The sequence below is a fragment of the Blastococcus sp. SYSU D00868 genome, from assembly GCF_054050575.1.
In genome coordinates this window covers 1-57,671 of the sequence record NZ_JBJGZO010000003.1, presented here as the reverse complement: position 1 = coordinate 57,671, position 57,671 = coordinate 1, and the positions used below count along the sequence as shown (strand labels likewise).

Here is a 57,671-nt window from a genome sequence, read left to right as displayed (position 1 = left end):
CGACACCAAGTTCTTCGCCGCCGCGCTGCCGGTCGGGCAGGAGGCCCGGCACGTGTCCGGCGAGGCCGACGAGGCGGTGTGGCTGACGCCGTCCGCGGCGCTGCACGAGGCCTCGGCAGGCCTGCGGCCGATGCTGCCGCCCACCCTGCACACGCTCGGGCAGCTGCAGCGCTACCCCGACGTGGCGGCGGTGCTGGCCGGCGCCCCGCCGGAGCCGCTGCACGCCATCACGCCGCGGTTCGAGAGGACCGCCGACGGCACGTGGGCCGTGCTCCCCGACGGCACCCGCCTGCGCCTGGTCGTGCCGCTGCCGTCCTGACGCTCCGCCGTCCGGGCGCCGTCCACGGGCGCTGTGCGGTCGGTGCCCGGACCGGCTCCGGACCGGGCAGCAGACGCACACCGCCCGTGGGGAGACCACCGAACGCGAGAGGCCGGGCCCCCAGCGGGTGCCCGGCCTCTCGTGCGTCGCAGCTCAGCGCGCGCGGCGGCGCAGCCGGTCCTCGTCGAGGACGACGACCGACTTGCCCTGCAGCTGGATCCAGCCGCGGTGCACGAAGTCGGCCAGCGCCTTGTTCACCGTCTCGCGGGAGGCGCCGACCAGCTGGGCCAGCTCCTCCTGGGTGAGGTCGTGCTTGACGCGCAGGCCGTCGGTCTCCCGGCTGCCGAAGCGGTCGGCCATCTGCAGCAGCGCCTTGGCCACGCGGCCGGGCACGTCGGTGAAGATCAGGTCGGCGACCGAGTCGTTGGTGCGCCGCAGCCGGCGGGCGAGGACCTGCAGCAGCTTCTCGCCGATCTCCGGGTGGCTCTCGATCCACGGCCGGAGCACGGTCTGCGGCATCCGGGCCAGCTTCACGTCGGTCACCGCGGTGGCGGTCGCCGTCCGCGGGCCGGGGTCGAACACCGACAGCTCGCCGAACTGGTCGGACGGGCCCATGACGGCCAGCACGTTCTCCCGCCCGTCCGGCGACCGGCGGGACAGCTTGATCTTCCCCGTGAGGACGATGTACAGGCTGTCCCCGGGCTCGCCCTCGTTGAAGACGACCCGGCCGCGCGGCAGGGTGATCGTCTCCAGCCGGCTGATGACCGGGGTCACGGCCTCCTCCGACAGCCCCTGGAAGAGCCCGGACTGGACCAGCACCTCGTCCACTACGTGTCCTCTCGACCGAGCGCCTCGGTCACACCTCGAGTTCCGCATCGACGGGGGGCCGCACTGCCGCGCCCGCCGATCTCCGGGTGGAGTCTAGGCGAGCTGTGCGCACGGTCACCCGATCGGTGGGAGGTGGGCCACCTCCGACGGGTGAGGTGGGGGCCTCAGACGAGCGGGGGAGCGGCGCGCTTGACCCGCCGCCGGCGCCGCCACCGGCCCATCGCGCGGCCGACGCCGGAGTGGGTGAGGGTCTCGACCTCCCCGGCCGAGGCGGTGTCGACGAACTCGGCGACCTCCCGCCGGGGCGTCGGCCGGCGCAGCGGCTCCTCCACCCGCTCCATCACCAGCAGGAAGGCGATGAGCAGTGGCGGGAACAGGATCACGACGAGGGCGACCACCGGTATCTCCTCCTCCGGTCCTGGGACGGCGACGCCTGGAACGCCCGCGCGGATCCCGGTTACCCCCCGTGTCGGGCGTCCATGCCCGGGGCGGTGCCGCGGGCGATGATCGCACGTCCGCGCCGTCGGACCCGCCGCCTACCCTCGATCGCGTGTCCTCGCCGGCCTACGCGCGCCCCGTCCCCCGTCCCGCGCCGGCTCGCCGCACCGCAGCCCGCGGCGGCGTGCCGTTCGACCCCGACGAGACGCCGCTGGCGCGCACCCGGCGGGCCCGGCGGATGGCCCGCGAGCTCGCGGTCATCCACCCCGACGCGCACTGCGAGCTCGACTTCACCAACGCCTTCGAGCTGCTGGTGGCCACGGTCCTGTCGGCGCAGACCACCGACAAGATGGTCAACAAGGTGACGCCGCGGCTGTTCGCGCGCTACCCCGACGCGGTCGCCCTGGCCGGCGCGGACCGCGCGGAGCTGGAGGAGATCCTCAAGCCGACCGGCTTCTTCCGCGCCAAGGCGAACTCGGTGCTGGGGCTGGCGCAGGCCCTGGTCGAGCGGTTCGACGGCGAGGTCCCGGGCCGGATGGCCGACCTGGTCACGCTGCCGGGCGTGGGCCGCAAGACGGCGAACGTCGTCCTGGGCAACGCCTTCGACGTGCCCGGCCTGACCGTCGACACCCACTTCGGCCGGCTGGTCCGCCGCTTCGGCTGGACGGCGGAGGAGGACCCGGTGAAGGTCGAGGCCGAGATCGCCGAGCTGATCCCCAAGCGCGAGTGGACCATGTTCAGCCACCGCGTGATCTTCCACGGGCGCCGGGTGTGCCACGCGAAGAAGGCCGCCTGCGGCGCCTGCGGGCTGGCCCGCTGGTGCCCCTCCTACGGCATCGGCCCGACCGACCCCGAGGCCGCCGTGAAGCTGGTGAAGACCCCGGCCGCCTCGGACACCGAATGAGGACCGTGTCGAGGGTGCGGCTGGCGGGGGCCGGCCTCGCCACCCTCGCCGTCCTCGCCGGGTGCACCGCGGACGGCGACGACGAGCCCGCGCCCGGCCCGCGCGGCTTCCCGGCCGACACGGTCCTCGGCGCCTGCGCCGAGCAGCCCGACCGCGCGGCCGCGGGCGCGCAGACGCTGCCGGACCTGGCGTTCGACTGCCCCGGCGGGGGCACCCTCGACCTCGGCCGGGCGCCCGGCGTGCCCACCGTGGTCAACCTGTGGGCCAGCTGGTGCGGGCCCTGCCGCGAGGAGCTGCCGCTGATGCAGGGGCTGGCGGACCGGGCCGGGGACCGGCTGGGCGTCGTCGGCGTCATCAGCCGGGACGGCGCGCCGCAGGCGGAGTCCTTCGCCGAGGAGGCCGAGGCCTCCTTCCCGGCCGCGTTCGACGGCGACGGCGACCTGATGGCCGAGCTCGGCCTCGGCGCGCTGCCCTACACCTACTTCCTGGACGCCGACGGCGGCGTCGCGTTCGTGCAGGTCGGGCCGGTCGACTCGGTCGACGAGCTGGCCGCCCTGGCCGCCGAGCACCTCGGGGTGCAGGTGTGAGCGCGGCCGCCGCCGACGCCGAGCTGCCGGAGTTCCTCCAGCGGCTGCTCGACCGCGCCGACGACCTGCCGCTGCGCCACCGCATGCAGGAGCGGACGGCCACCGCGCGCCGCTCCGCCGTCCTCGTGCTGTTCGGGGAGGGGCCGCACGGCCCCGACGTGCTGCTGATCGAGAAGTCCGCGCACCTGCGCACGCACGCCGGCCAGCCGGCCTTCCCGGGCGGCGGCGTCGACCCGGGCGACGACTACCCGGTGGGCACCGCGCTGCGCGAGGCCGAGGAGGAGGCCGGGGTCGACCCCGACGGCGTCCGCGTGCTCGGGACGCTGCCGGAGCTGTTCCTCGGCCCGTCGGACAACCTCGTCGTCCCGGTCGTGGCCTGGTGGGAGGAGCCGTCGGAGGTCGTCGTCGCCGACCCGCGGGAGGTCGCCCGGGTCGCCCGGGTGCCGCTCGCCGACCTCGCCGACCCGGCCAACCGGTACCGGCTCAAGCACCCGTCGGGGTTCCTCGGGCCCGCGTTCGCCGTCGCGGGCATGGAGGTGTGGGGGTTCACCGCCGGCGTGCTCGACGCCATCCTCGAGGCGGCCGGGCTGGCGCGGCCCTGGAACACCCGCGACGTGCGGCCGATGGACCCGGACGTGGCGCGGCCCGGCCGGCTGCCCGGTGCCGTCGACGAGGGCGGCACCGAGGACGCCGCCGCGCCGACGGTGGCCGATCCCGGGCCAGGCGGGCCCGCGGCGCGTACGGTTCGCGGGCGATGACCGGTAGAAGGACCTCCGTGCCCCCCACCGCTCGCAAGCTCGCGGCGGGTCCCTGCACGAAGGCCGCTGCGGTCGCTGCCGGAGTGGTCCTCGTGCTGGCCGGCTGCGGCGGGGACGACGGCGGCGGGGACGGCGGTGGCGGCGCGGCGTCGTCGTCCGGCGGCGACGCGGCCCTCGGGACGGTGACGACGGCGCCCGACGGCGTCCAGGAGGTCACCATCGAGACCCCGGACGACTACGTCTTCGTGCCCGACGCCTTCACGGTCGCGCCCGGCCCGGTCCGGCTGACGGTGCGCAACACCGCCGAGCAGATGGTGCACAACTTCCGGTTCACGCCCGACACGGGTCCGGCGGCGATCGACGCGGGCATCGACCTGCTGCAGCCGGGGGAGAGCGACACCATCGAGTTCGAGGTCCAGGCGCCGGGCGACTACCCCTTCGACTGCAGCTTCCACCTGCAGGTGGGGCAGGTCGGCACGATGACGGTCGCGCCGGCGGGCTGAGCCGTGTCCCTCGTCGACCTCGTCGTCATCGTCCTGGCGCTGGCCTTCGCGTTCTCCGGTTTCCGGCAGGGGCTGCTGGTGTCGGCGGCGTCGTTCCTCGGCTTCTTCGGCGGCGCGGTCGTGGGGGCGCAGCTGTCGGGGGCGGTGGCCGACAGCGTCGACGCCTCGCCGGTGGCGCGGGTGTTCGCCGCGCTGGTCGTCGTCCTCGCCGGGGCGCTGCTCGGGCAGCTGCTGGCCGGCGCGATCGGGCGGGCCGTGCGCAGCCGGGTCACCTGGGAGCCGGCGAAGGTCGTGGACTCGGTCGCGGGGGCGGCGCTGTCGGCGGTCGCGGTGCTGCTCGTGGCCTGGATGGTCGCCACCCCGCTGGCCACCGCACCGTTCCCCGAGGTCGCCAGCCAGGTGCGGCAGTCGGCGCTGGTGCGCGCCGTCGACGCCAGCGTGCCCGACGGCGTGCGGGCCGTCTACGACCAGCTGCGGGAGGCGATCGAGCGGCGCGGGCTGCCCGACGTCCTGGACCCGCTGACCCCCACCGAGGTGCGCGACGTCCCGGCGCCGGACCCGGCGCTGGCGGCGAGCCCCGTGGTCGCCAGCGTGCAGGGCTCCGTGGTGCAGATCCGCGGGGTGGCGGGCTCGTGCTCCCGGCAGATCGACGGCTCGGGCTTCGTGTACGCCCCGGGTCGGGTGATGACCAACGCGCACGTGCTGGCCGGCGTCAACGAGCCGGTGGTCACCGCCGAGGGCGAGGAGTACGAGGCGACGCCCGTGTACGTGGACCCGGAGGTCGACGTCGCCGTGCTCGCCGTCCCGGGGCTGCCGCAGGTGCCGCTGGACTTCGCGCCGGAGCCGGTCGACTTCGGCGCCGACGCGATCATCATGGGCTACCCGGGCGGCGGCGGGCTGTTCGTCGGGCCGGCGCGGGTCCGCGACCGCGGGGAGATCAGCGGGCCGGACTTCCGCGACCAGCAGACCGTCCGGCGCGACGTCTACGCCCTCTACGGCGAGGTGCGGGCCGGCAACTCCGGCGGGCCGCTGTTCGACGGCACCGGCCAGGTGCTCGGCGTCGTCTTCGCCTCGGCGATCACCGACCCGACGACCGGCTACGCGCTGACCGCCCAGCAGGTGTCCACGGCCGCGGAGACCGGCCGCACCGCGACGGCCCCGGTCGACACCGGCCCCTGCGAGTGAGGCGCCCCGCCCGGCGGCGGGTCAGGTCGCCCAGGAGGTGAGCGCCTCGGTCACCGCGTCGGGCGCCTCCTCCTGCGGGAAGTGGCCGACCCCGGCCAGCGTGCGCAGCTCGTAGGGGCCGGCGACGTAGCGGCCCGAGCCGGCCGCGGTCGCGGGCAGCACGCAGGTGTCGGCGTCGCCGTGCAGCTGCAGGGTGGGCGCGGTGATCGGCGCGGACATCCGCCGGGCATAGCGCAGCCCGTCGGGCCGCAGCTGGGAGCGGCCGGCCCACCGGAAGTACTCCATCGAGCCGTACGCCGCCTGCGGGATCCGCGTCGCCGCGCGGTACCGGTCCACGGCCTCGGCGAAGCCGGCGGTGTACGTCCAGGCGGGCCCGGACCAGCGGCGGAGCAGGTCGGCGACCGGGTCGTCGTCCGCGCGGGTCAGCCGCCGCTCGGGCAGCCGTGGCAGCTGCGCACCGAGGAAGTACCGGAAGGCCCGCCGCTGCGCCGGGTCGGCCATCCCGGCGCGCAACCGCCGCGGGTGGGCCATGGAGAGGACGACGAGCCGGCGCACGCTGCGCGGGTGCAGTGCGGCGACGGTCCAGGCGACCAGCGCGCCCCAGTCGTGGCCGACCAGCACCGCGTCCCGCTCGCCGAGCGCGCGGACCAGCGCGGCGACGTCGGCGGCCGCGGTGGGCAGGTCGTAGCCGCGCGGCGGCTTGTCGCTGGCGCCGTACCCGCGCAGGTCCGGGGCGACGGCGTGCAGGCCGGCCGCCGCCAGCGCGGGCAGCTGGGCGCGCCAGGTCCACCAGAACTGCGGGAAGCCGTGCAGCAGCACCACCAGCGGCCCCTCGCCGGCCTCGGCGACGTGCATCCGGACGCCGTTGGCCGACAGGTCCCGGTGCGTCCACGGGCCGGGCAGCAGGACGCTGGTGGCGTCGGGTGGCTCCTCGGTCGAGAGGGTCACCGCGCGCGGGTCAGACCAGGTAGGTGTCGGGGTCGCGCTTGGTCACCTGGCCGCCGGGGGAGATGACCGGCAGGTCGCGACGTCGCTGGCCCGGGGCCTCGCGGTGCATGACCTCCGGCAGCTCCTTGAGCGACTCCAGCGTCCGCTCCGGCTTGTCGATCCTCTTCATGGTCCGGCGGCCGAACAGCGCGGCGGCGGCCGCGACGACCACCAGCAGGAACCAGACGATCAGGTAGGAGATCCAGCGCTCCAGCCCCAGCCAGGTGATGAACTCGGCCAGGGCGATGAAGAAGAAGAAGCCGGAGAAGGCGAGCACCACGCCGGCGGCGCCGAACGCCCCGACGCCGATCCCGGCCTTCTTCGCCGACTTGCCCATCTCGGCCTTGGCCAGCTCGATCTCGCTGCGGATTAGCGTGGAGACGTCGGCCATCGCGCTCTGCACGAGGACGCCGATCGAGGGCTCCTCGGCGCCGGCGGGCGGGGTCGTGGATGCGCTGTGGGCCACGCGGGGCTCCTCCTCGGTCGGGCGGCGGCGCGCTGGCCACCACGGTCTCTGGTCGTGATCGTGCCGGATGCCCGCCGTGCCCGCGTCCCGGTGTCCCCTGATCGGAGTCGCTGGGTGACGGAGACCGTCACCCGGCGACCCCGACGACCTCGATCGGGGTGATGTCCTCGCCGGCGGGGAGGTCGAAGCCCCACACCTGGGCGTAGAAGGACAGCTCGCCGTCCAGCGCGGCGCGGATGTTCTCCGCCCGGCGGAACCCGTGCTGCTCCCCGGGGAACAGCAGGTAGGCGTGCGGCACGCCGCGCTCGCGCAGCGCCGCGACGATCGACTCGGCCTGCTCCAGCGGGACGACCCGGTCCTCCTCGCCCTGGAACACCGCCAGCGGGGTGTCGAGCGTGCCGACGTGCGTCAGCGGGGACCGCTCCTCGTACACGTCGGCGCGCTCGGGCCACGGCGCGACCAGCCCGTCGAGGTAGCGGGACTCGAACTTGTGCGTGTCCCGCGCCAGCGCCCCCAGGTCGGCGACGCCGAAGTGGCTGGCCCCGGCGGTGAACGTGCCCGGCCGCATCGCCAGCGCGGCCAGCGTGGTGAACCCGCCCGCCGAGCCGCCGCGGATCGCCATCCGCGCCGGGTCCACCCGGCACGCGGTTGCGCGTTCCTCCGATGCCAGGTGCCGGGCGCAGGCGATGACGTCGTCGAGGTCGACCACGCCCCAGCGGCCCTGCAGCGCGTCGCGGTAGCGCCGCCCGTAGCCGGCCGAGCCGCGGTAGTCGACGTCGGCCACGCAGAACCCACGCGAGGTCCAGTACTGCACCTCGACGTTGAGCACCGGCAGCGCCGCCGCCGTCGGCCCGCCGTGCACCACGACCAGCAGCGGCGGCAGCTCGCCCTCGGGGGCCCGGACGTCGGGGTTGGTCGGCGGGTAGACCAGCGCGTGGGCCGTGCCGATGCCGGTGCCGCCGTCCGGGGTCGGGAAGGAGACGCGCTCGGGCCGGGAGAACCAGGCCGGGTCCAGGCCGAGGTCGCGGGCCGGCCGCAGCACCTCGGCCGCGCCGCCGTCCACCGGCACCCGCAGCACCACCGGTTCCGCCGCCGGCCCGCCCGCCCCGCACACCACCGCCTCGCCGTCGGCGGTCAGCGAGCGGAAGACGACGGACCCGGGGGTGTCCAGCGCGCGGAGCTCCCCGGACGGCTCCCGGACGGTCAGCCGCTCGCCGCCCTCCCCGCCGACGGGGACGACCAGCCGACCCCCGGGCAGCAGCGCCAGCCGGCTCGCGCCGAACTGCCACTGCGGCCCGGCCAGGTCCGTCCCCAGGTCGAGCACCTCCTCCACCGCGCCGCCGGGCCGGCGGCGGTACAGCGACCAGTGGTCGGAGCGGTCGCAGAAGAACAGCAGCGACCCGTCGGGCTCCCACACCGGCTGCACCACCGACTCGCCGGGACCGCCGGCGACGACCACCTCGCCCTCGGCGGAGCGGACGACGAGCTGCGCGGCGTCCCACGGCATCATCGGGTGGTCCCACTGCAGCCACGCGAGCGAGCCGCCCGGCCCCGGCCGCGGGTCGGAGACGAAGTCCGGGCCGGTGACCAGCTCCTCGACCGTGCCGTCGTCGGCGACCCGCACGACCTCGTTCACGACGTCGGCCGCGGCGCCCGACGGCGCGTGGGTCTCCCGGACGGCGAGCACCCCGCCGGGGACGACGCGCAGGTCGGCGAACCGCACCCCGGACGGGATCGCCGGCTCGGGCGTGACCGCGACCGGCTGCGCGTCGCCCGGGGCCAGCCGGTACAGCCGCTGGTCGGCGAACTCGGTGAACCACAGGACGCCGTCGGCGACCGTCCACGCCCCGCCGCCGTACTCGTGCACGCGGGTCCGGGCGTTCCACGGCGGCGGCAGCACGTCGGTGACGGTGCCGTCGGGGGAGCGGCGGACCACGGCCGAGCGGCCGGCCTCCTGCGGGCGTGACTCCGCCCACCACACGTCCTCGCCGTCGACGACGACCTCGCCCAGCCGCGCGGCTGCCCGGACCACGAGCGCCGAGGTGATCGGGGTGGGCCAGCTGCCGTGCGGGACCGGTGCGGCGTGCGTCATGGGCCGACCGTATGCGGGGGACACGTCCGTCCGCCTGCCCGGACCGGGCAGCCCGCGGGCTTACCGTCTGACACATGCCTGCGCGCGGAACGACGACCCGCCCCGCGGCCGGTCGGGGTTCTGCCCGCGGCCGGTCGGGGTCCACGGCGAGCCGCAAGCGGCCGCCGGCCAAGGGAGGCCGCAAGCCGGCTGCCCGCACGACCACCGCCCGCAAGCCCCCGGCCCGGCAGTCGTCGGGCCCGGGCGCGGCCGCCTCGATGTGGCGCGTGGTCAGCGGCGGCTGGTCGCTGCTGGCCCGCGGCGCCGGCGGCCTGGCCCGCTCGGTCGCCCGCCCGGAGGAGACCGAGCCGCTGGCCCCCGAGCACCGCCGCGACGGCGTCGGCCTGGCCGTGCTGGGCCTCGCCGTCGTCCTGGGGGCGGCGGCGTGGAGCGACGGCATCGGCCCGGTGGGCACCGGGCTGGCCGACGGCGTCTCGTTCCTCGTCGGCGTGCTCGTGCTGGTCCTGCCCGTCGTCCTGCTCCTCGCCGCGTGGCGGCTGCTGCGCCGCGGGCCCCGGCCCGAGGCCCGCGGCCGGCTGCTCATCGGCTGGGCCTGCGCGCTGTTCTCCGTCGTCGGCATCGCGCACGTCGTCGCGCTGGACGCCGACATGGCGGCGACCGACCCCGGCTCGGGCGGCCTGCTCGGCTGGGCCATCGGGACGCCGCTGGCCGCCGGCGTGGGCCGCGTCGTCGCCGTCGTCCTGCTCGTGCTGCTCGCCGTCTTCGGGCTGCTGGTCATCACCGCCACCCCGGTCCACCAGGTGCCCGAGCGGCTGCGCGGCTGGCTGGACCGGGTCCTGGGCCGCGAGGACTACGACGAGGACGAGGACTGGGACGACGAGGAGGACCACGACGAGGACGAGGCGGCCGAGGCCGAGCCGCCGCGCCGCCGCGGCCGCAAGGCCGCGCTCGCCGAGGACCTGCTGACCACCGGCCCCATCGACCACGGCGCCTACGCCGAGGCGCCGGAGGCCACCCGCACCACCGAGCCGGAGCACACGACGCTGCCGCCGCTCCCGCCGGTGCCCGCGCCGGTCGCGCGGCCCAAGGTGGTCGACCGCACCGCGCCGCCGGAGGACCTGCCGCCCATCGAGGAGGCGCAGCAGCTGGTCATCGAGCCGGTGGAGGGCGACTACGCGCTGCCCTCGCTGTCGCTGCTGCGGCCCGGCACGCCGCCGCGGGCCCGCTCGCAGGCCAACGACGCCGCCATCGAGGCCATCGCCGGCGTGCTCGAGCAGTTCAACATCGACGCCGCCGTCACCGGCTTCACCCGCGGCCCGACGGTCACCCGCTACGAGGTCGAGCTCGGGCCGGCGGTCAAGGTCGAGAAGATCACCGCGCTGACCCGCAACCTGGCCTACGCCGTCGCCAACGACAACATCCGGATCCTCGCGCCCATCCCGGGCAAGTCGGCCGTCGGCATCGAGGTGCCCAACACCGACCGCGAGACCGTCAGCCTCGGCGACGTCATGCGCTCCAACGCCGCCAAGCAGGACCCGCACCCGATGCTGGTCGGCCTCGGCAAGGACATCGAGGGCGGCTTCGTCTGCGCCAACCTGGCGAAGATGCCGCACCTGCTGGTCGCCGGCGCCACCGGCGCCGGCAAGTCCAGCTGCATCAACTCGCTGCTGACCTCGCTGCTGCTGCGCGCCTCGCCGGACCAGCTCCGGATGATCCTGGTCGACCCCAAGATGGTCGAGCTGACGCCCTACGACGGCATCCCGCACCTGATCACGCCGATCATCACCGACCCCAAGAAGGCCGCGACCGCGCTGGCCTGGCTGGTCGAGGAGATGGAGCAGCGCTACCAGGACATGCGGGCCTCCGGCGTCCGGCACATCGACGACTTCAACCGCAAGGTCGAGCGGGGGGAGATCACCGCCCCGCCCGGCAGCGAGCGCGTCTACCGGCCCTACCCCTACATCCTGGCGATCGTCGACGAGCTGGCCGACCTGATGATGGTCGCCCCGCGCGACGTCGAGGAGTCGATCGTCCGCATCACGCAGAAGGCGCGTGCCGCCGGCATCCACCTGGTGCTCGCCACGCAGCGGCCCTCGGTCGACGTCGTCACCGGTCTGATCAAGGCCAACGTGCCCTCGCGGCTGGCGTTCTCCACCTCCAGCCAGACCGACAGCCGGGTCATCCTCGACCAGCCGGGCGCGGAGAAGCTGATCGGCATGGGCGACGCCCTGTTCATGCCCATCGGCGCGGGCAAGCCGGTGCGCGTGCAGGGCGCCTACGTCTCCGACGCCGAGATCGAGGCGGTCGTCGAGTTCACCAAGCGCCAGGCCGAGCCGGAGTACCGCGAGGAGGTCTTCACCGCCGCGGCCGGCGAGAAGAAGGAGATCGACGAGGACATCGGCGGCGACCTGGAGCTGCTGGTCCAGGCCGTCGAGCTCGTGGTCACCAGCCAGTTCGGCTCGACGTCGATGCTGCAGCGCAAGCTGCGGGTCGGCTTCGCCAAGGCCGGCCGGCTCATGGACCTCATGGAGACCCGCGGCATCGTGGGGCCGTCCGAGGGCTCCAAGGCGCGCGACGTGCTGGTCAAGCCCGACGAGCTCGAGGGCACGCTGTTCCTCCTGCGCAACGGCGGGGGAGCGGAGGGCTGAGCGGAGGGGCGGGCGTCACCCTCCGTCGCCCGACGGGCGTGCGGGCGGCGACTACGATGGCCCGGTGACGCCTCCGCCCGACCCTGCCCGCACGGTGGCGGTGGTGACCCTCGGTTGCGCCCGCAACGAGGTCGACTCCGAGGAACTCGCCGGCCGGCTGGCCGCCGACGGCTACCGGCTCGTCGACGACGCCGACGGCGCCGACGCCGTCCTCGTGAACACCTGCGGCTTCATCGAGTCGGCCAAGAAGGACTCGGTCGACGCGATCCTCGCCGCCACCGACTCCGGCGCCGAGGTCATCGCCGTCGGCTGCATGGCCGAGCGCTACGGCTCCGAGCTCGCCGGCGCGCTGCCCGAGGCCACCGTCCTGGGCTTCGACGACTACGCGGCCATCGGCGACCGGCTCGACGACGTGCTCGCCGGCCGCCCGCTGGTGCCGCACACGCCGCGGGACCGGCGGACGCTGCTGCCGATCAGTCCCGTGGACCGCACCGCCGCGGTGGCGGCGGCGGACGCGCCGGCGATCCCCGGCCACGCCTGGCTGCAGCGCAAGCGGTTGACGTCCGGCCCCTCGGCCGCGCTGAAGCTCGCGTCGGGCTGCGACCGCCGCTGCGCCTTCTGCGCCATCCCGGCCTTCCGCGGCGCGTTCGTCTCCCGCCCGCCGGCCGAGGTCCTCGACGAGGCCCGCTGGCTGGCCGGCCAGGGCGTCACCGAGCTCGTGCTGGTCAGCGAGAACAACACCTCCTACGGCAAGGACCTCGGCGACCTGCGCCTCCTGGAGGAGCTGCTGCCGCAGGTCGCCGCGATCGAGGGGATCGCCCGGATCCGGGTGGCCTACCTGCAGCCGGCCGAGCTGCGGCCCGGCCTGGTCGAAGTCATCGCCGGGACCGACGGCGTCGCGCCGTACTTCGACCTCTCGTTCCAGCACTCGTCGCCGTCCCTGCTGCGCCGCATGCGGCGCTTCGGCGGGACCGAGGACTTCCTGCGGCTGGTCGAGCGGGCCCGTGAGCTGGCGCCGACGGCGGGCTTCCGCACCAACGTCATCCTCGGCTTCCCGGGCGAGACCGAGGACGACGTCGCCGAGCTCGAGCGCTTCCTCGTCGAGGCGCGCCTGGACGCGGTCGGCGTCTTCGGCTACTCCGACGAGGAGGGCACCGAGGCCGTCGGGCTGCCCGGGAAGCTCGAGCAGCACGAGATCGACGCCCGCGTCCGGCGGATCACCGACCTCGTCGAGGAGCTGACCGCGCAGCGCGCCGAGGACCGCCTCGGCGAGCGGGTGGAGGTGCTGCTCACCGAGGACCTCTCCGCCACCGACGGCCCCGGGGTCTGGCTCGGCCACGCCGCGCACCAGGACCCGGAGGCCGACGGGACGACGACGGTCACCGGCGTGCCCGCCGGCGCCGTCGCCGGCCGGGTCGTGCCCGCCGAGGTCGTCGGCACCGAGGGCGTCGACCTGGTCGCCGCCGCGGTGGTGCCCGCCCTCGCCGAGGCGGGACGCTGAGCGCCGTGAGCGACGTCGCCCCCGACCCGGCCGCCACTCCGGTCCAGTCGGTGCGGCTGGTCAACCTGCCCAACGCGCTCACGGTGCTGCGGCTGGCCGTGGTGCCGGTCTTCGCGGTGCTGCTGCTGACCGACGACGGGCTCGACGACACGCAGCGGCTGTGGGCGACCGTCTTCTTCGGGGCCGCGATCATCACCGACCGCTACGACGGCCTGATCGCGCGGCGGACCGGCCAGGTGACCGAGTTCGGCAAGCTCGCCGACCCGATCGCCGACAAGGCGCTCACCGGGACCGCGCTGATCGGCCTGTCGGTCCTCGCACTGCTGCCGTGGTGGGTGACCGTCGCGATCCTGGTCCGCGAGGTCGGGGTGACCCTGCTGCGGTTCTGGGTGATCCGGCACGGCGTGATCGCGGCCAGCCGCGGCGGCAAGGCCAAGACCGTCGTCCAGGCGCTGGCCATCGGGCTGTACATCCTCCCGCTGACCGGCGTGCTGGCCTCGGCCCGCTGGTGGGTGATGGCCGCGGCGCTGGTCCTCACCCTGGTGACGGGCTTCGACTACGTCGTCCGCGCGCTCACGCTGCGCCGGACCAGTGCCCGCGCGATGCGGGCGGCTGCCGAGCGCCGGGCCGCGGCCGCCGGCGAGCCCGGCGAGCGCACCGACACCGCCGCCTGATCGCGGGCGCCGCCGGGAAGGGCGGGCCCCACCTCGGCGTTACGCCATGAGCGGACGCGGTGGGGATCGGCGGGCTCCGGTCCAGGCCGCCGCGTACCGTGAGCGCACGGCGCCCCGAGGGGCGCCGCCGCTTCCGCACAGGCAGGACAGGAGACGGCCATGACGCTGTTGCGCACCCAGCTGGGGACCACCCTGCGCGGGCACCGGCTGCGGCAGCGGCGCACGCTGCGCGACGTCTCCGGTGCCGCCCGCGTCAGCCTGGGCTACCTCTCCGAGGTCGAGCGCGGCCAGAAGGAGGCCTCCTCCGAGCTGCTCGCCTCCATCTGCGACGCCCTCGACCTGGAGCTCGCCGACCTGCTGGCCGAGGTGAGTCTCGAGCTGCGCGGCGCCGACGGCGGCCTGCGCCCCGTGCCGCCCGCCGCCGCGGGCGCCCGCCCCACCCCAGAGGCCGACCGGCCCGCCGAGGCCCCGGCCGCCGAGCCGGCGCTGGCGCTGGTCGGGGCCGGCCAGGGCGCGCCGGCCCGCGCGGCCCTGCGCCGCGGCGAGGCGGTCTCGCTCGCCGCGTGACCGGGTGACCCCCGCGCCGGGCCCGCGGGCGGGCATGAGCCGCACCCGCGCCGGCCTGCTGCGCGGCGCGGCCACGGCGTTCGCCGCGACCGGCCTGCGCGACACCACGATGCAGGCGATCGCCGCGGCCGCCGGGGTGGCGAAGGCGACGCTGTACAACCACTTCCGCACCAAGGACGACGTCGTCCGCGCCCTGCTGGCGGCCGAGCTGGGCGCCCTCGCGGACGAGGCCGCCGCGCTGCCCCCGGTCGAGGCGCTGGTGCTGCTCGCCGACGCGGTCGCCGAGCACCCGGTGCTGCGCACCCTGGCCGGCACCGACCCCGGCCCGCTGGTCGCGCTGCTGGGCGCCGACCCGCAGCGGTGGGCCGAGATGACCGCCCTGCTGGCGGAGGTGCTGCGGGCGGACGCGGACGGCGCCGAGGCGGCCGGCCGCTGGCTGCTCGGGCTCGCGCTCCAGCCGGCCGACCCGCCGGCCCGCCGCCGGCAGGCCCGCCGGCTGGTCGCCGTCCTCGGGACCGCCGAGGCGCCGGCCGGCTGACCGGCCGCCCGGGGGCCGGGGGGAGGCGGCCGGGCGGTCGCCGTGCCAAGGTGGGGCATCGCCGTGCGCAACGGAGCGGCACGGCGCGCCGGCCCTGCGGAGCACGCGTTGCGGTACCTCTTCCGACCCCCGGCCACGGACGGCGCGGCCCTGCTCGCCCTGCCCTGGCACCAGCCGCTGGAGGAGTGGGACCCCGAGCTGACGCTCGACGTCCCGCAGCGGGGCATCTCGCGGCACGTCGTCCGCTTCGTCGCCGCCGAGGGCCGGGTCTACGCGCTCAAGGAGATCGCCGAGCCGCTGGCCCGGCACGAGTACGCGCTGCTGGGCGAGTTCGAGGAGGAGGGGCTGCCCTCCGTCTCGGTGCTCGGCATCTGCGTGGACCGGCCCCACGACCAGCAGGCCATCCTGGTCACCCGCTACCTCGAGTACTCGATGTCCTACCGGTACCTGTTCTCCCGGCCCGCCGGGGACCACTCCGCCGAGCAGCTGCTGGACACGATGGTCGTGCTGCTGGTCCGGCTGCACCTGGCGGGCATCTTCTGGGGCGACTGCTCGCTGTCCAACACGCTGTTCCGGCTCGACGCCGGGACGCTCGCGGCCTACCTGGTCGACGCGGAGACCGCCGACCGGCACCCCAGCCTCTCCGCCGGCCGCCGGCTCTACGACGTGGAGCTCGCCCGCGAGCGCGTCGGGGCCGAGCTCATGGACCTGCAGGCCGGGGGCCTGCTGCCCGACGGCATCGACCCGATCGAGGTCGCCGACGACCTGCCCCGCCGCTACGCCGCGCTGTGGGACGAGGTGACCCACGAGGAGGTCTTCCACCGCGACGACCAGCGCTACCGCGTCGCCGAGCGCCTCCAGCGGCTCAACGACCTCGGCTTCGACGTCGGCGAGGTGGAGCTGGTCGACGGCCCGGACGGCGGCGTCCGGCTGCGGGTGGAGACGCGGGTCGCCGAGCCGGGTGGCAACCGCCGGGAGCTGTTCCGCCTCACCGGCCTGGAGGTGCAGGAGCGCCAGGCGCGGCGGCTGCTCAACGACCTGCGCGCCTACCGCGCCTGGCTGGAGCAGAAGACCGGCGGGCCGGTGCCGGAGACCGTCGCCGCGTACCGCTGGCTGGTCGAGGTCTACCAGCCCGTCGTCGACGCGCTGCCGCCCGAGCTGGCCGGCCGGCTCGCGCCGGCCGAGGTCTTCCACGAGGTGCTGGAGCACCGCTGGTTCCTGTCCGAGCGCGCCGGCCGCGACGTCGGCACCACCCGGGCGGCGCGGTCGTACTACAGCACCGTGCTGCCGCGGATGCCGGAGGAGCTGACGACGCCGTCGGTCATCGTCAACCGCCCCTGACCTCCGGCCTTGTGCCGATCACGAGCCGGTGTCGACCGACTTGCGCCCTCTTGTGAGCGGGGCCACGGTACGAGGACGGTGATCGACGCAGCTCGCCGAGATGGAGGCGATGTGGGGATGCCCAAGGGGACACGGAGACGGCTGGGCGGCGGTGCGGCGGCACTGGTGCTGGCCTCCACGCTCGCGGCGTGCGGCGGCGACGAGGGAGGCCCGCCGACACTGATCTGGTACACGAACCCCGACTCCGGCGGCCAGGCCGCCATCGCGGAGCGCTGCTCCGCGGAGTCCGGCGGGGCCTACGAGATCAGCACCGAGGTGCTGCCGCGCCAAGCGGCCGGCCAGCGCGAGCAGCTGGTCCGGCGCCTGGCGGCCGAGGACTCCTCGATCGACATCATGAGCCTCGACCCGCCGTTCATCCCGGAGTTCGCCGAGGCGGGCTTCCTCGCCCCCGTCCCGGAGGACCTCGCCGAGCGGGTCACCGAGGGGGTCGTCGAGAGCGCGATCCAGGGGTCCACCTGGAACGACGAGCTGGTCACGGTGCCGTTCTGGGCCAACACCCAGCTGCTCTGGTACCGGGCGTCCGTCGCCGAGGCCGCCGGCCTCGACACCGACGCCGCGGACACCTGGACCTGGGACGACATCATCGCGGCGGCCCAGAGCCAAGACGTGCTCATCGGCGCCCAGGGCATCCGCGCCGAGTCGCTGACGGTGTGGCTCAACGCCCTCATCGCCTCGGCCGGCGGCTCGATCATCGCGGAGAACTCCGACGACCCCGAGCAGATCCAGCTCGGCCTCACCTCCGACGAGGGGCGCCGCGGTGCCGAGGTGATGCGGGCCGTCGCCGACTCCGGCCAGGTCAGCGCCGCGTTCTCCACGGAGAACGAGGACGCCTCGGCCACCGGCTTCGAGAGCGACCGCGGTGGCTTCATGGTCAACTGGCCGTTCGTCTACGCGCGGGCGCAGTCCGCGGTGGAGGCCGGGACGCTCGACGCGTCGGTCCCGGAGGACTACCGCTGGACGTTCTACCCGCGGGTGGACGCCGACACCGAGCAGGCCCCGCCCTACGGCGGCATCAACCTCGGCATCGGGGCCTACAGCGAGAACGTCGACCTGGCCTACCAGGCGGCCGAGTGCATCGTCTCGGACGAGAACCAGGCCGAGTACATGATCACCAACGGCAACCCGGCCTCGAGCATCGCCGTGTACGACGACCCCGAGGTGCAGGAGGCCTACCCGATGGCCGACACGATCCGGGACTCGCTCGAGCTGGCGGCGCCGCGGCCGCAGACGCCGTACTACAGCGAGGTCTCCGGCGGGCTGCAGCGGGAGTACCACGCTCCGTCCTCGGTGGACCCGCAGTCGACGCCGGACACGGCCACCGAACTCATCGAATCCGTCCTGGCAGGAGACCAGCTGCTATGACCCAGACGACGCTCCCCCCGGTCGAGAAGACACCACCCGTCTCGGCACCGCGCGGGGCGCTGAGCGACCGGTCGCGGGCCGAGCGCAAGCTCGGCTGGATGCTGGCCGGCCCGGCGTTCTTCGTGATGCTGGCCGTGACCGCCTACCCGATCCTGCAGGCGGTCTACGACTCGCTGTTCCAGTACCGGCTCACCGACCCCGACAACAAGGCGTTCAACGGCCTGTCCAACTACTGGGTCGTCCTCAGCGACTCGCTGTGGTGGACGGCGCTGGGCGTCACGCTGCTCATCACGGTGATCACGGTCCTGGTGGAGCTCATCCTCGGCTTCGCCCTGGCCATGGTCATGGCGAAGATGCTGCGGTCCCTGCGGCCGGTCGTGCGGGCCGCGATCCTCATCCCGTACGCGGTCATCACCGTCGTGTCGGCGTTCGCCTGGCAGTTCGCCTTCGACATCGACACCGGGTTCGTCAACAGCTGGTTCGCCTGGATACCCGGGGTCTCCGGTGACACGGACTGGTTCGGCAGCACCGGCTCCTCGCTGTTCGTCATCTGCCTGGCCGAGATCTGGAAGACGACGCCGTTCATCTCGCTGCTGCTGCTCGCCGGCCTGGCACAGGTCCCGGAGGTGCTGCAGGAGGCGGCGAAGGTCGACGGCGCGACGTGGTGGCAACGGTTGTGGCGGGTGACCCTGCCGAACATGAAGGCGGCGATCATGGTCGCCCTGCTGTTCCGCACCCTGGACGCGTTCCGTGTCTTCGACAGCATCTTCATCATGACCGCCGGGGCCAACAACACCGAGTCGGTGTCATTCCTGGCCTACCGGCAGACGATCTCCCGCCTGGAGATCGGGCTGGGCTCGGCGGTCTCGGTGCTGCTGTTCATCTGCGTGGTGCTGCTCGCCCTCAGCTTCATCAAGGGCTTCAAGGTCGACCTGTCCCAGGCGAGGGGTGAGTGATGTCCCGCAGAGAGAGAACGTGGTGGATCGTCGGCGGGATCGCGATCATCGTCTACTGCCTGTTCCCGATCGCCTGGATCGTCTCCGTCTCCTTCAAGGCGCCGTCCGACCTGGCCAACGGGCAGTTCCTCCCGTCGGACCCCAGCTGGGAGAACTACAGCCAGATCCTCACCGGTGACGCGAGCGACCTGTTCCTGCCGGCGCTGCGGAACAGCTTCGGCATCTGCCTGATCGCCACGGCGATCTCGTGCCTGCTGTCGATGTTCGCCGCCTACGCGATCGCGCGGCTGGACTTCCCCGGCAAGAAGCTGATCCTGTCGACCGCACTCGTGGTGGCGATCTTCCCGGTCATCTCGATCGTCACTCCGCTGTTCAACGTCTGGCGGCAGATCGGGCTCTACGACACCTGGATCGGGCTGATCATCCCGTACCTCTCGCTGACCCTGCCCATCTCCATCTGGACCATGTCGGCGTTCTTCCGCGAGATCCCGTGGGAGATGGAGCAGGCGGCCCAGGTCGACGGCGCCACCACCTGGCAGGCGTTCCGGAAGGTCATCGTGCCGCTGGCCGCGCCGGGCGTGTTCACCACGGCGATCATCGCCTTCTTCATCGCCTGGAACGACTTCGTCTACGGCATCTCGCTGACCTCGACCGACGCGGCCCGGCCGGTGCCCGCGGCGCTGGGCCTGTTCTCCGGCGCCTCGCAGTTCGAGGACCCGACCGGTGCGATCGCCGCGGCCGCGGTCATCGTCACCATCCCGGTCGTCGTCCTGGTCCTGCTCTTCCAGCGGCGCATCGTCGCCGGGCTCACCAACGGCGCGGTCAAGGGGTGACGCGCGCCGTGTCCCTCACCCCCCAGCCCTGCACCCCACCGACCTCCCGAGGGGACGAGAACTGATGGCCTCCATCGAGATGCGCAACATCGTCAAGCAGTACGGCGACGGGTTCCCGGCGGTCAACGACGTCAGCCTGGACATCGCCGACGGCGAGTTCATGATCCTGGTCGGCCCGTCCGGCTGCGGGAAGTCGACGCTGCTCCGGATGATCGTCGGCCTCGAGGACATCACCAGCGGCGACATGATGATCGGCGGCAAGCGGGTCAATGACCTGGCACCGCGCGAGCGGAACCTGTCGATGGTGTTCCAGAACTACGCGCTGTACCCGCACCTGACGGTGTTCGAGAACATCGCGTTCCCGCTGCGGCTGTCCAAGACGCCGGACGACGAGGTCCGCCGTCGCGTCGCCGAGGCCGCCGACGTCCTCGAACTCAAGGACCACCTGGAGCGCAAGCCGGCCAACCTCTCCGGTGGCCAGCGGCAGCGCGTCGCGATGGGGCGGGCGATCGTCCGGCAGGCCGAGGCGTTCCTCTTCGACGAGCCGCTGTCCAACCTCGACGCCAAGCTGCGCGGCCAGATGCGCACGGAGATCTCCCGGCTGCAGCGGCGGCTGGGGATCACCACGGTCTACGTCACCCACGACCAGACCGAGGCGATGACGCTGGGCGACCGGGTCTGCGTGCTGCGCAAGGGCCGCATCCAGCAGGTCGCGTCGCCGCGCGAGCTCTACGAGCAGCCGGTCAACCTGTTCGTCGCCGGCTTCATCGGCTCGCCGCCGATGAACTTCCTGCCGGCCTCGCTGGAGGGCGACAACCGGCTGTCCACCCCGTTCGGGGCGATCGAGCTCGACGAGAAGCGGGCGGCGGCGGTCCGCGGCAAGGGCGACCTGCTGCTGGTCGGCATCCGGCCGGAGTACTTCGAGGACGCCTCGCTGGTCGACGAGGCCAAGCGGCCGCACGGCTCGATCTTCCGGGCCCGCGTCGACGTCACGGAGTGGCTCGGCGACTCGCAGTTCGCCTACATCCCCTACGACGCGCCGGAGCAGATCCGCAACCAGCTGCGCGACCTGTCGCGGGAGCTGGACTCCGAGGAGCTGCGCACGCAGGCGATCGTGTCGATCGACTCGACCAGCCGGATCCGCGAGGGCCGGGAGGCGGAGTTCTGGCTCGACGCCCGCAAGGTGCACGTGTTCGACCCGCAGACCGGCGAGAACCTCACCCGGGACGCCGAGGCCGGCGCCCGGCTCACCGAGATGGCACAGGAGGACCGGGTCGAGCAGGTGCAGGAGGCGCAGGCCAGCGGGCAGACCGTCGGCGGCGGCACCTCCGGCGGCACCTCCGGTGGCACCTCTGGCGGCGGCGCCACCCGGGCCGGCGCGGCCTAGGGGCCGACCGGCGGACGAGGCCGGCGGCCGGCCCGCCCCGGGGGCGGGGCGGGTCAGCCGCGGGCCGCGTCGACCTCGGCGCGGGTCGGCGGGTCGGCGCCCGCCCGCGTGCAGTTGAGCGCGGCGACCAGCGCCGCCTCGTCCACGACCTCGAGCAGGTCGTCGTCGGAGAGCGCGGTGAGCGCGGCGCGCGTCGCCAGCCCGCGGCGCAGCAGGCCGGCGAAGAGGCCGGCGGCCAGCGAGTCCCCGGCGCCCACGGTGTCGACCACGTCCACCCGCGGGATCTCCCGGCGCAGCAGCGACCGTCCCGGCCGCGCGACCCGCAGCGGCTGCCCGCCGTCGGTCATCACCACCAGCGCCGGGCCGTGCTCGGCCCAGGCGGCGGTGGCCCGGTCGAGGTCGTCGACGTCGGGGTGCAGCCAGGCGAAGTCCTCGGCGCTGACCTTCACCAGGTCGGCGTGCGCCAGCAGCCGCTGCAGCCGCCGCCGGACGGCGTCCGGGTCGTTGCCCAGGGACGCACCGACCGGGCCCTCGGCGAGCATCGGGCGGATGTTGGGGTCGACGCTGACCAGCACCCGGCCGCTCACCCGCTCGACGAGGCGGGCGATCGCCTCGCAGCCGGGCGGCGTCCAGCTGGAGATCGAGCCGACGTGCAGGATCGCCGTCGTGTCAGGCAGCGCGGCGGCCAGCTCCTCGTCGGTCCACTGCCAGTCGGCGGCGCCGGCGACGGAGAAGCCGTAGTCGGCCGACCCGTCCGGGCCCAGCCCGACCACGGCGAGGCTGACCGGCTCGGTCGCGGCGACGAAGCGGCCGACGTCGACGCCGGACTGCGCGGCGTGCCGGCGCAGCGGCTCGGCCAGCGGGCCGGTGCCCAGCCGGGCCAGCAGCGTGACGGGCGCGCCCAGCCGGCCGGCCGCGACGGCGACGTTGAGCGCGTTGCCGCCCGGAGCGGCGACGTAGCGTGGCGCGGTGCCGTACGGGCCGGCCCCGGCCTCCGCATCGGGCAGCAGATCGACCACCAGCTCACCGAGCACGGTCAGCTCGGGCACGCCCTCGACCACCGGGCGAGCGTAGCGGCGACCCCGGCGCGGGGCCTCTGGTGGCTACGGTGCGCGCGCACCTGGGACGATGACGGCGACGACGTCCGCCGGGGCCCAGCGGGGGCTCAGCGCGGGGCTGCCGGCGACAGACAGCGGAGGATCCATGCCCAACCCGTTCGTGAAGCTGTGGAAGTACCTGACGGCGTCGGCCAACGCGAAGATCGACGAGAAGGCCGACCCGAAGATCCAGATCGCGCAGGCCATCGAGGCCGAGCAGCAGCGGCACCAGGCGCTGGCCAACCAGGCCGCCGCGGTGCTGGGCAACCAGCGGCAGCTGGAGATGCGGCTGAACCGGCAGCTCGGCGAGGTCGAGAAGTTGCAGGCCTCCGCCCGCCAGGCGCTCGTGCTGTCCGACCAGACCCGGGCCAAGGGCGACGCGGCCAAGGCCGCCGAGTACGAGCAGGCCGCGCAGGCGTTCGCCACCCAGCTGGTCGCCGCCGAGCAGGCGATGGAGGACCTCAAGCGCAGCCACGACGAGGCGCTGCAGGCCGCCGAGCAGGCCCGCGGGGCGGTCGAGCAGAGCCGGATGCGGCTGCAGACCACGCTGGCCGAGCGCACCAAGCTGATGAGCCAGCTCGAGCAGGCCAAGATGCAGGAGCACGTGGCCGACTCGCTGCGGCAGGTCAACGAGCTCTCGGCGCCGGGCAACACCCCGAGCCTGGGCGAGGTCCGCGACAAGATCGAGCGTCGCTACGCCAACGCCCTGGGCCAGGCCGAGCTCGCGCAGACCTCGGTCGAGGGCCGGATGCTCGAGGTGCAGAAGGCGACCCTCGACGTCGCCGGCGCCTCCCGCCTCGACCAGATCCGCGCCTCGATGGGTGGCGGCCCCGCCGCGGTCACCGGCACCTCCGCCGCCGGGGCGATCGAGCAGGGCACCGCGCCGGTGGCCGAGCCGGCCGCGGCCGACCCGGTCGCCCAGCCGGTGGAGCGCCCCGACCAGGCCTGAGGGACGTCGGCCCCGCTGCCGGGGCCCGCCGCGAGCGCGCGAGCGGTGGGGGGCAGCGGGGTCCTTCCTCAGCCGGGGGTGGCCATCGGCCGGGGCCGGCCGGGCTCGCCGGTGCGCGCCGCCGGATCGATGGGGGAGCGGGCCGCCTGGCAGTGCGGGCACCAGTAGGTGACCCGCTCCTGCAGGTCCGGGCCCTGGTCGCCCATGAGGATCGGCGTCCCGCACCGCCGGCAGGGCTTGCCCTTGCGGCCGTACACCCAGTGGTCGAAGCCCTTGCGCAGGTCGCCGGTGGTGCTCTGCTCGGGGTGGTCCCGGTTGGCCAGCATCAGCGTGCGGGCGCGGGTCACCAGCGGCTCGAGCCGGTCGTCGACGTCGGCCACGCGCGCCCACGGGTGCACGCCGACCAGGAACAGCGTCTCGACCTTGTAGAGGTTGCCGGGCCCGCAGAGGTTGCGCTGGTCGAGGATCGCCACCCCCACCTGCTCGTCGGGGTGCGCGCGTAGCCGGCGCAGCGCCTCGTCCAGGTCCCAGTCCGGCCCGAGGACGTCGGGGCCCAGGTGCCCGACCAGCTGGTCCTCGTGCTCGGTGCGGACCATGGTGACGTCGTGCAGCCGGTAGCCGACGCACTCCCACTCGTCGGTGGCCAGGACCGCGCGCACCGAGAACGCCGGGCCGCCGCGCCACTTCGCGCCGGGGCGGTAGACGTGCCAGCTGCCGTCCATCCGGTAGTGGGTGCGCAGCGTCCAGCCGTCGGCGAACCGGATGAGCATGTGCTTGCCGCGGGGCACGACCTCGCGCACCGTCCGCCCGGCGAGGTCGGTCGCGGCCAGCTGGGGCACCCGCAGCTCGCCGCGGCGCAGCGTGGCCCCGCCCAGCGCCTGGTCCATGCGCTTGGCGGCCAGCCAGACGGTGTCTCCCTCGGGCACCTCCCCAGTGTCCCCGTCCGGCACGGCCCGGGCTCGGGCGCGGTGTCCCCGCGCTGCCCGGGGCCGGTGTGAGTCCGCCGACACCGGGATGCGGTCGCTGCCGTCAGTGCGCGTGGTGGTGGTGATGGTGGTGGCCGGCTCCGTGGTCGTGCCGGCGCCGTCTCGCGTCCTCCACGGCCGGCTGCACCCCGGGAGCGACCGAGGCGCCCGCTCCGGCCAGTCGTTCGGCGAAGGCCCGCAGGTCGCGGAGCGTGCGGCACTCCACGACGGTGTCGCAGTGCGCGGCGTACCGGTCGATGTCCGAGTCGCCGGTGCCCCACGACTCCCGTGGCTCGGGGTTCAGCCAGTGCACGGCCCCCGCCTGCCGGCGCACGACGGCGAGGGCCTCGGTCCTCGGGTCGAGGTCGTTGCCGCGCGCGTCCCCGAGCACCAGGACCGTGGTGCGGCGGGTGAGCTGCGGCGCCCACCGCTCGGCGAAACCGGCCAGGGCGTTGCCGTAGTCGCTGCGCCCGTTGAACCCGACGCCGGCGCCGGCCTCGTTGAGCACGTGCGCGATCTCGCTGGGGTCCGCGGCCCCGTCGATCAGGTCGGTGACCTCCTCGATGGTGTCGACGAACGCGAAGCTGCGGATGGAGGTGAACTCCGAGCGCAGCGCGTGGACCAGCTGCAGCGTGAAGGTGGCGAAGGTCGACACCGACCCCGAGATGTCGGCGAGGACGACCAGCTGCGGCTTGGCGGGGTGCGGCCGCCGGAACACCGGCGTCACGGGGACGCCGCCGGTGCTCATGGCGGTGCGCAGGGTCCGCCGGACGTCGAGCGCGCCGTGCTGGTGCTGCCGGCGCCGTTGCGCCAGCCGGGCGGCGAGGGAGCGGGCGAGCGGTCGCAGCGCCTCGCGCATCGCGGCCACGTGCCTCGGCGACGCCCCCAGGAAGGCCATGTTCTCGGGCAGCGGGGTCCGCAGCGTCCTGGCCACGTCCTCCGCCCCCCGGTCGGCCACCAGGCGTCGGCGGATCTCGGTCTCCAGCGCCCGTCCCAGCTCCTGCGCCTGCGCCCTGGCCGCCAGCCGGGCGACCTCGGACGGCACGCGGTCTCCGCCGGCCTGCGGGTCCGCCGCGTGGGCGAGGCGGACGACGATCTCGTTGGAGTCGATCATGCGCAGGGCCCGGTAGAGGTTGTAGCCGACGTCCTGGGGCCGGTCGGGCTTCACGGCGGCGTGCCGGTCGACCACCACGCGGGCGAGGGCCCGCAGCAGGACGGCGTCCTCCTCCCGCAGGCTCCGCACCAGCAGGTCGCGCAGGGCGTCGTCGTCCAGGTGCCGGAGGCCGCCTGCCGGACCGCGCCGCGGCCCCCGGTGGCCGTCTCCGTCCCTGCCGGTCCCGCCGTCGCCGGTCCCCGGATCGGTGCCGTCGTCGGCCCCGGCGGTGGCCCTGTCGATGGCGCGGTCGGGGTCCTCGTCCTCGGCCGCCGGCTCCTGCAGTGCGAAGAACGTGTCGAAGACGGTGTCGTAGGTCGTGAGGTGTCCGGCGTCCTTGATCAGGACCGCGCGCAGTGCGACCCGCACCGCGCCCCGGTCGAGGACGTCGATGCGGGTCATCGCGCGGGCGGCGTCCACGACAGCACTCACCGGGACCGGCACGCCGACCTCGCGCAGCTCGGCGACCAGGCCCTCCACGGCGGTCAGCACGCCGGTCGCCCCGGGGTCGCCACCTCGTCCGGCTTCCTCCGGGCGGTGGCGCCGTGCACGCGCGGGACCGGCGGGAGGTCCGAGCTCACCGGAGCCTCGTGCCAGGGCCGAGCCGGGTCCGCGCCAGCTCGATGTCGCTCTGGTGCTTGAGCAGCACGGACAGGTGCCGCAGCAGCGCCTCGCCGTCGACCTCCGCGACGCCGAGCAGCAGCAGCGTCCGCGCCCAGTCGATCGTCTCCGACACCGAGGGCCGCTTCCTGAGGTCCAACTGGCGCAGGCCGGCGACCGCGTTCGCCACCTGGCGGGCCAGCTCGTCGGAGATCCCCGGCACGCGGGCGAGGACGATCTCCCGCTCCCGCTGGGGTGAGGGGTAGTCGACGTGCAGGAACAGGCAGCGGCGCTTGAGCGCCTCGGACAGCTCGCGGCTGTTGTTCGAGGTCAGGAACACCAGCGGCCGGCGGCGGGCGGTCACCGTGCCGAGCTCGGGGATGGAGACCTGGTAGTCGGAGAGGACCTCCAGCAGGAGCGCCTCGGTCTCGACGTCGAGCCGGTCGACCTCGTCGATCAGCAGGACGACGTCGTCCTCGGCGCGGATGGCCTCGAGCAGCGGCCGGCGCAGCAGGTAGTGCTCGCTGAAGATGTCACCCTCGACGTCGTCCCAGCGCTCGCCGGTCGGCTGCCCGGCGCTACCGGCCTGGATGCGCAGCAACTGCTTGCGGTAGTCCCACTCGTAGAGCGCCTTGGCCTCGTCGAGCCCCTCGTAGCACTGCAGGCGGATCAGCCGGGCGCCAGTGGCGCGGGCGACCGACTTGGCCAGCTCGGTCTTCCCCGTCCCCGCCGGTCCCTCGACGAGGACGGGCTTCTCCAGGGCGGCCGCCAGGTGGACGGTGCCGGCGATCGTCTCGTCCGGCAGGTAGTCGACCGCGCGCAGCGCCTCGGTCACCGCCTCCGGGGTCGCGACCGCCGTGGACGGCTGGACGAACGTCTCCGACATCGGTGCCTCCCGGCCAGGACGGCGCGGCCGTCACCCGTGACCGCCCCGGGGCCGGCCGCCGGCCAAGGTAGCCGACCCGCCGGGGCGGGCACCGGTCCGGACGCCCAGGCCGCGCGGGCGCGGCGGTGAGGCGGCCGGGGACCGGTCGGGCACGTGCGCTGTGAGACCGCCGACACCGGGATGACCACGCCGCGCGTGCGCATTGACCGGGGCGTGCAGGCCCTCGCTCTCCGTTCCCGGCTGGCCCGGACCGACGTCGTCGGGCACCGCCCCGAGCCGGTCACCGTGACGGCGGCCCGCGTGGTGCGGCCGCACCGCCGGCGGGCGTTCGAGGAGTGGGCCGAGGACGTCCTGCGGGTGGCCCACACCTTTCCCGGCAACCTCGGCGGCACGCTGCTGCGGCCGGGGCCGGGCAGCTCGGAGTACCACCTGGTCTACCGCTTCACCGACGACGCCGCCCTCGCCGCGTGGGAGCGCTCCCCGCAGCGGCAGGCCGCGCTGGAGCGGATGCAGGAGATGGTCGACGGCGAGCGCATCTCCCGGGTCGCCGGCCTGGACAGCTTCTTCACCCGCCCGGCCCGGCCCGGCCCGCGCTGGCGGTCGACGGTGCTGACCGTCGTCGCCGTCTTCGCGATCACGCTCGGCTTCCAGCTGCTGGTGGCGCCGCACGTGGCGAGCTGGCCGCTGCCGGCGCGGCTGCTGCTGTCGGCCTGCGTCGTGGTGCTGCTGCTCGGCTACGTCGTCATGCCGGTGCTGACCCGGCTGCTGCGCGGCTGGCTGCAGCCCCCGGCCGACCGCTAGTCAGCCCCGCAGCCGCAGGCCGCGCGGGGTCGCCGCGAAGCCCGCGGCCTGCAGCGCCGCCGACAGCGGGGTGGACTCGTGCACCGACGCCCCGTCGGCCTTCTGCACCACCATCCGGCCCAGCGCCCCGGCCGCGACGGCCCCGGACAGCGCCGTGGCCGCCTCCTTGAGCACCTGCTCCTCCTCGGTCCACGACAGCAGCGTCTTGCCGCCGCGCTCGACGTAGAGGACCAGGTCGCCGTCGACGAGGACGACGAGCGCCCCGGCCTTCCGCCCCGCCCGGTGCCCGCTGCCCCGCTTCGTCGCGGTGCCCTCGCCGATGTCGACCGCGCCCGCCGCGTCGCCGTCGGCCGCCGCGGCGTCCGGCCGGTCGGGCCACGGCAGCGCCGCGCCGTAGACGTTGGCCGGGTCGGTGGCCGCCAGGACGACGGTGCCGGCCGGCGCCCGGTCCGGTGAGGCGAAGCCGCGGAGCCGGTCGACCGAGCCCGGGGTGCCGAACTGGGCGGCGCCGAGGGTCTCGACGAAGTAGCCGCGGCGGGCCCGGCCGTTCTCCTCGAAGGCCCGCAGCACCGGGTACACCGCGGAGAAGCCGCCCGGCACCTGCTCGGCCATGACCGCCCCGCGGGTGAGCACGCCGTGCCGCTCCAGCAGGGCCTCGGCCCGGGCGGTGGTGCGGCGGGTCGGGTCGCCCTCCCGGTCGGGCAGCCGGGACCACCGGCCGGCGACCGTCGGCGGCCCGCTGCGGGTCGGCATGGCGGGCCGGCCCAGCCTCGGGCGGCCGTAGCGGGAGGTGCGGACCCGTGGCGGCGCAGGGGCCTTGCGGTGGGTGCCGGCGCCGGCCAGCCGGGTCCGCAGCGGGGCGAGGGTGTCGTTGGTCAGGTGGCCGGACCACACCAGGTCCCACACGGCGTCGGCCAGCGCGGTGTCGTCGGTGGCGCCGGCGAGGTCGGACAGCCCGCGGAAGAACATGGCCTGCCCGCCGGCCAGGCCGTCGAGCACCGCCGCCCCGTACCCGCCCTCCTCGGGCGGCTCGAGCGCCTCGGGCAGCAGCAGCGGGGCGACGTCGGCGGGGACGAGGCTCACCCAGCCGTCGTTGCCGGGCAGCGCCCCGGCGCCGGCCCACAGCACCTCGCCGGCGCTGGTCAGCTCGTCGAGCATCGCGGGGGAGTAGTCGCGCACCCGGGAGGGCAGCACGAGCGACTCCAGGGCGCTGGCGGGCACCAGCGCCCCGGCGAGCTGCTCGACCACGGCGAGGACGCCGTCGGGCCCGCGCAGCCGGCTGCCGACCGACTGCCAGGCGGGCGTGAACCGGGCGAGCGTGCCGATCGGCACCGGCTCGACCTCCTGGCGGAGCTTGGCCAGGCTGCGCCGGCGGACCGAGCGCAGCACGTCGGCGTCGCACCACTCCTGCCCGGTGCCGCCGGGCCGGAACTCCCCGGTGACCAGCCGGCCGCTGCCGACCAGGCGCTGCAGGGTGGCGGTGACGACGGCGACGCCGAGGCCGAGCCGGCGCGCCACCTCGTCGGGCTGGAAGGGGCCGTGGGTGCGGGCGTAGCGGCCGACGATGTCGCCGAGCGGGTCGGCGACCGGCTCGGTGAACGCCTCCGGCACGCCGACGGGCAGCGCGGTGCCGAGGGCGTCGCGCAGCCGGCCGGCGTCCTCGATGGCGACGTGCCGTTCCTCCCCGGCGATCCGGACGACGATGGCCCGCCGGGAGGCGACCAGCTCCTCGAGCCACTCCGCCGGCACCCCGCGGGCCGCGGCCTCGGCCGGGGTCAGGTCGCCGACGTAGCGGAGCAGGTCGGCGGCGCCGTCGACGTCGCGCGGGTGCCGCGCCGCGGGCAGCCGCTGCAGCTCCGCCTCGACCTCGGTCAGCGCCTCGGCGTCGAGCAGCTCGCGCAGCTCGGAGCGGCCGAGCAGCTCGGCCAGCAGGCCGGTGTCCAGGGCGAGCGCCTGCGCGCGGCGCTCGGCCAGGGGCGCGTCGCCCTCGTAGAGGAACTGCCCGACGTAGCCGAACAGCAGCGACGTGGCGAAGGGCGAGGCGGTCTGCGTCTGCACGTCGACCACCCGGACCCGGCGGGACTGCACGTCGCGCATCAGCTCGACCAGGCCCGGGACGTCGTAGACGTCCTGCAGCACCTCGCGGGCGGCCTCGAGGGTGATCGGGAAGCCGGGGAACTCGCTGGCCACCGACAGCAGTTGGGCGGCGCGCTGGCGCTGCTGCCACAGCGGGGTGCGGCGGCGCGGGTCGCGGCGGGGGAGCAGCAGGGCGCGGGCGGCGCACTCGCGGAAGCGGCTGGCGAACAGTGCCGAGTCCCCGACCTGCGCGGTCACCTCGCGTTCGACGTCGTCCGGGTCCAGCACCGCGAGGTCGGCCTCCGGCGGCTCGCCGGTGGTGTCGGGCAGCCGCAGCACGATGCCGTCGTCGGAGTGCATGGAGGCGACGTCCACCCCGTACCGCTCGCGCAGCCGGGCGGCGAGCACCAGCGCCCAGGGGGCGTTGACCTGCGCGCCGAAGGGGGAGTGCACGACCAGCCGCCAGTCGCCCAGCTCGTCGCGGAAGCGCTCGACGAGCAGGGTGCGGTCGTCGGGCAGGTGGCCGGTGGCCGCCTTCTGCTCGGCCAGGTAGGCCAGCAGGTTGTCCACGCCCCACTCGTCCAGGCCCGCGGCGCGGGCCCGCTCCCGCGCGGCCTCCGGGCCGGCCGAGCCGACCTCGCGCAGGAACGCGCCGAGCGCGCGGCCGAGCTCGAGCGGGCGGCCGGGGGCGTCCCCGTGCCAGAACGGCATCTTCCCGGGCTGGCCCGGGGCGGGGGAGACCAGCACCCGGTCGTGGGTGATCTCCTCGATCCGCCAGGACGACGACCCGAGCAGGAAGACGTCGCCCACCCGCGACTCGTAGACCATCTCCTCGTCCAGCTCGCCGACCCGCCGCCCGCCGGTCTCGCCGCCGACGAGGAAGACGCCGAACAGCCCGCGGTCGGGGATGGTGCCGCCGCTGGTGACCGCCAGCCGCTGGGCGCCGCCGCGGGCGGTGAGGGTGTCGGTCACCCGGTCCCAGGTCAGCCGCGGCCGCAGCTCGGCGAACGCGTCGGAGGGGTAGCGGCCGGCCAGCATGTCCAGCACCGCGTGCAGCGCGGACTCGGGCAGCCCGGCGAACGGCGCCGACCGGCGGACCAGGGCGCCGACCTCGTCGACCGTGCGCGGCCGCTCGGAGACGATCGCGACCACCTGCTGGGCCAGCACGTCCAGCGGGTTGCGCAGGTAGCGGATCGACTCGATGGCGCCGGCCTTCATCCGCTCGGCGACCAGGGCGCACTGCACCAGGTCGCCGCGGTACTTGGGGAACAGCACGCCGCGGCTGACGGCGCCGACCTGGTGGCCGGCGCGGCCGACCCGCTGCAGGCCCGCGGCCACGGTGGGCGGCGCCTCGACCTGCACGACCAGGTCGACCGCGCCCATGTCGATGCCCAGCTCCAGGCTGGAGGTGGCGACGACGGCGGGCAGCTGGCCGGACTTCAGCGCCTCCTCGACCACCGCCCGCTGCTCGCGGGAGACCGAGCCGTGGTGCGCGGCCGCGACCGGCTTGAACGCCTCGGGCACGCCGCCGCCGGCGCCGGCCTGCGCCATCAGCTGGGCCGGGGTCGACCCGGCCGGCACCGGCTCGCCGGTCTGCCGCTCGTAGGCCAGCTCGTTGAGCCGGCTGGTCAGCCGCTCGGCCAGCCGGCGGGAGTTGGAGAAGACGATAGTGCTGCGCGAGCCCTCGACCAGGTCGAGCACCCGCTCCTCGACGGCGGGCCAGATCGAGCTCCGGGGCTGGTTGCCCGCGGCCGAGCCGTCGAGCTCCCCGGTCGGCTGGCCGAGCGCGCTCATGTCCTCGACCGGGACGACGACCGACAGGTCCCACTGCTTGGCCGACCCGGGCGCCACCACCTCGACCGGCCGGCCGCCGGCGAGGAAGGTGGCGACCTCCTCGATCGGCCGCACGGTGGCCGACAGCCCGATCCGCTGCGCCGGGCGCTCGAGCAGCTCGTCGAGCCGGTCGAGGGTGACCGCCATGTGCGCGCCGCGCTTGGAGTCGGTGACGGCGTGCACCTCGTCGACGATCACCGTCTCGACCCCGCGCAGCGCCTCCCGTGCCTGGCTGGTGAGCAGCAGGAACAGCGACTCGGGGGTCGTGATGAGGATGTCGGGCGGCCGCTTGGCGAAGGCACGGCGCTCCTCGGCCGGGGTGTCGCCGGACCGGATGCCGACGGTGATCTCCGGCCGGGGCAGGCCGAGCCGCAGCGCGGCCTGCCCGATGCCGGTCAGCGGCGCGCGGAGGTTGCGCTCGACGTCGACCGCCAGCGCCTTGAGCGGGGAGACGTAGAGGACCCGGCAGCGGCGGACCTCCTCGGCCGGCGGCGGGGTGCTGGCCAGCCGGTCGAGCGACCACAGGAACGCGGCCAGGGTCTTGCCCGACCCGGTGGGGGCCACGACGAGGGCGTGCCCGCCCGAGCTGATCGCCGACCAGGCACCCTCCTGGGCGGCCGTGGGCTCGGCGAACGCGCCGGTGAACCACGCGCGCGTGGCCTCGGAGAACCGGTCGAGAGCGGACACGCAGCCAGTGTCACCCCGGGGTACGACACTCCGCCGTGCGCAACGGGTCGTCCGCCACGGCGCACCCCCGATCGGGCCGCGCGGCCCGGTCGGTGGCCTGCGGCACACTGCGCCCATGCGCTCCACGCTCTACGAGGCCGACCACGAGGACTTCCGCGCCACGGTGCGCGCCTGGGCGGAGAAGACCGTCGCGCCGTTCCACGACCAGTGGGAGGCCGAGGGCATCGTGCCGCGCGAGGTGTGGACCTCCGGCGGCGCCCAGGGCCTGCTCGGCATGGACCTCGAGGAGCGGTACGGCGGCGGCGGGGTGCGGGACTACCGCTACAACGCCGTCGTCGACGAGGAGCTCGCCCGGGTCGGCGCGAGCGGCGTCGGCTTCACGCTGCACAACGACGTCGTCGGCCCCTACCTGCGCGACCTCGCCACCGACGAGCAGAAGCAGCGGTGGCTGCCCGGGTTCTGCAGCGGCGAGCTGATCACCGCCATCGCGATGACCGAGCCCGGCACCGGCAGCGACCTGCAGGCCATCAGCACCACCGCGCGCCGCGACGGCGGCGACTGGGTGCTCTCGGGCGCGAAGACGTTCATCACCAACGGCATCAACGCCGACCTCGTCGTCGTGGTCGCGCGCACCGACCCCGACGCGCCCGGCTCCCGCGGCACCAGCCTGCTCGTCGTCGAGCGCGGCATGCCCGGCTTCACCCGCGGCCGGAACCTGGCCAAGGTCGGGCTCAAGGCGCAGGACACCGCCGAGCTGTTCTTCGACGAGGTGCGGGTGCCCGCGGAGAACCTTCTCGGCACCGAGAACCGCGGCTTCGCCCACCTCATGGACAACCTCCCGCAGGAGCGGTTGTCGATCGCCGTCACTGCCGTCGCCTCCGCCGAGACGGTGCTCGCCCAGACCCTCGACTACGTCCGGGAGCGGACGGCGTTCGGCCGGCCGGTCGGCAGCTTCCAGCACAGCCGCTTCGTGCTCGCCGAGCTGCACACCGAGACGACGATCGCGCGCACGTTCGTCGACGAGTGCGTGCGCCGGCTGAACGCGGGGGAGCTGAGCGCCGTCGACGCCTCGATGGCCAAGTACTGGACCTCGGAGCTGCAGAACAAGGTGGCCGACCGCTGCCTGCAGCTGCACGGCGGCTACGGCTACATGGACGAGTACCCGGTCTCGCGGGCGTGGCGGGACGCCCGGGTGCAGTCGATCTACGGCGGCACCAACGAGATCATGCGCGAGATCATCGGCCGCTCCCTGGGGCTCTGACCGCCGTGGACGCCGCCCGCGCCGAGACCCTGCCCGACCTGGCCCGGGTCCAGCGGCGCACGGTCGCGGTGCTCGGCGGCGGCACGGCGCTGAGCGGCCTCGGCGTCACGATCGGCATCACCCTCGGCGGGCTGCTGGCCCGGGACGTCGCCGGCAGCGACGCCGCCTCCGGGCTCGGCCAGACCGCCGGGGTGCTCGGCTCGGCGGTGCTCGCGGTCCCGCTCGCGCGGATCAGCGACCGGTCCGGCCGCCGCGCCGGCCTGGCCGCGGGCTTCGCCGTCGCCGTGCTGGGGGCGGTCGTCACCGTGGTCGCGGCGGCGCTGTCGTCGCTGCCGCTGCTGCTGGCCGGCCTGTTCTGCTTCGGCGCGGCCACCGCCTGCGGGCTGCAGGCGCGCTACGCCGCCGCCGACCTCGCCGCGCCGGAGCGCCGCGGCCGGGACCTGTCGCTGGTGGTGTGGGCGACCAGCGTCGGCTCGGTGCTCGGGCCCAACCTCGCCGGACCCGGGGCGGACCTCGGCGTGCGCCTCGGGCTGCCCGCGCTGGGCGGCGGGTTCGCGCTGTCGGCGGCGGTCTTCCTGATCGTCGCGGCGGTGTTCCTGGGACTGTTGCGGCCCGACCCGCTGCTGCTGGCCCGCCGGCTGCGCGGCGGTGCGGGCGGTGTCCCGGTGCGGCCGCGGCGGGCGACCCGGGCGGCGCTGGCCGCGGTGTGGGCCGACCCGGGCGGGCGGCTGGGCCTGACCGCCGTCGTCGTCTCGCACGCGGTCATGGTCGGCGTGATGGTCATGACGCCGGTGCACATGGGCCACGCGCACGGCCCCGAGGGGACGACGCTGCGGCTGATCGGCCTGGTCATCAGCGTGCACGTGGCCGGGATGTACCTGTTCTCCCCGCTGGTGGGCTGGCTGGCCGACCGCGTCGGCCGCCGGGCGGTCGTGGCGCTGGGGGCCGGCCTGCTGCTCGCGGCGGCGACCCTGTCGGGCACGGCCGGACCGGCCGACGCCGGGCAGCTGGGCGCGGGGCTGTTCCTGCTCGGTCTCGGCTGGTCGTGCGGGCTGGTCGCCGGGTCGACGCTGGTCACCGAGTCGGTCGGGGCGGCGCAGCGGCCCACCGCCCAGGGCGGCACCGACCTGCTCATGGGCCTGGGCGCGGCGCTGGCCGGCGTCGTCGGCGGACCGCTGCTGACGCTGGGCGGCTACGGCCTGGTGGCCGCCGTCAGCGCCGCGCTCGTCGTGCCGCTGGTGGTCGTCTGGCTGCTCGGCCCGGCCGGTCAGCGGCCGCGGTAGTTGCGCCAGAGCAGCACGAGCGACAGCAGCAGGCAGATCGCGATGCCGATCTCCAGCACCGTGTCGAGGGCCGCCGAGCCCGTGGTGATCACCCGACCAGCGTAGGCCGCCCTGATATCGTGAAGTCACTTCACGGTGAAGGGAGTTCACCATGGCGGAGCGGATCGACCCGGTCGCGGCCCTCGACCGGCTGCTGGAGGTCACCGTCCTGCTGGGACGCGACATGGCCGAGGGGCTGGCCGCCCACGGGCTGACCGTCCCGCGCGCCACGCTGCTGTGGCACCTGCGCGAGCACGGGCCCAGCACCCAGCGGTCGCTGGCCGACGGGCTGGGCGTGACGCCCCGCAACGTCACCGGCCTGGTCGACGGGCTGGTCGAGGCCGGCCTGGTCACCCGCGAGCCGCACCCCGGCGACCGCCGCGCCACGCTGGTGTCGTTCACCGACCGCGGCGCGCGGCTCGTCGACGAGTTCGGCGCCGGGCAGGCGGAGCTGGCCGGCCAGCTCGTCGGTGGCCTGGACGACGACGGGCTGGCGGGCCTCGTCGCGGGGCTGGACGCGGTGCTCGCGCGGCTGCGGGAGCTCGTCGCCGGGGCGGCGTCGTGAGCCGGGCCGGCGGCCTCGTCGACCTCGCCCGCCGGGCGCTGGCGCTCGAGCTCACGATGTGGCGCGCGCTGTTCCGCTGGGGAGCCCGCCGTCCGCGGGTGCCCGCGGGCGCCGAGGCCTTCCCGTACGCGGCCGCGACGACGCCGGTGATCTGGGTGTTCGTCGTCGTCTCCGCCGTCGAGGTGGTCGTCGTCCACGTGGTCGTGCCGTGGGAGACGGTGCGATTCGTCCTCGACCTCGCCGGCGTCTACGGGGTGCTGTGGATGCTCGGCCTGCTCGCCGCCGTGCGCACGACGCCGCACTGGGTGGACGACACGGGGCTCCGCGTGCGGCACGGCTTCGCCTCGGTCGACCTGGTCGTGCCGTGGGAGGAGATCGCCGCGGTCCGGCTGCGCCGCCGGTCGGTCGAGGGGTCGCGGACGGTGCACCTGCACGCCGACGGACCGCGCCGCGCCGTGTCGGTGAACGAGGGCTCCTCCACGCAGGTCGACCTCGAGCTGCGCACCCCCCGCGTGCTGCCGCTGCGCCGGGCCGGCGCCGAGCCGGTGGCCGAGCTGCGGATCGCCGCCGACGACCCGGCCGCGCTCGTGCGGCGACTGCGCGCCGGGATGCGGGCGGCGCCGGCGCGCTAGCGTCGGGGTGTGCGTCTGCAGGAGTTCTGGTCCCGGCTGGAGGGGCAGTTCGGCTCCATGCGCGCGCAGAGCGTGGTGCGCGACCACGTCTTCTCCGCCCTCGGCGGCCGCACGGCGGCCGACGCGATCGAGGCGGGGCTGCCGGTGCGGCGGGTGTGGCTGGCGATCTGCGAGGAGTACGAGGTCCCGCCGAAGGAGCGCTGACCGGCGCCCCGCGCGGCCGTCCCGCGGCACGTGTGGGACGGCTGGGACGGGCGGCGTGTCGGGCTGGCGGTCGAACACACGTTCGGCCTACTGTGTTCCACAGGCCGGGTGTTCCTCCACAGGTCCGGTCGGTCCCCCGGAAGTGTCAGACCTCGTCTCTAGCGTCGGCACCGATCCGCTCGACACACACGACACCGTGACTTCCCGAAGGTGAACACCATGGCAACGCTCGACCGCGACAAGGCCCTCGACATGGCCCTCGCCCAGATCGACAAGCAGTTCGGCAAGGGCTCGGTCATGCGGCTGGGCGACAGTGCCGCGCAGGCGATCAAGGTCATCCCGACCGGTTCGATCGCCCTCGACATCGCGCTCGGCATCGGGGGCCTGCCCCGGGGCCGGGTCATCGAGGTGTACGGCCCCGAGGCCTCCGGCAAGACGACCGTCGCGCTGCACGCGGTGGCCAACGCCCAGGCCGCCGGCGGCATCGCGGCGTTCATCGACGCCGAGCACGCCCTCGACCCCGAGTACGCGCGGGCCATCGGCGTCGACACCGACGCGCTGCTGGTCAGCCAGCCCGACACCGGTGAGCAGGCGCTGGAGATCGCCGACATGCTCATCCGCTCCGGCGCGCTCGACATCATCGTCATCGACTCGGTGGCCGCGCTCGTGCCCCGCGCCGAGATCGAGGGCGAGATGGGCGACAGCCACGTGGGTCTGCAGGCCCGCCTGATGAGCCAGGCGCTGCGCAAGATCACCGGTGCGCTGAACAACTCCGGCACGACCGCGATCTTCATCAACCAGCTGCGCGAGAAGGTCGGCGTCGTCTACGGCTCGCCGGAGGTCACCACCGGTGGCCGCGCGCTGAAGTTCTACTCCTCCGTCCGCCTCGACGTCCGCCGCATCGAGACCCTCAAGCAGGGCACCGACGCGGTCGGCAGCCGGGTGCGCGTCAAGGTCGTCAAGAACAAGGTGGCCGCGCCGTTCAAGCAGGCCGAGCTCGACCTGCTCTGGGGCGTCGGCTTCAGCCGCGAGGGCGGCCTCATCGACATCGGTGTGGAGCAGGGCATCGTCCGCAAGTCCGGTGCCTGGTACACGTACGAGGGCGACCAGCTGGGCCAGGGCAAGGAGAACGTCCGCGGGTTCCTGCGGGACAACCCCGACCTGGCCGACGAGATCGAGAAGAAGATCAAGGAGAAGCTGGGCATCGGCCCGCAGGTCGACGCGCCGGCGGTCGCCGACACCCCCGACTTCTGAGCCGGTGGGGAACGACCTCGAGGTCGACCGCCCCGCACGCGGCCGGTCCCGGCGGCGTCCGGCCGCGCCCCCCGAGCGGGGCGCGGCCGAGCCGCCGGGCGACCCGGCCGACGACCCCGGCGACCCGGAGGCGGTGGCCCGCGCCATCTGCCTGCGGGCGCTGACCGGGGCGGCCAAGACCCGGCGGCAGCTCGAGGAGCTGCTGGCCCGCAAGGGCGTCCCGGCCGACGCCGCCGAGGCGGTCCTGGACCGCTTCAGCGAGGTCGGCCTGATCGACGACGCCGCCTTCGCCCGCGCCTGGGTCGGCTCGCGCCAGGCCGGGCGGGGGCTGTCCCGGCGGGCGCTGAAGTCCGAGCTGCGCGCCAAGGGCGTCGACGGGGAGGACGCCGAGGAGGCGCTCGCGCTCGTCGACGACCAGGACGAGTGGGACGCCGCCCGGCGGCTGGTCGCCCGCCGCGTGCCCGGGCTGCGCCGCGTGGACCGGGAGACCGCACACCGGCGGCTCATGGGGATGCTGGCGCGCAAGGGCTACGGATCCGGGCTGGCCGGCATCGTCGTCCGCGAGGCGCTGGACGCCGAGTGGGACGACGAGGAGGCCGGCACCGGGCACCCGGAGCTGGGGCTCGACGCGTTCCTGCCCTGAGCCCCGCCGCACGGACGACGACGGCCCCGCACCCCGGTCAGGGGTGCGGGGCCGTCGTCGTCGGCACCGCCGCCGCAGCGGCGGCCCCGGCGGGCCGGGAGGCGGTCAGACCGCCGCGGGGGAGTCCAGCTTCGCCCACGCCACGACGTCGACGGCCAGGCCGTCGGGCGACTCCTCGTCGGCGACCAGCCAGGCCTCCTCGTTGCGGCGGTCGCTGGCGAGCCAGGTCTGGATCTGCGTGTCGAACCCGCCGTCGGCCGCGACCGCGCCGCGGCTGACGGGGCCGAGGAAGGTCAGGTCGACCTCGACCTCGCCGGCGAAGCGCAGCACCAGGCGGCAGCGGGCACGGCGGTGCCGCGCCGGGGGCACGACCTCGCGGACGACCGCGGTCTCGGCGCCGGCGGCCAGCGCGAACGTCGGCGCGGCGGCGCGCACGCGGTTGACGAACTCCTGGGCGGGGTCCGGCTGCCCGTCGGAGAGCCTCGTCACCGCGGGCAGCGGCGGCACGGCGGGGCGAAGAGCGGTGTCCACGGCCAGCTACTCGGCAGTGCCGGCGGCCGGCCTGACCGGACGCCGTCCCAGCAGGCACCGGCGTCCCGCCCGTCCCACTCCGCACGGAGGTGTCCGGCCGGCCCGCCCCGCAGCGCGCGCCCGGGCCTCACGCCCCCGTGCGCACGGGGGCCGCCTCGCCCGGTTCGCCGACGCCGGCGGCGCGGCCGGCGCGGCCGGCCCGCTGCTGACGGCGCTGGATGTACTCCGCGAGCCGCCCCAGCGTGTAGTTGATGGCGATGTAGATCAGCGCGACGACGGTGAAGGTCTGGATCGGGTTGTCCAGGTTCCGCTGGATGCTCTCGCCCTGGCTGAGCAGCTCGTCGTAGTTGGCCACGAAGGCGACCAGCGAGGTGTCCTTGAGCACCACCACGAGCTGGCTGATGATCGCCGGCAGCATGACGCGGAAGGCCTGCGGCAGCAGCACCAGGCGCATCGTCTGGCCGTTGGTCAGCCCCGTCGCCAGCGCCGCCTCCCGCTGGCCGCGGGGCAGCGAGGCGACGCCCGCCCGGATGACCTCGGCGAACACGACCATGTTGTAGGCGGTCAGGCCGATGACCAGCCCCCAGAACACCTGACCGCCGGGCAGGCCGCTGAGGTCGACCCCGACGTCGTCGAGCACGCGCACCCCGAAGTACACGAGCACGACCACGGGCAGGCCGCGGAACACCTCGACGAACGCGATGAGCGGGATGCGGCCCACCCGGCCCAGGGACAGCCGGGCGACGGCGATGAGGGTGCCGAGGACGACCGACAGCACCATGGCCACCGCGGCCGCCTCGAGGGTGTTGACCACGCCCTCGCCGAGCAGCCGCCACACGGCGTCGAACGCCTCGTTGTCGGGGTCGATGAGCGGACCCCACAGCTCCATCGAGAACTGCCCGCGGTCGGCGAGCCGGCGGACGACGAGGAGGGCCAGCCCGGCGAGCAGCACCAGCGCCACCGCCGTCCCGATCCGGGTGCGGCGGCGCCCCCGCGGGCCCTGCGCGTCGTACAGGACCGACTGCTGGTCGCTCATCGCGCGATCGCCACCCTCCGCTCGACGACCTGCAACAGGGCTCCGGCGGGCAGGGTGATGAGCAGGTAGCCGATGGCCACCCCGGTGAAGACGGGCAGCGTCTCGAGGCCCCGGGCGCTGGTGAGCGTCTGCCCGGTGCTCCACAGGTCCCCGCCGACGCCGAAGGCGCCGACCACGGCGGAGTTCTTGAACATGGCGATCAGGACGCTGCCCAGCGGCGGCACCACCGTGCGCAGCGCCTGGGGGAGCACGACGAGGCGCAGGTTCTGCCCGAAGGTCAGCCCGAGGGAACGGGCCGCCTCGGCCTGACCGGCCGGCACCGCGTTGATGCCGGAGCGCACCGCCTCGCAGACGAAGGCCGACGTGTAGAGCACCAGGCCGAGCACGCCGAAGAAGAAGAAGCTGTTGTTGATGCCGATCTCGGGCAGCCCGAACGCGCAGAAGAACAGGACGACCGACAGCGGGGTGTTGCGGAACGTCGTCACCCACACCGTGCCGAGGGTGCGCAGCGGAGGCACGGGCGAGACGCGGCAGGCGGCGATCACCACGCCGAGGAGCAGCGAGCCCACCAGCGACCACAGGATGATCTCCAGCGAGGTGAGGAAGCCGTCGACGAAGAGGTCGAGGTTGTCGAGGACCGGGCTCACGGGCGCTCCCTCCAGGCCGGCCGGGATCGGTGCGGGGCGCTGCGCCACGGCCGGCCGCCGCGGCGGCCGGCCGTGGCGTCAGGCGGTCAGGAGCAGGGCTGGGGCTCGGGCAGCTCGGGGGTCTCGGTGCCCTCGACCTGGCCGGCGGTGCTCTCCCAGGCCTCGACGTAGGCGTCCTCGTTGTCGGCGAGCGTCTCGTTGATGAACTCGCAGAAGGCGACGTCGCCCTTCGTGATGCCGATGCCGTAGGGCTCCTCGGTGAACTGCTCGCCGACGAGCTTGAACGCGCCGTCGGACTCCGAGACGAAGCCCAGCAGGATCACGTTGTCCGTCGTCACGGCGTCGACCTGGCCGTTGCTCAGGGCGTCGGCGCACTGCGAGTACTCGTCGAACAGCACCAACTGGTCGTCGCTCGCGAGGTACTGCCGGATGGTCTCCGACGGCGTCGAGCCGGTCACCGAGCAGACGGTCGCGTCCGGGTTCTCCGTGAACGACTCCGGCCCGGTGATCTCCTCGTCGTCCGACGCGACCATGATCTGCTGGCCGGCCTCGTAGTACGGCCCGGCGAAGGACACCCGCTCCCGCCGGGTGTCGTTGATCGTGTAGGTCGCCACGACCATGTCGACCTCCCCGCCCTCGAGCACCTCCTCGCGGACGGCCGACGGGGTCTGGACCCACTCGATGTCGCCCTCGGCGATGCCGAGCGCGCCGGCGATGATCTTCCCGACCTCGACGTCGAAGCCCTCGACCTCGCCCTCGAGGTTCTCCAGACCGAACCCCGGCTGGTCGAACTTGGTGCCGATCCGGATGGTGCCCGCCTCGGCGAGCCGGGCCATCGTGGTGCCGGCCTCGAACTCCGGGGCGTCGGCGACCGACGGCTCGGCGGCGTCGCCGCCGCCCCCGTCGTCGCCGTCGTCCCCGCAGGCGGCGAGAGCGAGGGTGGCGATCGCGACGGTCACGGCGGTCGTGGTGCGGCGGAACCTCATGGACGTGCTCCTCTCGGGTCAGGGCGGGGATCAGTGGGTGAGGATCTTGGAGAGGAAGTCCCTGGCCCGGTCCGAGGTCGGGCGGGTGAAGAACGTCTCGGGCTCGGCCGACTCGAGGATCCGGCCGCCGTCCATGAACACGACGCGGTTGGCCGCCCGGCGGGCGAAGCCCATCTCGTGGGTGACCACGACCATCGTCATGCCGTCGCGCGCGAGGGAGGTCATGACGTCGAGGACCTCGTTGATCATCTCCGGGTCCAGCGCCGACGTCGGCTCGTCGAAGAGCATCACCTTCGGGTCCATGGCGAGCGCGCGGGCGATGGCCACCCGCTGCTGCTGGCCCCCGGAGAGCTGGGCGGGGTACTTGTCCGCCTGGCTGCCGACCCCCACGCGGTCGAGCAGCTCCCGCGCCCGCTTCTCGGCCTCCGCCTTCGACCGCCGCCGGACCTTCACCGGGCCGAGCGTGACGTTCTCCAGCACGGTCTTGTGGGCGAACAGGTTGAAGCTCTGGAACACCATGCCGACGTCGGCGCGCAGCTTGGCCAGCGCCCGGCCCTCCTCGGGCAGCAGCTCGCCGTCGATGCGGATCTCGCCCTGCTGGATCGGCTCGAGCCGGTTGATCGCCCGGCACAGCGTCGACTTGCCCGAGCCGGACGGGCCGATGACGACGACGACCTCGCCGGCGTCGATCTCCAGGTCGATGTCCTGCAGGACGTGCAGCTCCCCGAACCACTTCTGCACGCCGGTGAGCTGCACGAGCGGGCGAGCTGCTGTGATGCCGGTCACAACCCGGACCCTAGGGTGACCGTCGTCCCGCGGGCGACCGCAGCCGTCACGATTCGGGAACGAAGCCGGGTGCGGGCAGGGTCGCCGTACCCTCGACGGCGACATGGACAGCGCAACCGCCCCCCTCGAGGACCCGGCGCCCGCCCGCACCTACCGGGTGCGCACCTACGGGTGCCAGATGAACGTGCACGACTCCGAGCGGCTCGCCGGCCTGCTGGAGGCCGCCGGGTACACCGCGGCCGCGGAGGAGGACGACGCCGACGTCGTCGTCCTCAACACCTGTGCGGTCCGGGAGAACGCCGACAACCGGCTGTACGGCAACCTCGGGCACCTGCGGCCGGTGAAGGACGCCCGGCCGGGCATGCAGATCGCCGTCGGCGGCTGCCTGGCGCAGAAGGACCGCGGCGAGATCGTGCGGCGCGCGCCGTGGGTCGACGTCGTCTTCGGCACCCACAACGTGGGCTCGCTGCCGGCGCTGCTGGAGCGGGCGCGGCACAACGCCGAGGCGCAGGTGGAGATCGCCGAGGCGCTGGAGGTCTTCCCCTCGACGCTGCCGGCGAGGCGGGACTCGGCCTACGCCGGCTGGGTCTCGATCAGCGTCGGCTGCAACAACACCTGCACGTTCTGCATCGTCCCCGCGCTGCGCGGCAGGGAGAAGGACCGGCGGCCGGGCGAGATCCTCGCCGAGGTGCAGGCCCTGGTCGACCAGGGCGTGCTCGAGGTGACGCTGCTCGGCCAGAACGTGAACGCCTACGGCGTCGAGTTCGGCGAGCAGGGCGCCTTCGCCGACCTGCTCCGCGCGACGGGTGCGATCGAGGGCCTGGAGCGGATCCGGTTCACCAGCCCGCACCCGCGCGAGTTCACCGACGACGTCATCGCCGCGATGGCCGAGACGCCGGCGGTCTGCCACCAGCTGCACATGCCGCTGCAGTCGGGGTCGGACGACGTGCTGCGCCGGATGCGCCGCGCCTACCGGCAGGAGCGCTACCTGGGGATCATCGACCGCGTCCGCGCCGCGATGCCCGACGCCGCGATCACGACCGACATCATCGTCGGGTTCCCCGGCGAGACCGAGGCCGACTTCGAGCAGACCCTCGAGGTCGTCCGGGCCGCCCGCTTCGCCAGCGCCTTCACCTTCCAGTACTCCAAGCGGCCCGGCACGCCCGCCGCGGAGATGGACGACCAGCTGCCCAAGGAGGTCGTCCAGGAGCGCTACCTGCGGCTGACCGCGCTCCAGGACGAGATCAGCTGGGCGGAGAACCGCGCGCAGGTCGGCCGCGGCGTCGAGCTGCTCGTCGCCGCCGGCGAGGGCAGCAAGGACGCGCGCACCGGCCGGCTGTCCGGCCGCGCCCGCGACGGCCGGCTGGTGCACTTCACGGCGGCGGACGGGGTGCGCCCCGGCGACGTCGTCGAGACCGTGGTCACCCAGGCGGCGCCGCACCACCTCGTCGCCGACGGCCCGCTGCTGTCCCACCGTCGCACCCGCGCGGGCGACGCGCACGAGGCGGGCACCCGGCCGACCACCCCCGGCGTGCTGCTCGGCATGCCGCGGATCGGTGTGCCCGAGCCCCTGCCGGTGTCCGCCGGCTGCTGACCCCACGCGAGAGGGCCCCCGTCCGCACCGGACGGGAGCCCTCCTGGCGACCGGGCGCTACCGGCGGGAGGACGAGGCGGCCTTCTCCGCCTCGGCCAGCCACTCCTGGCGGGTGGCGAGGTTGGCCTGCGCCTCGGCGATGCGGCGCGCGTCACCCGACGCCTCCGCCTTGGCCAGCTGCTCCTCGGCCTTCGTGACCGCGGCCCGCATGGAGGTGACCATCGGGTTCTCCGGCGCGGTGCGCACCCGGCCGGCGTCGGCGGCGCCGCGGACCCGCTGCTCGACCGCCTGCATCCGGTCCTCCAGCGTCCGCATGGCGCTGCGCGGCACGTGGCCGATGGCGTCGTAGCGCTCCTGCAGCTTGCGCAGCGCGTTCTGCGCGCCGCGCAGGTCCTTGCTCGGGTCGAGCTTCTCGGCCTCGGCGAGGATCTCCTCCTTGGCCTGCTGGTTGGCCAGCTCGGCGCTGTTGCGGGCCTTGTCCGACTCCGCGCGGGCGGCGAAGAAGACGTCCTGGGCGGCGCGGAACTGCTTCCACAGGTCGTCGTCGCCGTCGCGGCCGGTGCGGGGCACCTGCTTCCAGCGGTCCATCAGCGAGCGCATGGCCGCGCTGGTCGGGCCCCACTCGGTGGACGTCGACAGCCGCTGCGCCTCGGCGATCAGCTCCTGCTTGGCCGCGCGGGCCTCGCTGCGCTGCGCGTCGAGGGCGGCGAAGTGCGCGCCGCGGCGGCGGCCGAACGCGTCGCGGGCGGCGGCGAACCGCTGCCACAGCGCCTCGTCGGTCTTCCGGTCGATGCCGCGGATGGTCTTCCACTCCTCGACGATGGCCTTGAGCCGGTCGCCGGCGGCCTTCCACGCGGTGGAGTCGGCGGCGATCTGCTCGGCCTCGGCGGCGAGGGCCTCCTTGCGCGCGATCTGCGCGGCCCGCGCCGCGGCCCGCTCCGCCCGCGACTCGGCGGCCGCGGAGTCCGCCGTCTCCACCATGGCCCGCGCCCGGGCGGCCAGGCCGTCCAGGTCGCCGACGGCGGTGGCGGTGGGGATCCGCTCCGCCAGCTCCTGCGCCTTGGACTTGAGCTCGCTCGGGTTGCCGGTGTGCGCCTTGAGCCGCGCCTCCAGCAGGGCGACCTCGGTGGCCAGGTCGTCGTAGCGCCGGCCGAAGTGGGCCAGCCCGGCGGCGGGGTCGCCCGCCTGCCACGACCCGACCACGCGCTCGCCCTCGGCGGTGCGGACGTAGACCGTGCCCTCGTCGTCCACCCGCCCCCAGGCGGTGGGGTCCGAGGCCGGTGCCGACGCCGGCTCCCCGGCGTGGTGGGCCGGGACGCCGTCCGGGGCGGGCGCGGCCGCGGCGGCGGCCTCCGCGGGCACCGGCACCTCGGGCGCGGCCTCCGCCGCGGGGTCCGGGGCGGTCTCCGGGGCGGCCTCGGGAGTGGCCTCGGGAGTGTTCTCGGTGCTGGTCCCGGTGGCCGTCGGGTCCGCCAGCTCCGCCGCCGCCGGCGTGGGCGCCGCGGGGGTCCCCGCCTCCGGGGTCACCGCCTCGGACGCCGCCTCGGGACCGGCCGTCTCAGCGACCTCGGACGGCTGGGGGACCTGCTGCGAACCGTCTGCGGGGCTCTCCGTGCTCGACACGCACCGCAGTGTCCCACGTCGCATCGGCGACACTGCTGCGGTGACGACTGAACAGGCCGGCTCGCCGGTCCCGGCCCCGGCCGCGCCGCTGTCGGTCGCGTTCTGCCCGTGCACGCCGCTGCTGCTCCCGGCGGTGGAGGGCCGGCCCGCGCCGGAGACCGCCGCGCTGCGGGCGGCCTGCGCGGCGGCGGTCGACGCGCTGCTCGCGGCGGGCCCGGACACCGTCGTCGTCGTGGGCCCGGGCGCGGCCGGCCGCTACGGCTCCGGCGACGTCGGCGACCTGCGCGGCTTCGGCGTCGACGTGGAGGTCCCCTTCGCCGGCCGGGTGCGGCCCGACGGGCGGCGCACGCCGGCGGCGCTGACGGTCGGCGCCTGGCTGCTGGACCAGGCGGGTCACGGGGGGCCGCGCCTGGGCGTCGGCCCGGCCGAGCTCGGCGACGTCCTGGCCGGGCTGCCCGGGACCACCGGCGTGCTGGCCCTCGGCGACGGTTCGGCCCGCCGCAGCGTCAAGGCGCCGGGCTACCTGGACGACGCGGCGGCCCCGTTCGACGCCGCGGTGGCGGCCGCGCTCGCCGCCGGCGACGCCGCCGCCCTCGCCGCGCTCGACGAGGCGGAGGGCGAGCGCCTGCTGGCGGCCGGCGTGCCGGTGTGGCGGGCCGTCGGCCGGGCGGTCGCCGGCCGCGAGGTGACCGCCGAGCTGCGCCTCGACGAGGCGCCGCTGGGCGTCGGGTACCTCGTCGGCTCCTGGACGGCGCGGTGACGGCGCCGTGACTGCACCGTGAGCGCGCCGGCCGCCGCCCCGCCGGTGGTCGCCGTCGTCGGCCCCACCGCGACGGGCAAGACCGCGCTCGCCGTCGCGCTCGCCTCCCGCCTCGGCGGCGAGGTCGTCAACGCCGACTCCATGCAGCTGTACCGCGGCATGGACATCGGCACCGCCAAGCCCGACGCCGCCGAGCGCGGCGGCGTCCCGCACCACCTGCTCGACCTGTGGCACGTGCGGCAGCCGGCGTCGGTGGCCGAGTACCGGGACCGCGCCCGCGGCGAGGTGGACCGGCTGCGCGCGGCGGGGGTGGTGCCGCTGCTGGTCGGCGGGTCGGGCCTGTACGTGCGCGCCGTCCTCGACGAGCTGGACTTCCCGGGCACCGACCCGGCCGTGCGGGCCCGGCTGGACGCCGAGCTGGCCGACCTCGGCCCGGCCGCGCTGCACGCCCGCCTGGCCGAGGTGGACCCCGCGGCGGCCGCCGCGGTGCTGCCGAGCAACGGACGGCGGATCGTGCGGGCGCTGGAGGTCGTCGAGCTGACCGGCGGCCCCTTCCGGGCGACCCTGCCCGAGCCGCGGCCGCACTACCCGGCCGTCGTCGTCGGGCTGGACCGCGACCCGGCCGAGCTGGACGAGCGGGTCGCGCGGCGGGTGGACCGCATGTGGGACGCCGGGTTCGTCGCGGAGGTCGAGGCGCTGGCCGCCGACGGGCTGCGCGAGGGGCCCACCGCCTCGCGGGCCCTCGGCTACGCCCAGGTGCTGGCCCAGCTCGACGGCGTCCTCACCGCCGAGGAGGCGCGCGAGCGGACCGTCGCGACCACCCGGCGGTTCGTCCGGCGCCAGCGGTCCTGGTTCCGCCGGGACGCCGCCACCACCTGGTTCGACGCCGCCCGCCCCGACCTGGCCGACGCCGTCGCCGCGGTGATCACCGGCCGTACCCTGGGGGCGTGAGCGCGCGCGACCGGGTCCTGGTGGGGCACGGCACGGAGAACGACTTCGTCGTCCTGCCCGACCCCGACGGCGACCGGTGGCCGGAGGACCGGCTGGACGCCGCCATGGTCCGCCGGCTCTGCGAGCGCCGCGCCGGCCTGGGCGGGGACGGCGTGCTGCGGGTGGTGCGCAGCGAGCACGTGCCCGACGCGGCCGCGGTGCTCGGCGACGACCTGGGCCGGTGCGAGTGGTTCATGGACCACCGCAACGCCGACGGGTCGCTGGCGGAGATGTGCGGCAACGGGGTGCGGCTGTTCCTGCACGTGCTGGTCACCGAGGGCCTGCTCGACCGCGCCGCCTGCGCCGACGGCGTCTGGATCGGCACCCGGGGCGGTCCGCGGCGGGTGGGCGCCGCAGCCGACGGCACCTACTGGGTCGACATGGGCCCCGCCCGGGAGTTCGGCCGCGGCTCCGCCGAGGTCGCCGGGCGGCGGTTCGAGGGGCTGGCCGTGTCGATGGGGAACCCGCACCTGGCGTGCCTGACCGATGCCGACCTCGACGCGCTCGACCTGACCGTCCCGCCGCGGTTCGACCCGGCGCTGTTCCCCGAGGGCGTCAACGTCGAGCTCGTCACCGTGCTGCGCGCGGCGGGCGAGGGCGGGGGCGTCGAGGGCACGGACGCGCACGTCCGGCTGCGGGTGCACGAGCGCGGGGTGGGGGAGACCCGGTCCTGCGGCACGGGTGCCTGCGCCGCGGCCTACGCCGCGCTGGCCGCCGGCGGCGCGACCGCCGGGACCGTCGTGGTCGACGTGCCCGGCGGCCGGCTGACGGTGGACGTCGCGCCGGAGACCACCGTGCTGCGCGGCCCCGCCGTCGTCGTCGCGGCCGGCGAGCTCACCGCGGAGTGGCTCCGGGAGCCGGCGCCCCGGGGGTGACCGGCCGGCCGGGTCAGGGGTCGTCGGGGCTGTCGGCCCGGGTCTCCGGCTCGTCCGTGGGGGCCTCCGGCTTGTCCCCGGGCCCCACGTTGCCGGTGCCGCGCGGCTCCCCGCGGCCGGTGTCCTGGTCCGCGCCGCCGAAGGGGTTGCGCGGCGGGTCGAGCCCGGCCGGGTCGCGGCCCGGGTCGTCGATCCCCTCGCTGCTGCTGGTGCTCACGGGTGCCTCCTCGTCGCTGGGTGCTGGGGAGCCACTACCCCCGCCGCGGCGGGATGCATGCGGGGCCCTCCGGTGTTGTACCGGGCGATGACACGAGCAGTGATCTCCACAGAAGCGACAACTCAGGTGCCCCGACGCGAGGGGCATGCCACGCTGGAGCCGATGACGACCGCTCCCGAGCACCTCCCCGCCGACGAGTCCCGCGCCGCCGACCTGCGCCCGGCGCCGGCCGGCCAGTGGGACGAGCCCGACGACACGACCGGCAGCTACGACCTCGAGCAGCGCGGCGCGCTGCGCCGCGTCGCGGGGCTGTCCACCGAGCTCGCCGACATCACCGAGGTCGAGTACCGCCAGCTGCGGCTCGAGCGCGTCGTCCTCGTCGGGGTGTGGACCGAGGGGACGCAGGCCGACGCCGACCGCTCGCTGGCCGAGCTCGCCGCCCTGGCGGAGACCGCCGGCTCGCAGGTCCTCGAGGCGGTCAGCCAGCGGCGCCAGACGCCCGACGCCGGGACCTACGTGGGCTCCGGCAAGGCCAACGAGATCCGCGACATCGTCGCCGCGACCGGCGCTGACACCGTCATCTGCGACGGTGAGCTGACCCCCGGCCAGCTGAACGCGCTGGAGAAGATCCTCAAGGTCAAGGTCGTCGACCGGACGGCGCTGATCCTCGACATCTTCGCCCAGCACGCGAGCAGCCGGGAGGGCAAGGCCCAGGTCGAGCTCGCGCAGATGCAGTACATGCTGCCGCGGCTGCGCGGCTGGGGTGAGTCGATGTCCCGGCAGGCCGGTGGCCGGGTCGCCGGCGGTGGCGGGATCGGGACCCGCGGCCCCGGTGAGACCAAGATCGAGACCGATCGGCGGCGCATCCGCTCCCGGATGAGCAAGCTGCGCCGGGAGATCGCCGGCATGGCGACCGCGCGGCAGACCCAGCGGGCCAACCGCGGCCGCAACGCGGTCCCCAGCGTGGCGATCGCCGGCTACACCAACGCCGGTAAGTCCAGCCTGCTCAACCGGCTGACCGGCGCCGGGGTCCTGGTGGAGAACGCGCTGTTCGCCACCCTGGACCCGACGGTGCGCCGGGCGGAGTCCCCCGACGGGCGGGAGTACACCCTCACCGACACCGTCGGCTTCGTCCGGCACCTGCCGCACCAGCTGGTCGACGCCTTCCGCTCCACCCTGGAGGAGGTGGCCGGCGCCGACCTGCTCCTGCACGTCGTCGACGGCTCCGACCCCGACCCGCTCGGCCAGATCGACGCCGTCCACGTGGTGCTGCAGGAGATCGACGCCTCGTCGGTCCCCGAGCTGATCGTGGTCAACAAGGTCGACGCCATGAGCGAGGACGACGTCCTCACGCTGCGGCAGGCGCTGCCCGGCGCGGTGTGGGTGTCGGCCCGGACGGGCGAGGGGATCGACCGGCTCCGCGAGATCGTCGCCGCCCGGCTGCCGCACCCGGACACCGAGGTCGACGTCCTGGTGCCCTACGACCGCGGCGACCTCGTCGCCCGGGTCCACCGCGACGGCGAGGTGCTCAGCGAGAGCCACGAGGCGGGCGGCACCCGGCTGACCGCGCGCGTCGACGGCGGCCTCGCCGCGGCGCTGGACGGGTACGCCGTCCCGGTCGCCTGACCGGGCGGCGCGCCGCGCCCGTCGACCCGCCCAGGTCACGGGTCGGTCACGGCGCCGGTACCGTGACCCGGTGACCAGTGGCGTGGTGCGACGGTCGCCGGGCGCCCCGTCCGGCGGGCGTCCGGTGCCCGAGCACCCGCCCGTCGTGTCGACCGGCCGGCCGCCGTGGTGGGCGCTGGTCGCGGCGCTCGTCGTCGGCACCCTCCTCACGGTCGACCTGCTCCTCCACGGCCTCACCCGCGACGTCGACGGTTGGGTCTCGGACACGGTCGGCGGTTGGGGGCTGCGTGACTCGGCCGCCTACGACCCGCTGTACTGGGTGACCCAGATCGGCGGGCGGGGGACCGTGCTGGTCGTCCTCGTCGCCCTGGTCGGAACGCTCGCCGTGCGCCAGCGCACGCTGCGCCCGCTGCTGCGGGTGGTCGTCGCGCTCGTCCTGCTGACGGTCGCGGTGTACAGCCTCAAGTACGCGATCGGGCGGACCGCCCCCGGGCACGCCGGCGACTTCCTGCACCACCCCGACGGCCAGTCCTTCCCCTCCGGGCACCTGGCCAACGCGGTGCTGCTGTGGGGCGTCGCCCGGTGGCAGGCGGTGCAGTACGGCCTCGCGCCGTGGCTGCAGCGCCTCTTCTGGGGCCTGGCGGTGGTCGGGCCGGTGCTGTGCGCGCTGGCCATGATCGCGCTGGACTTCCACTGGCTGAGCGACGCCGTGGTGGGGGCGGCCGTGGGCGTCGTGCTGTTGGGCGTGGTTCACGCGCTGGACGCGAAGGTCCTGTCACGCTGGGTGGGTGCCCGAGCAGGCCGTCTGTTGTCGTGACCGCGCGCGGACGGCGCGGTTCCCGGCGCAGGCCGCGCTGACCGTCGCGGTCCTGACCGCCGGCCCGCTCGCCGCCTCCGCGGTCACCGCCCCGGCCGCGCGCGCGGAGGCCGCCCCCGACCCGGTCGTGCAGTGCGAGATCACCGATCCGGGCCTGACGGAGCTGTCCGGGCTCGTGGTCGGCGCCGACGGCACGATGCTGGCCATCAACGACGGCGGTGACCAGGTCGCCGTGCACGTCGTCGACCCCACGTGCCGGGTCACCGGCGTGCACACCGCCGCCGTGGACCCCTACGACCCCGAGGACCTCGCGGTCGGCGGCGACGGGACGGTCTGGCTCGCCGACACCGGCGACAACACCGGCAACCGGTCGACGGTCGCGCTGCTCGCCCTCCGCCCGGACGGCTCCACCGCGGTGTACCGGCTCACCTATCCCGACGGGCCCCACGACGCCGAGGCCCTGCTGCTCGCCCCCGACGGCACGCCCTACATCGTGACCAAGGAGGTGCTCGGCTCCAGCGACGTCTACCGGCCGGTGGCCGCGCTCGAGGAGGCCGGCACCGTGGGCCTGGTCGAGGTGGCCTCGGTGGACCTGACCCTCACCGGCACCCCCGGCGGGCCGGTCGGCCGCGCCGGCCAGCTGCTCGTCACCGGGGGAGCGGTCGCGGCCGACGGCTCGGCGCTGGCGCTGCGCACCTACACCGACGCGTACGTGTGGCCGCTGGCCGGGTCGGACGTGGCCGGCGCGCTGGCGGCGGAGCCCACGCGGATCGCGCTGCCGGAGTCGCCGCAGGGGGAGGCGATCAGCTTCTCCGCCGACGGCGCCTCGCTCGTGGTGGCCAGCGAGGGGCTGCCCAGCGCGGTCACCGTCGTCCCGGTGCCGGCGGGGACCGCGGCGTCCGGCGCCACGGGCGCGCCGGACGGCTCCCTCGACGACGTGCTCACCGGGTCCGACGACGGCGTCTCCCCGGCGGCCGCGGGCGCGGTCGCCGTCGTGGTGGCCACCCTGGTCGTCTGGCTGCTCGGCCGGTTCCGCCGCCGCGGCGCGCCCCCCGGCGGGGCGCCCCGCCCCTGACCCGGCGCGGCCGCGGGCGGCCCGCCGGAGCCGGGGTCAGACGCGCCGCAGGACGGTGACCACGCGGCCGAGGACGGTCGCGTCGTCGCCGGGGATCGGCTCGTAGGCGGGGTTGTGCGGCAGCAGCCACACGTGCCCGTCCTTGCGCTTGTAGGTCTTCACCGTCGCCTCGCCGTCGATCATCGCGGCGACGATCTCGCCGTTCTCGGCGGTCGGCTGCTGCCGCACGACGACCCAGTCGCCGTCGCAGATCGCCGCCTCGATCATCGAGTCACCGGTGACCTTCAGCATGAAGAGGGTGCCCTCGCCGACCAGCTCGCGGGGCAGCGGGAAGACGTCCTCCACGGCCTGCTCGGCCAGCACCGGGCCACCGGCGGCGATGCGGCCGACCAGCGGCACGTAGGTCGGCGCGGGGCTCGCCGTGTCCTCGGCCACCGGCGGCGGGGCGGCGGTCGCGCCGGTGGCGGCCGCGATCTCGCCGGGGAGCCGCACGTCGAGGGCCCGGGGGCGGTTCGGGTCGCGCCGCAGCCAGCCCTTCTTCTGCAGGACGGAGAGCTGGTGGGCCACCGAGGAGGCCGAGGACAGGCCCACGGCCTCGCCGATCTCGCGCACCGACGGCGGGTAGCCGCGGCGGTCGATGGAGTCGCGGATGACCTCCAGCACGCGGCGCTGCCGCTGGGTCAGCCCGTCGCCCGCCTCGCCCCGGTCCGGGAAGGTCCGCACCTCCCTGGCCACGGCCGGCGTCGGCCCGGTCGTCGTGCCGCCCGCGCGGCGCGACCCGCCGCGTCCCCCCGACGTCCCGCTCGTGCCCGCCACGTCTCCTCCTCGCCGGCCGTGTCGCCACGGCTCGTCCGTCCACCCCCGTGGCCGCCTGCCGTGTCCGTGCCGCGGCCGCCGTCCGGCGGTGGTGCCCAGTCGGACGGTAGCGCGTCGGGGCGCCGTCCTCAAACACATGTTCGAAATCCGCTCGTGTCGGGTCGATCCTGTCGGCCCGGTGCGGTAGACATCGCACAGACGTTCGGATCGAACGGCTGTTCGAACCCGCGGGTGCGGCCGCGGGCGGTGGCGGAGGAGGCGCTGGGTGGCTGGCAGGGCGCGCGGGGCGGCGGTCCCCGGATGGGGCGTGGACGGGTCGGGCGGGGTCCCCGCGGGGCAGCGGGGCACGGGGCTGCGGGTGGCCGGCCCGGTGCGCCCGCTGGGCGAGCGCGCGGGCGGCCGTCCGGCGGTCCGCGCGGCGGGGCCGGTGGCCGGCGCCCCGCCGCTGCGCCGGGACGCGGTCCGTCCCGGGGCGCGACCGGTGCGCCTGGAGGTGCGCCCCGCGCGTCCGGGCCCCGGCCGTCCCGCCGGGGCGTCGCGGCCGCGGCCGGTGCGGTCGCCGGTCCGGCTGACCCGGCGCGGGAGGTGCGTCCTCGGGGCGCTCGCCCTCGGCGTGGCCGCCCTCGCCTTCCTCGTGCTGTCGGCACTGCTCGGTCCCGGCGGGGAGCTGGAGCTGGCCGGGGGCAGCAGCGTCGTCGTCCAGCCGGGGGACACCGTGTGGTCGATCGCCACGGCGGTGGCCGACCCGGGCGAGGACGTGCGGGCCGTCGTCGACGCGATCGAACGGCTCAACGACCTCGAGGGCGCCGTCGTCGTGGCCGGCCAGGTGCTCGAGGTCCCGTGACCGCGGCGCGCCGGGTCGCGACATCCACGATTCGGGAGCGCGATCTTCGTCAACCCTCGGGGCGGCGTCCTGCCCGGGAGGAGCGGGGGAGCCGACCTACCGTCTCGCTCGTGCCAGTAGACGTGCGCGGCCGAGCAGCGGTCACCATCGCCCAGCCCCTCGACGCCGAGGTGTTCGTGGCGGGCTCCTGGGTGCCCGGCGCCGTCCTCGGCTGGCGGCACGACGAGGCCGGCGGATGTCAGGCGCAGGTGCGCGTCGGCCAGGGCGGCCACCGGCAGGAGCGGTGGGTGGAGCTGCCCGCGGTCCGGCTGCCCGAGCGGGACGCGGTCCCGGCGGGGGCCGCACCCGCGCCGGCCGCGGCGCCGCCACCCGCGGAGACGGTCGTGATGAGCCGCGCCGAGCTCCGCGGGCTGCTGGCGACCGGTCCGGCCGGCCGCGCCGCCGGGCGGCGACGTCGGCACGCCAGCGACCTCACCGCCGAGCTGCCGGCGGTCCGCTGCGCCGACGCCGCGGCGGCCCCGGGCCGTCACCGCGCCCCCGCGGGCGCCGGTCGCCACCGCGCCGACGACACCCTCGCCGGCCCGCCGGCCGCCGACCTGCTCACCCGGCCCATCCGGGTGGAGGACGTCGCCGCGTGGTCGCGGCGCACCTCCGCCGCGTCCTGCTGACGCCCCGCGAGCCGACACGCCATACACCGCTGGAGGGCCGTCGCGCACGCTGCGCGCGGTCGCCGTCGGCGTGTCCGTGTGACGGCTGGTGTGTCTGACCGCCGCTGGTCACGAGCGTGTTGCAGGGGAACACGCCACGCCGCGTTGCGCTTGCACATCTAGTGGAGCCGGACCTAGGGTTCCCCTACATCTAGTAGTTGCACCGCTGTAAGTCCGTCCACAGGGCGTCCTCAGCTCCTCCCCGGGATGTGCACCGGTTGTCCCCAGGAGGGTCCACAGAGGGCCCCGGCGGGCGCCCGGCGTCGCTCGCGGAGCGGGCCGGGGCAGGGGTGCGGACCGGGGGAGGAGGAACCGCCGTGCGCTGTCCCTTCTGCCACAACCCGGACAGCCGGGTCATCGAGACCCGGGAGGCCGACGAGGGCGCGACGACGCGCCGCCGCCGGTCCTGCCCCGCCTGCGGCCGCCGCTTCACCACGGTGGAGGAGGCGGTGCTCGCCGTCGTCAAGCGCAGCGGCGTGAGCGAGCCGTTCAACCGGAGCAAGGTCGTCGCCGGCGTGCGCCGCGCCTGCCAGGGCCGGCCGGTCGACGAGGACCAGCTGCAGAAGCTCGCCCAGCAGGTGGAGGACGCGATCCGGGCGACCGGCGCGGCCGAGGTGCCCGCCCACGAGGTCGGGCTGGCGATCCTCCGCCCGCTCCGCGAGCTCGACGAGGTCGCCTACCTCCGCTTCGCGAGCGTCTACCGGGCCTTCACCTCGCTCGAGGACTTCGAGAAGGAGATCAGCGAGCTGCGGGCCCGGCACCTCACCGCCGGGACCCTGCCGCTGCCCGGCATGCACCCGGAGCCGCCCGCCGGCCGCCGCCGGGGCGGGACCCGGGGCTCGAACTCGTCCGACGGCAGCGCCGCCGTCACCTGAGAACTGTCAGCACCACCCGATAGAACAGAGCGCGGCTCTCTTCCCCAGCCGCCAGCCACAACCAGAGGGAGAGCTCAGTGACCGAGACCGAGGACCGCCTGTCGGGCCGGACGCGTCGCGCCGCCAAGGCGCCGGCGCGGGGGAAGGGCCTGAAGGTCAAGCGGGTCTTCACGACCGCCGGGGTGCACCCGTACGACGAGGTGACCTGGGAGCGTCGCGACGTCGTCATGACCAACTGGCGGGACGGCTCGATCAACTTCGAGCAGCGTGGCGTCGAGTTCCCCGCCGAGTGGAGCATCAACGCCACCAACATCGTCACCACGAAGTACTTCCGCGGTGCCGTCGGCACGCCGCAGCGCGAGACCAGCCTGCGCCAGCTCATCGACCGGGTGGTGCTCACCTACGGCGCGGCCGGCCGCGAGCACGGCTACTTCGCCACCGAGGGCGACGCCGAGGTCTTCGAGCACGAGCTGACCTGGATGCTGCTGCACCAGTACTTCAGCTTCAACAGCCCCGTCTGGTTCAACGTCGGCACCGCCGCGCCGCAGCAGGTCAGCGCCTGCTTCATCCTCGCCGTCGACGACGAGATGGACTCGATCCTCAACTGGTACCGGGAGGAGGGGCTGATCTTCAAGGGCGGCTCCGGCGCCGGCCTGAACCTCTCCCGGATCCGCTCCTCCAAGGAGCTGCTCTCCTCCGGCGGCACCGCCTCTGGCCCGGTCAGCTTCATGCGCGGCGCCGACGCCTCCGCCGGCACCATCAAGTCCGGCGGGGCCACCCGCCGCGCGGCCAAGATGGTCGTCCTCGACATCGACCACCCCGACATCGAGGAGTTCATCGCGACCAAGGCGCGCGAGGAGGACAAGATCCGCGCGCTGCGCGACGCCGGGTACGACATGGACCTCGGCGGCAAGGACATCACCAGCGTCCAGTACCAGAACGCCAACAACTCGGTCCGGGTCTCGGACGAGTTCATGCGCGCGGTGGAGGACGGCACGGAGTTCGGGCTGCGCGCCCGCCTCGACGGCTCGGTCATCGAGACCGTCGACGCCAAGGACCTGTTCCGCAAGGTCACCCAGGCCGCGTGGGAGTGCGCCGACCCCGGCATCCAGTACGACGACACGATCAACGACTGGCACACCAACCCCGAGACGGGCCGGATCAACGCGTCCAACCCCTGCTCGGAGTACATGAGCCTGGACAACAGCTCGTGCAACCTGGCGTCGCTGAACCTCATGAAGTTCCTCAAGGACGACGGCACGTTCGACTCGAAGAACTTCGTGAAGGCCGTCGAACTGGTCATCACGGCGATGGACATCTCCATCTGCTTCGCCGACTTCCCGACCGAGCCGATCGGCGAGACGACCCGCGCCTACCGGCAGCTGGGCATCGGCTACGCCAACCTGGGCGCGCTGCTCATGGCCACCGGCCACGCGTACGACTCCCGGGGCGGGCAGACGCTGGCCGCGGCGATCACCTCGCTGATGACCGGCACCGCCTACCGCCGCTCGGCCGAGCTGGCCGGCATCGTCGGCGCCTACGAGGGCTTCGCCCGCAACGCCGACGCGCACGCCCGGGTCATGCGCAAGCACGCCGCGGCCAACGACGCCATCCGCCCGGTCGGCGCCGACGACGCCGACGTGCTCAAGGCGGCCACGGCGCAGTGGCAGGAGTGCCTGGAGATCGGCGCCGACAACGGCTGGCGCAACGCGCAGGCCTCGGTGCTGGCCCCCACCGGGACCATCGGCTTCATGATGGACTGCGACACGACCGGCATCGAGCCGGACTTCTCGCTGGTCAAGTTCAAGAAGCTGGTCGGCGGCGGCTCCATGCAGATCGTCAACCAGACCGTGCCGCGCGCGCTCAAGAGCCTGGGCTACCAGGAGGAGCAGATCGAGGCGATCGTCGAGTACATCTCCGAGCACGGGCACGTCGTCGACGCGCCGAGCCTGCGGCCGGAGCACTACGAGGTCTTCGACTGCGCCATGGGCGAGCGGGCGATCAGCCCGATGGGCCACGTGCGGATGATGGCCGCGGTGCAGCCGTTCATCTCCGGCGCGATCAGCAAGACGGTCAACATGCCGGAGACGGCGACCGTCGAGGACGTCGAGAACATCTACTTCCAGGGCTGGAAGCTCGGCCTCAAGGCGCTGGCGATCTACCGCGACAACTGCAAGGTCGGTCAGCCGCTCTCCGACGCCAAGGCCAAGAAGAGCGAGGCGAAGGTCGAGGAGGCCGCCGCGGCCCCCGCCGCGATGTCGCACCCGGTGCGCAAGCGGCTGCCCAAGAAGCGCACCAGCATGACGACGTCGTTCAGCGTCGCCGGCGCCGAGGGCTACATGACCGCCGGCATGTACGAGGACGGCAGCCTCGGCGAGGTCTTCCTGAAGCTCGGCAAGCAGGGCTCGACCCTCGCCGGCGTCATGGACGCCTTCTCGATCGGCATCTCGATCGCGCTGCAGCACGGTGTGCCGCTGGAGACCTACATCCAGAAGTTCACCAACATGCGCTTCGAGCCGGCCGGCATGACCGACGACCCGGACATCCGGATCGCCCAGTCGGTGATGGACTACATCTTCCGCCGCCTGGCGCTGGACCACCTGCCGGTGGACAAGCGGGCCAACCTCGGCATCTTCAGCGCCGAGGAGCGGGCCGCACAGGTCGCCGGCTACGACACCCCGGCCTCGACCGCCGCGGTGGTCGAGGAGGAGGAGGTCGACGTCGAGGCGCTGCGCGGCTCGGTGCCGACCGAGGCCCCCGCGAAGCCCGAGGCGGTCAAGAAGGACGTCAAGGAGGCCCACTCCTCGGCCGAGCTGCTGGAGATCGTGACCGGCAACGTCACCGACGCGCCGCTGTGCATGACCTGCGGCACGAAGATGCGCCCGGCCGGCAGCTGCTACGTCTGCGAGGGCTGCGGCTCCACCAGCGGCTGCAGCTGACCTGACGGGCCGGGGCCCCGCCCCGGCACACCGGCACCACACCGTCGGCCCGGTCCCTCTCGCGA

54 protein-coding genes (1 of these 54 running past the window's edge) are annotated in these 57,671 nt (G+C 75.1%); 36 read left to right on the top strand and 18 right to left on the bottom strand.

Translation table 11 applies throughout. From position 1 onward, the window contains the following. Nucleotides 1-319 carry the 3' end of an NUDIX hydrolase gene (locus ACI79F_RS03605; RefSeq protein WP_456544256.1) on the top strand. Its footprint begins 482 nt before the window's first position, so 319 of the gene's 801 nt are visible here — the last part of the coding sequence; the start codon falls outside the window, past its left edge; it ends in the stop codon at nt 317-319. 153 nt (nt 320-472) lie between these two features. On the opposite strand, the gene ACI79F_RS03600 is transcribed toward ACI79F_RS03605, so the two are convergent. Both ACI79F_RS03600 and ACI79F_RS03595 read right to left on the bottom strand, forming a co-directional pair. Further along, on the bottom strand, nt 473-1,147 hold the full coding sequence (locus ACI79F_RS03600; protein WP_456544257.1) for a Crp/Fnr family transcriptional regulator: 675 nt from the start codon (nt 1,145-1,147) through the stop codon (nt 473-475). 164 nt (nt 1,148-1,311) lie between these two features. Then, nucleotides 1,312-1,545, bottom strand: coding sequence for a hypothetical protein (locus ACI79F_RS03595; RefSeq protein WP_456544258.1), 234 nt, complete (start codon nt 1,543-1,545; stop codon nt 1,312-1,314). Between the two features lie 152 nt (nt 1,546-1,697). On the opposite strand from ACI79F_RS03595, the gene nth reads away from it, so the two are divergent. From nth to ACI79F_RS03570, 5 genes are read left to right on the top strand one after another with little or no spacing between them, the layout of a single operon-like run. Further along, entirely contained in the window at nt 1,698-2,489 is a 792-nt protein-coding gene (gene nth, locus ACI79F_RS03590) for an endonuclease III (RefSeq protein WP_456544259.1), read from the top strand. A gap of 5 nt (nt 2,490-2,494) precedes the next feature. Further along, on the top strand, nt 2,495-3,076 hold the full coding sequence (locus ACI79F_RS03585; RefSeq protein ID WP_456578874.1) for a TlpA family protein disulfide reductase: 582 nt from the start codon (nt 2,495-2,497) through the stop codon (nt 3,074-3,076). After that, the gene (locus tag ACI79F_RS03580; RefSeq protein ID WP_456544261.1) at nt 3,073-3,834 is read left to right on the top strand and encodes an NUDIX hydrolase; all 762 of its coding nucleotides are present in this window, start codon (nt 3,073-3,075) and stop codon (nt 3,832-3,834) included. Before ACI79F_RS03585 ends, ACI79F_RS03580 begins: the two co-directional genes overlap by 4 nt. A 17-nt stretch (nt 3,835-3,851) precedes the next feature. Further along, a complete protein-coding gene (locus ACI79F_RS03575) occupies nt 3,852-4,337 on the top strand; it encodes a plastocyanin/azurin family copper-binding protein (RefSeq protein WP_456544262.1) in 486 nt (161 codons plus the stop codon). 3 nt (nt 4,338-4,340) lie between these two features. Next, nucleotides 4,341-5,522 (top strand): MarP family serine protease, encoded by a 1,182-nt coding sequence (locus ACI79F_RS03570; protein ID WP_456544263.1) that lies wholly within the window; start codon nt 4,341-4,343, stop codon nt 5,520-5,522. 21 nt (nt 5,523-5,543) lie between these two features. Here the strand turns inward: ACI79F_RS03570 and ACI79F_RS03565 are convergent, their stop codons facing one another. From ACI79F_RS03565 to ACI79F_RS03555, 3 genes are all read right to left on the bottom strand, one after another. Then, entirely contained in the window at nt 5,544-6,470 is a 927-nt protein-coding gene (locus ACI79F_RS03565; RefSeq protein WP_456544264.1) for an alpha/beta fold hydrolase, read from the bottom strand. A 10-nt stretch (nt 6,471-6,480) separates the two neighbouring features. Then, nucleotides 6,481-6,975: a phage holin family protein gene (locus ACI79F_RS03560; RefSeq protein WP_456544265.1), complete on the bottom strand. Its 495-nt coding sequence runs from the start codon at nt 6,973-6,975 to the stop codon at nt 6,481-6,483. 127 nt (nt 6,976-7,102) lie between these two features. Beyond that, nucleotides 7,103-9,067 (bottom strand): prolyl oligopeptidase family serine peptidase, encoded by a 1,965-nt coding sequence (locus ACI79F_RS03555; RefSeq protein WP_456547026.1) that lies wholly within the window; start codon nt 9,065-9,067, stop codon nt 7,103-7,105. A gap of 74 nt (nt 9,068-9,141) precedes the next feature. Here ACI79F_RS03555 and ACI79F_RS03550 point away from each other — a divergent pair, with 74 nt between their 5' ends. From ACI79F_RS03550 to ACI79F_RS03505, 10 genes are all read left to right on the top strand, one after another. Further along, a complete protein-coding gene (locus ACI79F_RS03550) occupies nt 9,142-11,715 on the top strand; it encodes a DNA translocase FtsK (RefSeq protein WP_456547027.1) in 2,574 nt (857 codons plus the stop codon). A 64-nt stretch (nt 11,716-11,779) separates the two neighbouring features. Beyond that, nucleotides 11,780-13,216: a 30S ribosomal protein S12 methylthiotransferase RimO gene (gene rimO, locus ACI79F_RS03545; RefSeq protein WP_456547028.1), complete on the top strand. Its 1,437-nt coding sequence runs from the start codon at nt 11,780-11,782 to the stop codon at nt 13,214-13,216. Between the two features lie 5 nt (nt 13,217-13,221). After that, a complete protein-coding gene (gene pgsA, locus ACI79F_RS03540; protein WP_456547029.1) occupies nt 13,222-13,890 on the top strand; it encodes a CDP-diacylglycerol--glycerol-3-phosphate 3-phosphatidyltransferase in 669 nt (222 codons plus the stop codon). A 159-nt stretch (nt 13,891-14,049) separates the two neighbouring features. Then, entirely contained in the window at nt 14,050-14,457 is a 408-nt protein-coding gene (locus tag ACI79F_RS03535; RefSeq protein ID WP_456547030.1) for a helix-turn-helix domain-containing protein, read from the top strand. A gap of 34 nt (nt 14,458-14,491) precedes the next feature. Continuing rightward, nucleotides 14,492-14,995: a TetR family transcriptional regulator gene (locus ACI79F_RS03530; RefSeq protein ID WP_456547031.1), complete on the top strand. Its 504-nt coding sequence runs from the start codon at nt 14,492-14,494 to the stop codon at nt 14,993-14,995. Nucleotides 14,996-15,103: 108 nt separating this feature from the next. Next, a complete protein-coding gene (locus ACI79F_RS03525) occupies nt 15,104-16,336 on the top strand; it encodes a DUF4032 domain-containing protein (protein ID WP_456547032.1) in 1,233 nt (410 codons plus the stop codon). A 117-nt stretch (nt 16,337-16,453) separates the two neighbouring features. Continuing rightward, nucleotides 16,454-17,758: an extracellular solute-binding protein gene (locus ACI79F_RS03520; RefSeq protein WP_456547033.1), complete on the top strand. Its 1,305-nt coding sequence runs from the start codon at nt 16,454-16,456 to the stop codon at nt 17,756-17,758. Beyond that, the gene (locus tag ACI79F_RS03515; protein ID WP_456547034.1) at nt 17,755-18,714 is read left to right on the top strand and encodes a carbohydrate ABC transporter permease; all 960 of its coding nucleotides are present in this window, start codon (nt 17,755-17,757) and stop codon (nt 18,712-18,714) included. Before ACI79F_RS03520 ends, ACI79F_RS03515 begins: the two co-directional genes overlap by 4 nt. Next, nucleotides 18,714-19,547 carry a carbohydrate ABC transporter permease gene (locus ACI79F_RS03510; RefSeq protein ID WP_456547035.1) on the top strand — a complete coding sequence of 278 codons (834 nt, stop codon included), beginning with the start codon at nt 18,714-18,716 and terminating at the stop codon, nt 19,545-19,547. Before ACI79F_RS03515 ends, ACI79F_RS03510 begins: the two co-directional genes overlap by 1 nt. A 64-nt stretch (nt 19,548-19,611) precedes the next feature. Beyond that, a complete protein-coding gene (locus ACI79F_RS03505) occupies nt 19,612-20,934 on the top strand; it encodes an ABC transporter ATP-binding protein (RefSeq protein WP_456547036.1) in 1,323 nt (440 codons plus the stop codon). A 53-nt stretch (nt 20,935-20,987) separates the two neighbouring features. Here the strand turns inward: ACI79F_RS03505 and ACI79F_RS03500 are convergent, their stop codons facing one another. Beyond that, nucleotides 20,988-21,995: a carbohydrate kinase family protein gene (locus tag ACI79F_RS03500; RefSeq protein WP_456547037.1), complete on the bottom strand. Its 1,008-nt coding sequence runs from the start codon at nt 21,993-21,995 to the stop codon at nt 20,988-20,990. Between the two features lie 142 nt (nt 21,996-22,137). Here ACI79F_RS03500 and ACI79F_RS03495 point away from each other — a divergent pair, with 142 nt between their 5' ends. Further along, a complete protein-coding gene (locus ACI79F_RS03495; RefSeq protein WP_456547038.1) occupies nt 22,138-22,980 on the top strand; it encodes a PspA/IM30 family protein in 843 nt (280 codons plus the stop codon). 68 nt (nt 22,981-23,048) lie between these two features. Here the strand turns inward: ACI79F_RS03495 and ACI79F_RS03490 are convergent, their stop codons facing one another. The 3 genes from ACI79F_RS03490 to ACI79F_RS03480 all read right to left on the bottom strand — a co-directional run bounded on the left by ACI79F_RS03490 (nt 23,049) and on the right by ACI79F_RS03480 (nt 26,584). Beyond that, on the bottom strand, nt 23,049-23,906 hold the full coding sequence (locus ACI79F_RS03490) for a DNA-formamidopyrimidine glycosylase family protein (protein ID WP_456547039.1): 858 nt from the start codon (nt 23,904-23,906) through the stop codon (nt 23,049-23,051). Nucleotides 23,907-24,009: 103 nt separating this feature from the next. Next, entirely contained in the window at nt 24,010-25,590 is a 1,581-nt protein-coding gene (locus tag ACI79F_RS03485) for a VWA domain-containing protein (RefSeq protein ID WP_456547040.1), read from the bottom strand. 85 nt (nt 25,591-25,675) lie between these two features. Continuing rightward, entirely contained in the window at nt 25,676-26,584 is a 909-nt protein-coding gene (locus tag ACI79F_RS03480; protein WP_456547041.1) for an AAA family ATPase, read from the bottom strand. Nucleotides 26,585-26,797: 213 nt separating this feature from the next. Here ACI79F_RS03480 and ACI79F_RS03475 point away from each other — a divergent pair, with 213 nt between their 5' ends. Then, complete coding sequence (locus tag ACI79F_RS03475; protein ID WP_456547042.1) at nt 26,798-27,385, top strand: antibiotic biosynthesis monooxygenase; 588 nt, start codon at nt 26,798-26,800, stop codon at nt 27,383-27,385. Here ACI79F_RS03475 and ACI79F_RS03470 read toward each other — a convergent pair whose 3' ends face one another. Continuing rightward, the gene (locus ACI79F_RS03470) at nt 27,386-31,981 is read right to left on the bottom strand and encodes an ATP-dependent helicase (RefSeq protein ID WP_456547043.1); all 4,596 of its coding nucleotides are present in this window, start codon (nt 31,979-31,981) and stop codon (nt 27,386-27,388) included. Nucleotides 31,982-32,096: 115 nt separating this feature from the next. On the opposite strand from ACI79F_RS03470, the gene ACI79F_RS03465 reads away from it, so the two are divergent. The 7 genes from ACI79F_RS03465 (at nt 32,097) to ACI79F_RS03435 (ending at nt 37,862) form a co-directional block, all read left to right on the top strand. Continuing rightward, the gene (locus ACI79F_RS03465) at nt 32,097-33,242 is read left to right on the top strand and encodes an acyl-CoA dehydrogenase family protein (protein WP_456547044.1); all 1,146 of its coding nucleotides are present in this window, start codon (nt 32,097-32,099) and stop codon (nt 33,240-33,242) included. Nucleotides 33,243-33,247: 5 nt separating this feature from the next. Beyond that, complete coding sequence (locus ACI79F_RS03460) at nt 33,248-34,525, top strand: MFS transporter (protein WP_456547045.1); 1,278 nt, start codon at nt 33,248-33,250, stop codon at nt 34,523-34,525. Nucleotides 34,526-34,676: 151 nt separating this feature from the next. Beyond that, nucleotides 34,677-35,129: a MarR family winged helix-turn-helix transcriptional regulator gene (locus ACI79F_RS03455; RefSeq protein ID WP_456547046.1), complete on the top strand. Its 453-nt coding sequence runs from the start codon at nt 34,677-34,679 to the stop codon at nt 35,127-35,129. Continuing rightward, nucleotides 35,126-35,761 (top strand): hypothetical protein, encoded by a 636-nt coding sequence (locus tag ACI79F_RS03450; RefSeq protein WP_456547047.1) that lies wholly within the window; start codon nt 35,126-35,128, stop codon nt 35,759-35,761. Before ACI79F_RS03455 ends, ACI79F_RS03450 begins: the two co-directional genes overlap by 4 nt. Before the next feature lie 9 nt (nt 35,762-35,770). Continuing rightward, nucleotides 35,771-35,965 (top strand): DUF3046 domain-containing protein, encoded by a 195-nt coding sequence (locus ACI79F_RS03445; RefSeq protein ID WP_456547048.1) that lies wholly within the window; start codon nt 35,771-35,773, stop codon nt 35,963-35,965. A 219-nt stretch (nt 35,966-36,184) separates the two neighbouring features. After that, nucleotides 36,185-37,219 (top strand): recombinase RecA, encoded by a 1,035-nt coding sequence (recA, locus tag ACI79F_RS03440; RefSeq protein ID WP_456547049.1) that lies wholly within the window; start codon nt 36,185-36,187, stop codon nt 37,217-37,219. Nucleotides 37,220-37,223: 4 nt separating this feature from the next. After that, nucleotides 37,224-37,862, top strand: coding sequence for a regulatory protein RecX (locus tag ACI79F_RS03435; RefSeq protein ID WP_456547050.1), 639 nt, complete (start codon nt 37,224-37,226; stop codon nt 37,860-37,862). Nucleotides 37,863-37,967: 105 nt separating this feature from the next. Here ACI79F_RS03435 and ACI79F_RS03430 read toward each other — a convergent pair whose 3' ends face one another. The 5 genes from ACI79F_RS03430 to ACI79F_RS03410 all read right to left on the bottom strand — a co-directional run bounded on the left by ACI79F_RS03430 (nt 37,968) and on the right by ACI79F_RS03410 (nt 41,839). Next, nucleotides 37,968-38,393, bottom strand: a complete 426-nt coding sequence (locus ACI79F_RS03430) for a hypothetical protein (RefSeq protein ID WP_456547051.1) — start codon at nt 38,391-38,393, stop codon at nt 37,968-37,970. 127 nt (nt 38,394-38,520) lie between these two features. Then, nucleotides 38,521-39,429, bottom strand: coding sequence for an amino acid ABC transporter permease (locus tag ACI79F_RS03425; RefSeq protein WP_456547052.1), 909 nt, complete (start codon nt 39,427-39,429; stop codon nt 38,521-38,523). Then, a complete protein-coding gene (locus tag ACI79F_RS03420) occupies nt 39,426-40,076 on the bottom strand; it encodes an amino acid ABC transporter permease (RefSeq protein WP_456547053.1) in 651 nt (216 codons plus the stop codon). The genes ACI79F_RS03425 and ACI79F_RS03420 overlap by 4 nt, the downstream gene beginning before the upstream one ends. Before the next feature lie 86 nt (nt 40,077-40,162). Next, nucleotides 40,163-41,062 carry a glutamate ABC transporter substrate-binding protein gene (locus ACI79F_RS03415; RefSeq protein WP_456546442.1) on the bottom strand — a complete coding sequence of 300 codons (900 nt, stop codon included), beginning with the start codon at nt 41,060-41,062 and terminating at the stop codon, nt 40,163-40,165. Nucleotides 41,063-41,092: 30 nt separating this feature from the next. Further along, nucleotides 41,093-41,839: an amino acid ABC transporter ATP-binding protein gene (locus tag ACI79F_RS03410; RefSeq protein ID WP_456546444.1), complete on the bottom strand. Its 747-nt coding sequence runs from the start codon at nt 41,837-41,839 to the stop codon at nt 41,093-41,095. A 112-nt stretch (nt 41,840-41,951) separates the two neighbouring features. Here ACI79F_RS03410 and miaB point away from each other — a divergent pair, with 112 nt between their 5' ends. Further along, nucleotides 41,952-43,442, top strand: a complete 1,491-nt coding sequence (gene miaB / locus ACI79F_RS03405) for a tRNA (N6-isopentenyl adenosine(37)-C2)-methylthiotransferase MiaB (RefSeq protein WP_456546441.1) — start codon at nt 41,952-41,954, stop codon at nt 43,440-43,442. Between the two features lie 57 nt (nt 43,443-43,499). Here miaB and ACI79F_RS03400 read toward each other — a convergent pair whose 3' ends face one another. Beyond that, nucleotides 43,500-45,065, bottom strand: a complete 1,566-nt coding sequence (locus ACI79F_RS03400; protein WP_456546440.1) for a DUF349 domain-containing protein — start codon at nt 45,063-45,065, stop codon at nt 43,500-43,502. A gap of 40 nt (nt 45,066-45,105) precedes the next feature. Here ACI79F_RS03400 and ACI79F_RS03395 point away from each other — a divergent pair, with 40 nt between their 5' ends. From ACI79F_RS03395 to dapF, 3 genes are read left to right on the top strand one after another with little or no spacing between them, the layout of a single operon-like run. After that, nucleotides 45,106-45,825, top strand: coding sequence for a hypothetical protein (locus tag ACI79F_RS03395; protein ID WP_456546439.1), 720 nt, complete (start codon nt 45,106-45,108; stop codon nt 45,823-45,825). Nucleotides 45,826-45,843: 18 nt separating this feature from the next. Further along, nucleotides 45,844-46,776 (top strand): tRNA (adenosine(37)-N6)-dimethylallyltransferase MiaA, encoded by a 933-nt coding sequence (gene miaA, locus ACI79F_RS03390; protein WP_456546438.1) that lies wholly within the window; start codon nt 45,844-45,846, stop codon nt 46,774-46,776. After that, nucleotides 46,773-47,690, top strand: coding sequence for a diaminopimelate epimerase (gene dapF, locus ACI79F_RS03385; RefSeq protein ID WP_456546437.1), 918 nt, complete (start codon nt 46,773-46,775; stop codon nt 47,688-47,690). Before miaA ends, dapF begins: the two co-directional genes overlap by 4 nt. Before the next feature lie 13 nt (nt 47,691-47,703). Here the strand turns inward: dapF and ACI79F_RS03380 are convergent, their stop codons facing one another. Then, nucleotides 47,704-47,907 (bottom strand): hypothetical protein, encoded by a 204-nt coding sequence (locus tag ACI79F_RS03380; RefSeq protein ID WP_456546436.1) that lies wholly within the window; start codon nt 47,905-47,907, stop codon nt 47,704-47,706. Nucleotides 47,908-48,069: 162 nt separating this feature from the next. On the opposite strand from ACI79F_RS03380, the gene hflX reads away from it, so the two are divergent. The 3 genes from hflX (at nt 48,070) to ACI79F_RS03365 (ending at nt 51,425) form a co-directional block, all read left to right on the top strand. Beyond that, the gene (hflX, locus tag ACI79F_RS03375; protein ID WP_456546435.1) at nt 48,070-49,533 is read left to right on the top strand and encodes a GTPase HflX; all 1,464 of its coding nucleotides are present in this window, start codon (nt 48,070-48,072) and stop codon (nt 49,531-49,533) included. Between the two features lie 70 nt (nt 49,534-49,603). Then, entirely contained in the window at nt 49,604-50,350 is a 747-nt protein-coding gene (locus tag ACI79F_RS03370) for a phosphatase PAP2 family protein (protein ID WP_456546434.1), read from the top strand. Beyond that, complete coding sequence (locus tag ACI79F_RS03365) at nt 50,322-51,425, top strand: hypothetical protein (protein ID WP_456546433.1); 1,104 nt, start codon at nt 50,322-50,324, stop codon at nt 51,423-51,425. Before ACI79F_RS03370 ends, ACI79F_RS03365 begins: the two co-directional genes overlap by 29 nt. Before the next feature lie 36 nt (nt 51,426-51,461). On the opposite strand, the gene lexA is transcribed toward ACI79F_RS03365, so the two are convergent. Next, nucleotides 51,462-52,241, bottom strand: coding sequence for a transcriptional repressor LexA (gene lexA, locus ACI79F_RS03360; RefSeq protein WP_456546432.1), 780 nt, complete (start codon nt 52,239-52,241; stop codon nt 51,462-51,464). A 307-nt stretch (nt 52,242-52,548) separates the two neighbouring features. Here lexA and ACI79F_RS03355 point away from each other — a divergent pair, with 307 nt between their 5' ends. The 4 genes from ACI79F_RS03355 (at nt 52,549) to ACI79F_RS03340 (ending at nt 57,606) form a co-directional block, all read left to right on the top strand. Beyond that, a complete protein-coding gene (locus ACI79F_RS03355; RefSeq protein WP_456546431.1) occupies nt 52,549-53,085 on the top strand; it encodes a LysM peptidoglycan-binding domain-containing protein in 537 nt (178 codons plus the stop codon). Nucleotides 53,086-53,195: 110 nt separating this feature from the next. Next, entirely contained in the window at nt 53,196-53,753 is a 558-nt protein-coding gene (locus ACI79F_RS03350) for a hypothetical protein (RefSeq protein ID WP_456546430.1), read from the top strand. Between the two features lie 356 nt (nt 53,754-54,109). Further along, a complete protein-coding gene (gene nrdR / locus ACI79F_RS03345; protein ID WP_456546429.1) occupies nt 54,110-54,667 on the top strand; it encodes a transcriptional regulator NrdR in 558 nt (185 codons plus the stop codon). A gap of 77 nt (nt 54,668-54,744) precedes the next feature. Beyond that, nucleotides 54,745-57,606: a vitamin B12-dependent ribonucleotide reductase gene (locus tag ACI79F_RS03340; protein ID WP_456546428.1), complete on the top strand. Its 2,862-nt coding sequence runs from the start codon at nt 54,745-54,747 to the stop codon at nt 57,604-57,606. Nucleotides 57,607-57,671 lie beyond the last annotated feature (65 nt).

Coding starts and splice junctions, on each gene's coding strand:
- ACI79F_RS03415 (WP_456546442.1), bottom strand. CDS start 41,062: ATGAGGTTCCGCCGCACCACGACCGCCGTGACCGTCGCGATCGCCACC.
- ACI79F_RS03515 (WP_456547034.1), top strand. CDS start 17,755: ATGACCCAGACGACGCTCCCCCCGGTCGAGAAGACACCACCCGTCTCG.
- ACI79F_RS03510 (WP_456547035.1), top strand. CDS start 18,714: ATGTCCCGCAGAGAGAGAACGTGGTGGATCGTCGGCGGGATCGCGATC.
- ACI79F_RS03535 (WP_456547030.1), top strand. CDS start 14,050: ATGACGCTGTTGCGCACCCAGCTGGGGACCACCCTGCGCGGGCACCGG.
- ACI79F_RS03455 (WP_456547046.1), top strand. CDS start 34,677: ATGGCGGAGCGGATCGACCCGGTCGCGGCCCTCGACCGGCTGCTGGAG.
- ACI79F_RS03505 (WP_456547036.1), top strand. CDS start 19,612: ATGGCCTCCATCGAGATGCGCAACATCGTCAAGCAGTACGGCGACGGG.
- ACI79F_RS03480 (WP_456547041.1), bottom strand. CDS start 26,584: ATGTCGGAGACGTTCGTCCAGCCGTCCACGGCGGTCGCGACCCCGGAG.
- ACI79F_RS03520 (WP_456547033.1), top strand. CDS start 16,454: ATGCCCAAGGGGACACGGAGACGGCTGGGCGGCGGTGCGGCGGCACTG.
- ACI79F_RS03495 (WP_456547038.1), top strand. CDS start 22,138: ATGCCCAACCCGTTCGTGAAGCTGTGGAAGTACCTGACGGCGTCGGCC.
- ACI79F_RS03425 (WP_456547052.1), bottom strand. CDS start 39,429: ATGAGCGACCAGCAGTCGGTCCTGTACGACGCGCAGGGCCCGCGGGGG.
- ACI79F_RS03555 (WP_456547026.1), bottom strand. CDS start 9,067: ATGACGCACGCCGCACCGGTCCCGCACGGCAGCTGGCCCACCCCGATC.
- ACI79F_RS03465 (WP_456547044.1), top strand. CDS start 32,097: ATGCGCTCCACGCTCTACGAGGCCGACCACGAGGACTTCCGCGCCACG.
- hflX (WP_456546435.1), top strand. CDS start 48,070: ATGACGACCGCTCCCGAGCACCTCCCCGCCGACGAGTCCCGCGCCGCC.
- recA (WP_456547049.1), top strand. CDS start 36,185: ATGGCAACGCTCGACCGCGACAAGGCCCTCGACATGGCCCTCGCCCAG.
- ACI79F_RS03550 (WP_456547027.1), top strand. CDS start 9,142: ATGCCTGCGCGCGGAACGACGACCCGCCCCGCGGCCGGTCGGGGTTCT.
- miaB (WP_456546441.1), top strand. CDS start 41,952: ATGGACAGCGCAACCGCCCCCCTCGAGGACCCGGCGCCCGCCCGCACC.
- ACI79F_RS03530 (WP_456547031.1), top strand. CDS start 14,492: ATGAGCCGCACCCGCGCCGGCCTGCTGCGCGGCGCGGCCACGGCGTTC.